Here is a 54,253-nt window from a genome sequence, read left to right on the forward strand (position 1 = left end):
TCAGTCCGTTGACGATGCCGGCGGCAAAGGCGGCGCCCAGTTTGGCCAGCGCTTTCGGCGGCAGTTCTTCGGTCAGCAGTTCGATGAGCAGTGTTTGGTTCATGGTGTTCTTGTCTGGTACGGCGGTGTGGAGGCTCGAATTAGGCGGCGGATTGGTCTGCGGCGGGCAGCATCGGGAAACCGAGGCGCTCGCGCGAGTCGTAATACGCTTGCGCCACCAGGCGCGACAGGGTGCGCACGCGGCCGATGTAGGCGGCGCGTTCCGTCACCGAAATGGCGCCGCGCGCATCGAGCATGTTGAAGCTGTGCGAAGCCTTCATGATCTTTTCGTAGGCGGGCAGGGTCAGCTGCAGCTCGATCAGGCGCTTGGCTTCCGCTTCGTAGTTGCCGAATTGTTCGAACAGCAAGTCCGTATTCGCGTGTTCGAAGTTGTAGGTCGATTGCTCCACTTCGTTCTGGTGGAAGACGTCGCCGTAGGTCAGTTTCTTGGTCGTGCCGTTTTCTTCCCACTCGGTCCACACCAGGTCGTACACGTTTTCCACGCCTTGCAGGTACATGGCCAGGCGTTCGATGCCGTAGGTGATCTCGCCCAGCACGGGCTTGCAATCGAGGCCGCCCACTTGCTGGAAGTAGGTAAACTGGGTCACTTCCATGCCGTTCAGCCAGACTTCCCAGCCCAGGCCCCAGGCGCCCAGGGTCGGGCTTTCCCAGTCGTCTTCGACGAAGCGCACGTCATTCTGCTTCAGGTCCAGGCCCAGCGCGGCCAGCGAGCCCAGATACAGGTCGAGGATGTTTTCCGGCGCCGGCTTCAGGACCACCTGGTACTGGTAGTAGTGCTGCATGCGGTTCGGGTTTTCGCCATAGCGGCCATCTTTCGGCCGGCGCGACGGCTGCACATACGCGGCGCGCCAGGGTTCCGGGCCGATCGCGCGCAGGAAGGTGCCGGTGTGGAAGGTGCCGGCGCCGACTTCCATGTCGTAGGGCTGGAGCAGGGCGCAACCTTGCTTGTCCCAATAGGTTTGCAAGGTCAGGATAATTTGTTGAAATGTGAGCATCGTATGAGTTCGCCGCGCGGACAGGCTGCGCGCTGTAAGGGGTTTGCTTGAAGCCCGGGCGCCTGCTTGGAAAGCGCGTCCGGGCCGGGGTTTTGCTAATTTTAGCGGTTTTTACGGGCCCACTGTGACTCTTCGGGCAATATCGGCCGCTTATTCCTGCCTGGCGGCGCCACGGCGGGCGGCGCGCGACAGCAGGAAGGCCGTCAGCAGGGCCAGCGCGGCCAGGGCCAGCACCAGTTTGTTGCCGTACAGGATGTATGGCGTCATGCCGCCCATGCCCTGCACCTTGGCCGCCAGCGTGGCTTGCTGTTCCGGCGGCAGCAGGCTTTGCACCACGCCCTTGCCGTCGATGACGGCCGTGGCGCCCGTGTTCGTCGAGCGCAGCATCGGGCGGCCTGTTTCCAGGCTGCGCATCTGCGAAATCTGCAGATGCTGCGGGATGGCGATCGAGTCGCCGAACCACGCCAGGTTCGAGATATTCAGCAGCACCGACGCCGATTGCTTGCCGCTGCGGTGGGCGCTGGCCAGCTGGCCGGCGATTTCCTCGCCAAACAGGTCTTCATAGCAGATATTCGGCAGCACCAGCTGGTCGCGCACGGGCAAAGGCGCTTGCACTTCGGCGCCGCGGCCCATGTCGCCCAGCGGGATGGCCATCATGGCGACAAACCAGTGCAGGCCAGGCGGCACGAATTCGCCGAACGGCACCAGGTGGTGCTTGCGGTACTGGTAGTACGGGCCCGGCGTGCTGTTGGGCGTGATCCCCAGCGCCGCATTGTAGAAGCGCTGCTGCTCGTCGAGCACGGGCATGCCGACCAGGATCGTGCTGCCCGTCTGCTGCGCGTACGTGGCCAGGTTGTCGAGATAGCCGGCCGGCAGCTGGTGCGGCAGCACCGTGACGGCCGTCTCCGGCGTGGCGATCAGGTCGGCCGGGGCGCTGGTGATGGCGTTCTGGTACATCCGCAGGGCGCCGAGCACGAAGCCGGGGTCGAATTTCTGCTGCTGCGGCACATTGCCCTGCAACAGGCGCACCGTGATCGGACGTCCCACCGGGTGGGTCCAGTTCACGTATTGCAGGCCAATACCGGCCGCGTACAGCGCCACCAGGCCGCCCAGCGCGTTCCAGCGCGTGCGGTGCGTCAGCAAGAGCAGGGCGCCGGCGGACAGGGCGGCCAGCCAGCCCAGGCCATACGCGCCGACGATGGGGGCAAAGCCGCTCAGCGGGCCGGTATTGTGGGCGTAGCCCGTGGCCAGCCACGGGAAGCCTGTAAACAGCCAGCCGCGCGTCCATTCGAACAGGGTCCACAGGGATGGCAAGATCAACAGCGTCATTGCCGGCAGCGACAGCACCCAGCGGCGGCGCAGCCAGGCGGCCGCGCCCATGGCCAGCGCCACGTAGATGGCCATCAGCAGCGCGAGCAGGGCCACGGCGATGACGGCGACCGGCGCGGCCATGTCGCCATAGCGGTGCATGGAGATATACAGCCAGTGCGTGCCGGCCGCGCACCAGCCGAAGCCATAGGCCCAGCCGATCAGCGCACCGCTTTTCACGCTCGCGGCGCGCAGCACCTGGTAGAACAGCACGCCCAGGCTGAGGATTTGCAGCGGCCAGTAGCCGAAAGGGGCGAACGCCAGCACGGCGACGGCGCCGGCGATGGCGGCAGTCAGCATGCGCGCCCACGTGCTGCGGGGCGGTTTGGCGGGGGCGTTGGGGTCGGCGCGTCTGAAACGCATTTACAGCACGCGCATGTCAGAGTTCCAGTTCCGGCACGTTGGGCAGGCGCTCGACGAGCAGCACGTGCACCTGGCGCGCATCGGCGCGCAGCACCTCGAAGCGCAGGTTGCCCAGGTCGAAGATATCGCCCTTGTGCGCCATGCGGCCCAGGTACTTCGAGACCAGGCCGCCGATGGTGTCGACGTCGTCGTCCACCAGGTGGCTGCCCACTTCCTCGTTGAATTGTTCGATTTCCGTCAGCGCCTTGACGCGCCAGCGGGGGCCGAACTGGCCTTCCTTCAGCGACAGGATATTGTCCTCGGCTTCGTCGAAGTCGTATTCGTCCTCGATATCGCCGACGATCTGTTCCAGCACGTCTTCGATGGTGATCAGGCCGGCGACGCCGCTGTATTCATCGACGACGATGGCCATGTGATTGTGGTTGGCGCGGAAATCGCGCAGCAGCACATTCAGGCGTTTCGATTCGGGGATGAAGATGGCGGGGCGCAGCATGTCGCGGACGTCGAAAGTTTCTTCCGCGTAATAACGCAGCAAGTCTTTCGCCAGCAGGATGCCGATAACCTTGTCGCGCTCGCCTTCGATCGCGGGGAAGCGCGAGTGGGCGGTGGACAGGACTTCGGGCATCCATTCCTCGATCGGCTTGCTGATGTCGATGACATCCATTTGCGAGCGGGGAATCATGATGTCGCGCGCGCAGAGATCCGATACCTGGAACACGCCTTCGATCATCGACAGGGCGTCGGCGTCGATCAGCTTGCGTTCATGCGCATCGTGTAGAACATCGAGCAATTCTGCACGGTTCTCTGGCTCGGGGGAAATGAGTGCGGTCAGGCGTTCAAACAGTGACCGGTGGGGCTTGACGTCAGTTCTGACGCCACTAGGGTGCTCGGGCATAGGAGGCGTGAGCCGTTGTTGCGAAGGGATATAGGATACACCAAAAGTGGGGCGCTACCGGATTTCCCCGCTTTTGATGCAAATTTAATACGCATAATGCGCCGTAGCGCGACGTTTCAAGCCTCCGGGCCCAGCACGCGGGCGCGCAAGTCCGCCACGTCCGCCTGCCAGTCGGCGTAATGCTCGCTGTCCTGCCACAGCTGGCGCAGTTCCGACGCATCGGCCGTGATGCGCTCGAAGGCCAGGCGTGCCTTGTCCAGCAACGGCGGCGCGACTTTCTTCTTGCAGGCCGCCACCCATTCGTCTACTTCGGCGGTGGCCGGGTCGTCCTCGCCCGGTTTTCCCAGCAGGCGGGCGATCACTTCCAGCGCGGCCAGCGCCTCGGCGGCGAACGGCGCCTCGAGTTCGGCTTGCGGGCTGTCGATGACGTTGTCGAGCGTTGTCTCGACCAGTTCCAGGGTTTTATATTCGTGCAAGTCCTGCGCCCAATCCATGGCGTAGTCGTTGCCGAAGGCGTCAGTGGCCCAGGTTCCCATGTGCTTACTCCTTGTACGGGTCGGTAATGCCGAGCTTGGCCAGGATTTCCGTTTCCAGCCCTTCCATCTCGCTTGCTTCCTCGTCATCCATGTGGTCGTAGCCTTGCGCATGCAGCACGCCATGCACGATCAGGTGGGCCGTGTGTTCTTCCACGCTCTTTTTTTGCTCTTGCGCTTCCTTTTCCAGCACGTCCGTGCACAGGATGATGTCGGCGCGCGTCGGCTCGTCGTCGCCAAGCTCTTCGCCTTCGTTGTAGGCAAAGGTCAGCACGTTGGTGGCGTAGTCCTTTTCGCGGTAGTCGCGGTTCAGGGTGCGGCCTTCCTCGGCGTCGACGAAGCGGATGGTGAATTCGGCCGGGGCGAACAGGGCCGCCTTGACCCAGCGGCGCACTTTCGGGCGCGTGATCAGGGTTTCCAGGCGGGCATCCGGATATTGCACGGACAGGGACAGTTTATTTTTTTCGGACATTTTTGGCGCTGGCTGGTTTCAATAGGGGGAGCAACTGGGCGGCGTCGGCACTGGCTGCCTGCGCTGTTTCATAGGCGTCGACGATGCGGGCGACGAGCGGATGGCGCACCACGTCGGTGCTGTTAAATTGCGTGAAGCCGATGCCGCGCACGTCTTTCAGCACGTGCACGGCGTCGATCAGGCCGCTCGTCTGGCTCTTGTGCAGGTCGACCTGCGTGACGTCGCCCGTCACCACGGCCTTGCTGCCAAAGCCGATGCGTGTCAGGAACATCTTCATCTGTTCGACGGTGGTGTTTTGCGCCTCGTCGAGGATGACGAAGGCGTGGTTCAGGGTGCGCCCGCGCATGTAGGCCAGCGGGGCGATCTCGATCACCTGTTTTTCAAACAGTTTTTGCGTGCGGTCAAAGCCCAGCAAATCATACAGCGCATCGTACAGGGGACGCAGGTAGGGATCGACCTTTTGCGCCAGGTCGCCCGGCAGGAAGCCCAGGCGCTCGCCCGCTTCGACGGCGGGGCGCGTCAGGATGATGCGCTTGACGGCGTCGCGTTCGAGCGCGTCGACGGCGCAGGCGACGGCCAGGTAGGTCTTGCCCGTGCCGGCCGGGCCCACGCCGAAGCTGATGTCGTGTTCGAGGATGTCGCGCAGGTAGGCGATCTGGTGCGGCGTGCGCCCGCGCAGGTCGCTGCGCCGCGTCTTCAGCACGGGGCTGGCGATGTCCGGCTCGACGAAGGTGCTGACGGGCGCGTTGGCATGGTGTTCCGAGGCGGCGGACAGGCCCGCGCGCTGCTCCACCAGGGCCAGCTGGACCTCTTCCAGCGGCACGACCTTGTTGGCGATGGCGTAGAACTGCTCGAGGATTTCCACGGCGCGCGCGGCATTGCTGCCGCCGACGATGAATTTCTCGCCGCGGCGGAAGATCGTCACGTCGAGGGCGGCGGAAATCTGGCGCAGGTTTTCATCGAGCGGTCCGCACAGGTGCGCCAGGCGCGTGTTGTCGAGCGGTTCGGGGATGAAATAATGCGGCTGTATCGGGGCTTTGGTTTTCAACTGGCTCTTTTCAATGCTTGGGCGCCGGCGACGAGTTCGCCGCGCAGGGTGTAGGAATGGCTTTCGGTGATGCGCACGTCGACCAGCTGGCCGATCAGTTGCAAACCGTCGGGGCCGGCGTCGAAATTGACCACGCGGTTGTTTTCCGTGCGGCCTTGCAGTTCGCGATCAATCGTATCCTTCTTCGAGCGGCCTTCGACGAGGATGGTTTGCACCGTGCCGACCATGGCCAGGCTGTACTTGCGCGTGTTGGCGTCGATGGCTGCCTGCAGTTGTTGTAAGCGAGCAAGTTTTACGTCGTGCGGCGTGTCGTCTTCCAGGTTGGCGGCCGGCGTGCCGGGGCGCTTGCTGAAGATGAAACTGTAGCTGTTGTCGAAGCCCACGTCGGCGATCAGTTTCATCATGGCGTCGAAGTCGGCCTGGGTTTCACCGGGGAAACCGACGATGAAATCCGAGGAAATGGCCATGTTCGGGCGCACGGCGCGGATGCGGCGGATGATGGACTTGTATTCGAGGCCCGTGTAGCCGCGCTTCATGGCGCCCAGCACCTTGTCGGAGCCGTGCTGCGCCGGCAGGTACAGGTGGTCGACCAGCTGCGGGATCTTCGCGTAGGCGTCGATCAGGCGCTGCGTGAATTCCTTCGGATGGCTGGTGACGAAGCGCAGGCGTTCGATGCCGGGAATGTCGGCCACGTATTCGAGCAGCAGGGCGAAGTCGGCGATGTCGCCGCCTTCCATCGCGCCGCGGTAGGCATTCACGTTCTGTCCCAGCAGGGTGATTTCCTTGACGCCCTGGGCGGCCAGCCCGGCCACTTCCGTCAGCACGTCCTCGAAGCGGCGCGACACTTCCTCGCCGCGCGTGTAGGGCACCACGCAATAGCTGCAGTACTTGCTGCAACCTTCCATGATGGAGACGAAGGCCGAGGCGCCCTCCACCTTGGCCGGCGGCATGTGGTCGAACTTTTCGATTTCGGGGAAGCTGATGTCGACTTGCGAGGCGCCGCTGGCGCGGCGCAGCTCGATCATCTGCGGCAGGCGGTGCAGCGTCTGCGGGCCGAACACCATGTCGACATACGGCGCGCGCTTGACGATGGCATCGCCTTCCTGCGAGGCCACGCAGCCGCCCACGCCGATCAACAGGTGCGGCTTGGCCAGCTTCAGTTCGCGCAGGCGGCCCAGGTCGGAAAACACTTTTTCCTGCGCCTTTTCGCGCACGGAGCAGGTATTGAGCAAGATGACGTCGGCGTCTTCCGGGTGCTCGGTGCGCACCAGGCCATCGGAGGCGCCCAGCACATCGGCCATCTTGTCCGAGTCGTACTCGTTCATCTGGCAGCCGAAGGTTTTGATGAATACTTTTTTCTGCATGGAGTCTGGCGCTTATCGGTAAATGTGGCGGCAAATAAGATGGCTGGGCAGGATGCTGTCGGGCAGGGGAGCGCTCAGGGCGGGGCGCGGTGGATGACCGGCCGGGCGTCTCTGGCTGCCCGGTGGCAGGCTCGCTGCAAGTTCAGTCCATAGTTTAGCGTAAATCGCCGGGACGGGCCATGTCGTGCTTACCTTGCCGACAAGATTTCGAGATGGAAACGTTGACGATGATGGCGATGCTGCAAAGCATTTATTGCCCTGCGTCACCATTGATTTGTAACAAGTTGCTGCAAGGCCTTGTGTGCGCCCGCAGGCATCCTAATGTGTTGAAAAGGCATCGTTGTTAAGCCAACCAGCACCTTGATTGATCTTTAACAATCAAGAAGGTTGCGCGAGGCGCGGATGCTGCCTGTTTGGGCTAGTATATTGCCTTATATGCAATTCATTTCATCGGATTGCAGTGCTATTTACTCACGCGGCAAGCTGCGCACGTTGGCTGGACGTGGCTGTGCGAGTCCTGTGCAGGCAGTGCGATAGGAGGGGAGGGGCTGACGGTTTTGAAATACTTTTAAACACTCTAAGCCAGCCTTAAGTTCGTATCGGCATTATTTTCAACATTCACTAGACGAGGAAAAATCATGGCACATCATGCATTAGCATCGCAAGAGACGTACAACCCTAACCACCTGCTCGATATTCTGCTGAGCAAGATGCAGCTGAAAAACGACGCAGCCCTGTCGCGCCTGCTCGAAGTGGCGCCACCGGTTATCAGCAAGATTCGCCACCACCGCTTGCCGGTCGGCGCGTCGTTGCTGATCCGCATGCACGAAGTGACGGGCATGAGCATCCGCGACCTGCGTGACTTGATGGGCGACCGCCGCACCAAGTACCGTTTGTCCGACGCCCAGGGCCGTCCAAAAGCGGAAGACCGCGGCGATGCGCAAGAATCGAATTACGCGCACTGATGTGGCGGTCGCGCGCTGACTGTTCCGCTTGCGTAGCTGCTGGCGGCAACAGGCTGGCGTGGACCGGGCAGGATGGATGTGTTGCAGTACCCATAACGGCTTTCGCCTCCAGGCGAGGGCCGTTTGCGTTTGCGGCTTTGTCTGCCGAGCCAGCTTGATGGCGTCAGCTTAGCAAGGCCGTGGTGATTTCGTCGTAGCGCAATTCCGTTTCGCGGAACAGCTGCAGATACGTTTCCTCGCCCAGGCCCAGCGCATCCCAGGCCACCGGCGACACGCGCGGCACCATGTCGTCGCCCGCCTGCGCCAGGTCGAGCGCGCAGACGATGGCATTGGCCACGTGGATCAGTGCGGCCAGGAAACCTGCCCCCGGCGCTTCCGGCTGCAGGTAGTTGCCGATCGCCAGGCGCATGGTGTCGGAGAAATTCCAGTGTTCGGCCAGCGCCACGCCCGCCTGTACATGGTCGACGCCGAGCACGGCTTGCTCCGCCTCGAGCAGGCTGCAATCGTGCGCCGCCTGGTGGGCGATGACTTGCGCGTACTGCGTGGGGAAACTGCTGACCAGCACGAGGCGGCCGATGTTGTGCAGCAAGCCGGCCGTAAACGCATAATCCTGGTTGAAGCGGATCTGCCGCGCCAGCACCTTGGCGCAGCCGGCCGTGGCCACCGAGTGGCGCCAGAACGCCTTGTCGTCGAAGCCGGGACAGCGGCCCTCGGGGAAGCAGCCCGTGATGGCGGCCGAGGTGATCAGGCTGCGCGTGGTCTGGAAGCCCAGATAGGTAATCGCTTGCTGGATGGTGGTGGCCTTCACCTGCAAGCCGTATTGCGAGGAGTTGGCCAGGCGCAAGGTCTTCGCCGTCAGGGCCTGGTCGTACGACACTTTCTTAGCCAGCACGGAAATATCCACGTCGTCCTGGTCGATGCTGTTCAACAGCTCCATGACCACGGCGGGCAGCGACGGCAGGTCATCGAGGTGGGCGACGATATCGTCGAGCGTCAGCTGGGTGCTCATGCCGCACCTCCCGTGCCGAGGCGATAATTGCTGACATAGCTGCGCAGCAAGGTGGTGGCCGCCTCGGCGGGATTGTCGGGGTCATGCTTGCGGAACAGGTAAGCGAGCCGTTCGCGGTCGGCGGCCTGCTGCGCGGCGATGGCTTCCGGCGAGGGCGGCGGCGCCTGGATCGGCAGCATGTCGATGCCGTGGCGTGGCATCAGGGCCAGCATGTTTTCCGTCAGCACGGCGCCTTGCGGCAACAGCACGTGTCCATGCGCATCGAGCAAGACGTCCGACAGGATCATGCCAGGACGAACTTGTTCCAAAGGTAAGTGTTGATGCGTGACCGGCATGACGACTCCTTATGATGATTGCGGGATATTACCATTGCCATGTCGCAATGTCTCAACCTGGATCAATGCCCCTGCTGGCGGCAGGGTGCTGTAAATCTTGCCAATAAGCATGTCATACCGTACATTTCAAGTTGTGCTGACGTGTTGCTGACGTATCTGTGCCCGCGCCGCGGGCCAGCGACCGGCCAGGCGCGGGGGAGTGTTGATTGATGGTGAGTATCCAAGTCCGGCTGACTCTGCTTTTCGTCGTGATCGTCACCCTGGTGCTGGGCATTTCCGGCAGCTATACCCAATATACCCTGAGCAAGGAACTGGAATCGGGCAGCGCGCGCCTGCGCAGCGGCGTGCTCACGCGCTTGCAGACGAGCCTGCCATCGGCCCTGTGGGATCTCGACAAATCCAAGGTCGACAGCATCGTGGCGGCGGAAATGTTGCCGCCCGAACTGGTCGGCATCCGCGTCTACGATGCCTCCGTAGGCCTGTTCGCCGGTGAAGTGCGCGACGCCTCGGGCACCCTGGTGCCGCTGGAAACGGATGTCGCCATCGGCGGCACGCCCGTCGAGGCGCCGCTCGTGTTCCGCGACGCCGTGGCCGCGGCCAGCGGCGGCAAGCCCGTCATCGTGGGCAAGGTCATCGTCAATTTCAGCCGCGAACAGATCGACGCGGCGCTGCGCAGCGAAGTGCGGCGCAAGGTGGTGGAAGTGTTGCTGCTTGACATCATTCTCGTCGGTGCGCTGGTGCTGAGCCTGCGCATCGTCTTCGGCCCCCTGAAACAGTTGCGCGACGGCTTGTTCGACCTGGCCACGCGCGGCAGCGATGAAGTCGAAGAGTTGCCGGAAAGCCGGCGCGACGAACTGGGCGACGTGATCCGCGGCTTCAATGCCGTGCAGCGCAAGCTCAAGTCCATCATCGAGGGCAGCCGCCAGGCCGAGGACGTGGCGCGCCGCTCGCAGCAGGAGACGGCGCAGGCCATGGACGAGCTGCGCCGCGCGCAGGAGTCGCTGCTGCAGTCGGAGCGGCTGGCCTCGCTGGGCAGCCTGGTGGCCGGCGTGGCCCATGAAATCAATACCCCGGTCGGCATCGCGCTGACCAGCGCCTCCGTGCTGAAGGAAGCCACCGACGCCATCAGCGAGGCCGTGGCCGGCGGCAGCGTGAAAAAGACCGATATCGTGCGCTATCTGGAGACGGCCGGCGAGAGCGCGCGTCTGATCATGAACAATGCCTACCGCGCCGCGCACCTGATCCACAGTTTCAAGCAGATCGCCGTCGACCAGGTCAGCGAGGCGCGCCGTTTGTTCGAATTGCGCGATTATATCGGCGAGGTGATCTCCAGCCTGCAGCCGACGCTGAAGAAGACGCGCATCGATATCGTCATCGATTGTCCGCCAGACATCATGTTCGACAGTTATCCGGGCGCGCTGGCGCAGGTGCTGACCAACCTGGTCTTGAACTGCGTCGAGCATGCGTTCGATGCGGACACGGATGGCAGCATCCGCATCGGCGTGCGCTGCGACCGCGACTGGATTGAAATGCAGGTGCGCGACAATGGCCGCGGCATCGCGCCGGACATGCTCGACCGCGTGTTCGACCCGTTTGTCACCACGCGGCGCGGGCAGGGCGGCACGGGACTGGGACTGAATATCGTGTTCAACTTGATCGCCAAGCAATTTGGCGGCACCATCACGGTCAGCAGCACCCTGGGACAGGGCGCCACGTTCCTGTTGCGACTGCCCCGCGTGACGCCGTTGCCGGAAGGCGCCGCCAGCGCCGCTGCCGGCCAGGCATAGGCAAGGAGAACGACATGACAGAGGTATACAGCGGACAGCAAGTGGCGTTCTTGCGTGGCATCAATGTCGGCCGCGCCAAGCGCGTGGCCATGGCCGACTTGCGCAAGCTTCTGGGCGATCTGGGCTTCACGAATGTGCGCACCGTGCTCAACAGCGGTAACGTCGTGTTCGAGGCGGGCAGGGTGGCGCCGGCGGACGCGGCGGCCGGCATCGAGGAAGCGCTGGTATTGAAGCTGGGCGTGGCGGCGCGCGTGACGGTGTTGTCGGCCGGCCAATTTGCCGAGCTGATCGAACAAAACACGCTGGCGCCGGCGGCCGATGCGGCGCGCCTGCTGGCGCTGGTGCTGAACAGGCCATCCGATGCCCAGCGCCTGGCGCCGTTGCTGCAGCAGTCGTGGCAGCCGGAAGCGCTGGCGCTGGGCCAGTGGGCCGCATATGCCTGGTGTCCCGATGGCGTGCTGGCCAGCAAGGTGGTGGCGGCGCTGGGCGTCTTGCTTGGTGACGGCGTCACCTCGCGCAACTGGGCCACCATGCAAAAATTGAAACTGCTGCTGGACGGGCCGGACGCGGCAGCCACATCCTCACTAGCCAAGGAGCCATGATGCCGCAGATTACAGGCGAATTCGACGTCACGATCACCCCGGAAAACTTGTCGGACAGGGCGGCGGAGTCGGGGCTGGGGCGTTTGTCGCTGGACAAGCGCTACCATGGCGCCCTCGATGCCCGCGCGCAGGGCGAGATGCTCAGCGCGCGCGCCGGTGTGGCCGGCTCGGCCGGCTATGTGGCGCTGGAGCGCGTCGAGGGCACGCTTGATGGCCGCCAGGGCAGCTTTTACCTGCAGCACAGCGGCAGCATGGCGCGCGGCACGCCCAGCCTGTCGGTGACGGTGGTGCCCGATACGGGCACGGGCCAGTTGCAAGGCTTGCATGGCAGCCTGGCCATCCGCATCGCGGACGGCAAGCATTATTACGATTTCACGTACGACATTTCTGAGGCGCCATGAACTGGGATATCGTGAAAGGCGTCTTGATCGTGCTCGTCGCCATCAGCGTGGTGGTGACGGCTTTCGTGCTGATTTCCGCCTCCGGACCGGACAAGGCGGGCTGCATCGCGCGCGCCCTGAAATCGGGTATTCCCGTAGGCAACATCGAACGGGTCTGCCGTTTGCTGGAGAAGTAAAAAAAATTCCGCGCAAGGCGGAATTTTTTTGCTGCAGCGGCATCAAGTCGCTGGCATGGACTCACGTATCGAATTTTTCCTGTTTTTCGCCATGCACGCTCAAGGCCAGCAAGCCCAATCCCACCAGCAGCATCGAGTACATGCTCGCTTCCGGCACGGGCGCCGGCATGCTGGCTTGCTGGGCGGGCGCCGCCGTGGCGGGTTTCGCTGGCGCCAGGGCACCATGGCGGATGCCGGCGTTGCTCCAGTGCGGCGCCGCAGTCGCGCTGCTGGCCAGCAGGCGGGCATACGGCAAGTCCGGCGTTTCCCAGCCGGGATTATTATTCAGACTGATGCTTTCATCGATCGTGACGCGCTCGCCGGCGTCGTGCAGCTTGTCGCTCGTGGCGTCGCTGTCTGCCGCCGCACTCCATGCACTGGCCGACAAGGCCAGCATGGCCACGCATAGCGGCTGAAATATCCCCATCTCGATCTCCCTGTGTTCACCGCGCGGCGCAGCTGAAACCAGCTGGCGCCTGGGCGGACAATCCACCTGTACGGGGGTGGATCCTGGTTTTTCTGACGACTCTTCATTACAGCACAGATCGTGGCAATTTTGGTATGTATATTTCCTCTTTATTACGAATTTTTGTCATTTTGATAGCGCTGCCGCTATCGTCTTCGCGCACCTTGCATGAGCACGCTATCGGCTACAAAACAGGACAAAAAACACTGTTGTTTTTTTGTGCGAATCGCCAGCAGGAAAACAGTATATTGATTAGTATATTGTTTATCGGAGGATGTACACACTTACCGCCTGTGGGAGGGCATGATGGATACGGTCGCAACGCAACAGACAGAATACAACCTCGACGCCATGCGCGGCTCGGCCTATAAAGCCAGTTCGCTGCTCAAGGCCATGGGCAACGCGGACCGCCTGATGCTGCTGTGCCAGCTGTCGCAGGGCGAGCACTGCGTCAGCGACCTCGAGCAAAAGGTGGGCATAGTCCAGCCGACCCTGTCGCAGCAACTGGGTGTGTTGCGCGAGGAAATGCTGGTGGCCACGCGACGCGACGGCAAGCAGATTTATTACCGCGTCGCCAGCCCGCCCGTGCTGGCCGTGCTGCAAGTGCTGTATGCGCAATTTTGCGCGCCGCGCCCGCCGTTCAACGACGAAGCGGACTAAGCGTTGTCATGACGATAGACTGGCAGCATTTCACGCCGTGGACGTCGCTGGCCGGCGGCATGCTGATCGGCCTGGCCGCGGCCCTGCTGATCCTCTTCAATGGCCGCATCGCCGGCATCAGCGGCATCGTCGCTGGCCTGCTGCGTCCGCGCCGGGGCGACCTGGGCTGGCGCATCGCCTTCCTCGCCGGCCTCGTCGGCACGCCCCTGTTGTGGCAGCTGTGGCAAGCCTTGCCGCCCGTGCGCATCGGGGCGGACACGCCGGCCCTGGTCGTCGCGGGCCTGCTGGTCGGCGTGGGCGTGCGCTATGGCGCCGGCTGCACCAGCGGCCACGGCGTGTGCGGCCTGTCGCGCCTGTCGCCGCGCTCGCTGGCGGCCACCTGTGCCTTCATGGCGGCCGGTTTTCTCACCGTCTACCTGCTGCGCCACCTATGAACACACTGCTGTTTTCCCTGTTGAGCGGCCTCGTCTTTGGACTGGGCCTGATCGTGTCCGGCATGAGCAATCCCGCCAAGGTGCTCGGTTTCCTCGACCTGGCCGGCGCCTGGGACCCGTCGCTGGCGCTGGTGATGGGCGGCGCCATCGGCGTGGCCCTGCCCGCCTTCTGGCTGGCACGGCGGCGCACGACTGCCATCCTGGGCGAGCCCATGCAATTGCCGGCGGCGCGGCGTATCGACCGGCGTCTGCTGCTGGGCAGCCTGGCCTTTGGCGCAGGCTGGGGCATCGCCGGTTTCTGTCCCGGCCCCGCGCTCGTGTCCTTGCTGGCGGGGCAGCCCAAGGCGTGGATTTTCGTGGCTGCCATGCTGGCCGGCATGACCATCTTCGAACTGCTGGCGTGGCGCAAGGGCCGCCGCGAGGCCGCGCCTGCCGCCTGAGGCGCGGTACAATCTGGCGCATCGCCACTCTGGATACCCGCTTACATGAAGAACGTGATTTTCCGCGCCGGCGCGCGCGCCGCCCTGTTGTGCAGCGTGCTGGCGCTGACCGCCTGCGGCAGCTTGCTGAAGAAAGACGCGCCGCCCGCTCCCGCGCCTGTCGCCGACGCCTTGCCCAATCCGCAAGTGCTGCTGCTGGGCGAAGTTCAGGACAATGCGCAAGGCCACCGTTTGCGCGTCGCGGAGTTGCAGCGCCGCCTGGCGGCCGGCTGGCGTCCCGTCATTGTCATGGAGCAGTTTGACCGCAATAACCAGGACTTGCTGACGCGCGCTGCGCGCGAATGCGCGGATCCCGACTGCATCATCCGCGTGATGGAACAGCCGCGCTGGGACTGGAGCTTGTACCGGCCCGTGCTGGACCTCGTCATCAGCTACCAGCTGCCTCTGGTGGCCGGCAACCTGTCGCCGGCCGATGCCTCGCGCATCGTGCGCGACGGCATCCAATGGTCGATGCCGCCGGCCATGGTCGCCACTTACCTGGCCGCGCCCGTGCCGGCCGATATTCTGGAAGGGCAGCAGAAGGACATCCAGGCGGCCCGCTGCAACATGCTGCCGGAGATGATGGTGGCCGGTGTCGTCAACGCCCAGGTGGCGCGCGACATCTGGATGGCCAAGCTGATACGCGACCAGGCGCCGCGCGATGTGGTGCTGATCGCTGGCAATGACCACGTGCGCAAGGATATCGGCGTGCCGCGCTGGCTGAAGCTGGCCGACCCGCAACTGAACGTGCGCAGCATCGGCTACCTGGAACAGGGTAGCAGCGGCTACAAGGGTGCGTTTGACCTGACGCAAACGATGCCGGCGCAGCCGCGTCCCGACCCGTGCGCGAAGTTTAAACAATAATCACTGCTGCACCCGCACCAGGGCGCTGACCCGGCTTGCCGTATCGAGCAGTTTCGGCAAGCTGTGTTCGAGCAGCTGCGCCACGGACGGCCCCGCCGTCTGGCCGCTGACGTTGATCGCCGCTACCACCTTGCCGCTGCGGTCGAACACGGGCGCGGCCAGCGCCACCAGGCCCTGTTCCAGTTCTTCCTGCACCAGGCTCCAGCCCTGGCGGCGCACTTGCGCAATCTCTGCCATCAGGGCGTCGATATCGACCAGCGTGGCTGGCGTCAGTTTCAATAGCGCCATCTTCGACAGCCGCGCGCGCAGCACGTCCGGCGCCAGGTCCGATAGCAGCACCCTGCCCATCGACGTGCAATACGCGGGCAGGCGGCTGCCGATGCCCAGGTTGATCGACATGGTGCGGTGCGCGGACAGGCGCACCACGTAGACGATGTCGTCGCCGTCGAGCACGGTGGCCGAGCACGACTGGCGCAACGATGCCATCAATTCTTCCAGCAGCGGCTGCGCCTGCGTCCATACGGGCAGCGAGGACAGATACGCGTAGCCGAGGTCGAGCACCTTCGGCGTCAGGCGGAACAGCCTTCCGTCCGCTTCCACATAACCGAGATGCAGCAGGGTGTGCAGGATGCGCCGCGCGCCGGCGCGCGTCAGCTGCGCCCGTTCCGCCACTTCACTGAGGGTTTGCCGCGGCGCCTCGGCGCCAAAGCTGCGCAGCACGGCCAGGCCGCGCGCGAACGATTGCACATAGCTGTCGCCAGGACGCGGCGCGCCGTCGGCGTCAAGGCTGGCTTCGGTGGAAAGGGGCGTGCTGCTGCGTTCGGTCATGGCGATTCCAATTGGTCAAGGTGGCAATTATAGCCATGCAGACGGCGGCAACGGCAAATTGACAAGCGCGTCGATCAGGCATATTCTCACGAATAAGTTCTAAATACGAATATTTGTTCGATATGCGAACAAATGACCGATGGATTTGATTTGTAGGAGGCAGGCAATGATCGACAAACTGCGTTCCAGCGTCTTTGACGCGCTGGCCGATATCCACGATGGCGCCACCGTCATGATTGGCGGCTTCGGCGGCGCCGGCCAGCCGGCCGAGCTGATCGACGGCTTGATCGCCCACGGCGCGCGCGAGCTCGTCATCGTCAACAACAACGCGGGCAATGGCGACACGGGCCTGGCCGCCCTGCTGAACAACGGGCAGGTGCGCAAGATCATCTGTTCGTTCCCGCGCCAGGCCGATTCCCACGTCTTCGACGCCCTGTACCGCGCGGGCAAGCTGGAACTGGAACTGGTGCCGCAGGGCAATCTGGCCGAGCGCATCCGCGCCGCCGGCGCCGGCATCGGCGGCTTCTTCACCCCCACCGGCTATGGCACGGACCTGGCCAAGGGCAAGGAAACGCGCGAGATCGACGGCCGCATGTATGTGTTCGAGTCGCCCATCCACGCCGACTTCGCGCTGATCAAGGCGGAGCAGGGCGACCGCTGGGGCAACCTCACCTACCGCAAGACGGCGCGCAACTTCGGCCCGATCATGGCCATGGCCGCGACAGTCAGTATTGCTTCCGTGCATGAAGTTGCCGAACTGGGCAGCATCGACCCGGAACACGTCATCACGCCGGGCCTGTTCGTGCAGCGCATCGTGCAAGTGCCGCGCACGGCCACCGGCCCCGCCGGCTTCAAAGCCGCTTGAGGAGTATCAATATGAATAAATGGAATCGAGACCAGATGGCGGCCCGCGTGGCGGCCGACATCCATGAAGGCAGTGTCGTCAACCTGGGCATCGGCTTGCCGACCCTGGTGGCCAACCACTTGCCGGCCGGCGCCGACATCATCCTGCACAGCGAAAACGGCGTGATCGGCATGGGCCCGGCGCCCGTGCCCGGCGAGGAAGACTATGACCTGATCAACGCGGGCAAGCAGCCCGTCACCCTGCTGGCCGGCGGCAGTTACTTCCACCACGCCGACAGCTTTGCCATGATGCGCGGCGGCCACCTGGACATCTGCGTGCTGGGCGCCTTCCAGGTGTCCGCCACGGGCGACCTGGCCAACTGGCACACGGGCGCGCCGGACGCCATCCCCGCCGTGGGCGGGGCCATGGACCTGGCCATCGGCGCGAAAAAGACCTGGGTCATGATGGAATTGCTGACCAAGACGGGTGAAAGCAAGCTGGTGCAGGCCTGCACCTATCCGCTGACGGGCATCGCCTGCGTCAGCCGCATCTACAGCGACCTGGCCGTGCTCGACCTGGGACCGGCTGGCGCCACGGTCGTCGAACTGGTCGATGGCTTGAGTTTTGCACAGTTGCAAGCACTGACGGCCGTGCCGCTGACGGACGGCCGCGCCCCTTAAGCCTCTCTCTTTAACTTTCTTGGAGGAAAGAACATGACCCACGCATATATCTGCGACGCCCAGCGCACGCCATTCGGCCGCTACGGCGGCGGACTGGCCGGCGTGCGCGCCGACGACCTGGGCGCCGTGCCCATCCGTGCCTTGATGGCGCGCAACCCGGACGTGGACTGGACCGCCGTCACCGACGTGCTGTACGGCTGCGCCAACCAGGCGGGCGAGGACAACCGCAACGTGGCGCGCATGGCCGCCTTGCTGGCCGGCCTGCCCGACAGCGTGCCGGGCGCCACCCTGAACCGTTTGTGCGGCTCGGGGCTGGACGCCATCGGCAGCGCCGCGCGCTTCATCAAGAGCGGCGAAGCGGGCTTGCTGATCGCCGGCGGCGTGGAAAGCATGAGCCGCGCGCCGTTCGTCATGGGCAAGGCCGACAGCGCCTTTGCGCGCGGCATGAAAATGGAAGACACGACCATCGGCTGGCGTTTCATCAACCCCTTGATGAAGGCGCAATACGGCGTCGACTCGATGCCGGAAACGGCGGAAAACGTGGCGCTGGACTTTGGCATCAGCCGCGCGGACCAGGACGCGTTCGCCCTGGCCAGCCAGGTCAAGGCGCTGGCGGCGCAGCAGGCGGGCGTGTTCGACAGCGAGATCTGCCCCGTCAGCATCGTCCAGAAGAAGGGCGAACCGATCCTCGTGGCCCGCGACGAGCACCCGCGCGCCACCACCCTGGAAACCTTGACGAAACTCAAGCCCGTCGTGCGCGCCGATGGCACGGTCACGGCCGGCAACGCGTCCGGCGTCAACGATGGCGCGGCGGCCCTGCTGCTGGCCGATGAAGTCAATGCGGCGCGCTTCGGCCTGACGCCGCGCGCGCGTGTGGTGGCCATGGCGACGGCCGGCGTCGCGCCGCGCATCATGGGCATCGGCCCCGCGCCCGCCACCCTGAAAGTGCTGGCCATGACGGGCTTGACCCTGGCCGACTTCGACGTCATCGAACTCAATGAAGCGTTTGCCGCGCAGGGGCTGGCCGTGCTGCGCCAGTTGGGCTTGCAGGACGACGACCCCCGCGTCAACCCGAACGGCGGCGCCATCGCCCTCGGCCATCCGCTGGGCGCCTCGGGCGCGCGCCTGGCCATGACGGCCGTCAACCAGCTGCACCGCACGGGCGGGCGCTATGCCTTATGCACCATGTGCATCGGCGTGGGCCAGGGCATCGCGCTGGTGCTGGAACGGGTGTGAGCTGCAGCGAACCCGGGCAGGCGCCATGCACTGTGCACTGACACAAGATGCGGCATCGGCATCGGCCAGGGCATCGCGCTGGTGCTGGAGCGGGTGTGAGCTGCAGCGCACCCGGGCAGGCGCCATGCACTGTGCACTGACACAAGATGCGGCATCGGCATCGGCCAGGGCATGGCGCTGGTGCTGGAGCGGGTGTGATTCCGCGCGTCCGACGGCGAAAAAAAAGTTGCCGGCGATACGTATTAACGCGTATGCCGGCCGGCTTTTTGACCTCGATCAAGGGCGTATGATGCAAAACCAGGCTGGCCGATGTTCTGCATCGGGCCGCCTGGCACTGGCTTCCGGGCCGTTTTTTTGAATACAAGAAGACTGATATGACATCCCACGATACTCCGCATGACGTTGCGCAGCTGACTTCCCAGCAGCGCATCAAGGCCATCATTGGCGCTTCCTCCGGTAACCTGGTCGAGTGGTTCGACTTCTATATTTATTCCTTCTGCGCGCTGTATTTCTCGCACGCCTTCTTCCCTTCCGGCAATCCCACCACGCAGCTGCTGCAGACGGCCGGCATCTTTGCCGCCGGCTTCCTCATGCGCCCCGTGGGTGGCTGGCTGTTCGGCCGCATCGCCGACAAGTACGGCCGCCGCCAGTCGATGATGATTTCCGTGCTGATGATGTGCGGCGGCTCGCTGATGATCGCCGTCATGCCCACCTATGACACGATCGGCGCCTTCGCCCCGTTCCTGCTGCTGGTGGCGCGCCTGTTCCAGGGCCTCTCCGTGGGCGGCGAGTACGGCACCAGCGCCACCTACATGAGCGAAGTGTCGGAATCGGGCAAGCGCGGTTTCTTTGCCTCGTTCCAGTACGTGACCCTGATCGGCGGCCAGCTGCTGGCGCTGCTGGTGCTGGTGGTCTTGCAGCAATTGCTGACCCTGGAAGAATTGCGCGCCTGGGGCTGGCGCATCCCGTTCGTCTTCGGCGCGCTGGCGGCCCTCGTGTCGCTGAACCTGCGTAAATCCCTGACGGAAACGACCACCGCCAGCGAGCGCAAGGACAAGGATGCGGGCAGCCTGCGTGGCTTGCTCAAGCACAAACGCGCCTTCATCACGGTGCTGGGCTTTACGGCCGGCGGTTCGCTCGTGTTCTACACCTTCACCACGTATATGCAGAAATACCTGGTCAATACGGCCGGCATGGATACCAAGACGGCCAGCGCCGTCATGACCTGCGCCCTGCTCGTGTACATGGTGCTGCAGCCCGTGTTCGGCGCCCTGTCCGACCGCATCGGCCGCCGCACCTCGATGCTGTTCTTCGGCGGCCTGGCCACCCTGTGCGTGTTGCCGATCATGCATGCCCTGAAGGATATTTCCAGCCCGTACGCGGCGTTTGGCCTGATCATCATCGCCCTGGCCATCATCAGTTTCTACACCTCGATCAGCGGCTTGATCAAGGCGGAAATGTTCCCCGTCGAAGTGCGCGCGCTGGGCGTGGGCCTGTCGTACGCGGTCGCCAACGCCATGTTCGGCGGTTCGGCCGAATACGTGGCGCTGCAGTTCAAGGCCTGGCACGTGGAAGAGTATTTCTATTGGTATGTGACCATCATGTGCCTGATCTCCTTCATCGTCGCCATCCGCATGCCGGACCCGAGCCGCTCGGGTCTGCTGAAATAAAGTTGCCGTAAAATATGGGCGGCACCGCGGTGCCGCCTTTTTTCTATTGTCGCCGTTCCCCCTGCCGATCAGGAGTTTCCATGCCGTATGTCATTCCCGCAGCCATCCAGCCCAGCGTGCCCGTCGCCGGCAGCGCCGATAGCTTTCCCGTCCACCGCATCTATTGCGTGGGCCGCAACTATGTCGACCATGCCAAGGAAATGGGCCACACGGGCCGCGAGGCGCCGTTTTTCTTCATGAAACCCAACGACGCCGTGTTGCCCGTGCCTGCCGGCACGACGGGCGCATTGCCGTATCCGGCGCAGACGCAGGATTTTCAGCATGAGATGGAGCTGGTGGTGGCCATCGGCAAGGGCGGCAGCGATATCGGCGTCGACGAGGCCATGGCGCACGTGTGGGGCTACGCCGTGGGCCTGGACATGACGCGCCGCGACGTGCAGGGCGCGGCGAAAAAGCTGGGCCGTCCATGGGAGACGGGCAAGGCCTTCGAATGCTCGGCGCCCATCGGCCCCATCACGCCGGCCGCGCAGGCGGGCGACGTCAGGCAGGCCGCCATCACCCTGCACGTGAATGGCGAGCTGCGCCAGGGCAGCAACATCGCCATGCTGATCTGGAACGTGGCCGAAACCATCGCCGACCTGTCGACCTACTTTACCCTGCAACCGGGCGACCTGATCTATACGGGCACGCCGGCCGGCGTGGCGGCCGTGCAGCGCGGCGACGAGCTGGTGGGCGCCATCGATGGTCTCGGCGAATTGCGCGTCAAAGTGGTGTAAAGCGCGCTAGCGCACAACACGACGAGCCCGCATGGCGCACAATCGCCTTGCGGGCTTTTACATGGCATCAAGGAGATATGCATGCTGAGCGAGACCTATTCTGTAGCGCAACCGACGCGCGCCGAGATCGACGCCCTGGCGGGGCCGGCCCTGCTGGAATTCGGCACGGGCTGGTGCGGCCATTGCCGCGCCACCCAGGCGCCGCTGGCCGCCGCGTTTGCAGCGCACCCCGGGGTGCCGCATGTGCGCGTGGAAGACGGCCCCGGCCGCGCCCTGGGCCGTTCATTCAAGGTGAAACTGTGGCCGACCCTGATCTTCCTCAAGGATGGCCAGGAAGTGGCGCGCCTCGTGCGCCCGCTCGACAGCGCCGAGATTGAGCAGGCTTTCGCATTGATTGATGCGTAGGTCGGCTTGGCGCAGCGTAAGCCGACACCACCGCACTACATGCTCTAACACAACTTCTTGCCGCACCGCAGCACTGCGCGTATCATAGGCCGCTTACAGCAAGATCAACCGCATCCTTGACCGGATGCAGGCGCGATCATCGCCGGCCCGCTCCATCCGGAGGGGCCGCAGGCAAGGATTCACCACAAATGACCGATGCCGCGATGCCGACGCGCGGGTCTGGTACGGAATGCCTGGCGATACGCCGGGCCTGATACACGTCGCCCATCCCCTGACGCCTTTCCTGCCGTGCCCCGGGCAACCGGATGGCGCACGACCGTTGTTTCTCTAAATCAGCACTGATCACGGCGCGATAGCGCGCGTTGCCGGCAGTTCGCTACGGCAACAAAAACCGTTGTTTTTTGTTTGCAAATTTAATAGCAAATGCGCGGCAAATGCCCGCATGCAAGGCTATGATATGCGAACGACACGGAGACAACGTGCTGTGCTGCTGCCTGAAAAAACATCCAGAGAATGGCCTTTAGACACCCTCCCCAAGGAGCGCAGTAAATGAGCACCCCCCCCAAGAAAAATTCCCCCGGCACGGTGCTGTTCGCCAGCCTGATCGGCACCACCATCGAGTTCTTTGACTTTTATATCTACGCCACCGCCGCCGTGCTGGTGTTCCCGAAACTGTTCTTCCCCGCCGGCGACCCGTCGGCCGCCGTGCTGCAATCGCTGGCCACGTTCGCCATCGCCTTCTTTGCCCGCCCCATCGGCTCGGCCGTGTTCGGCCACTTCGGCGACCGCATCGGCCGCAAGGCGACCCTGGTGGCCGCCTTGCTGACCATGGGTATTTCCACCGTCATCATCGGCTTGCTGCCGACCTATGCGGCCATCGGCACCCTGGCGCCATTGCTGCTGGCGCTGTGCCGTTTCGGCCAGGGCCTGGGCCTGGGCGGCGAATGGGGCGGCGCGGTGCTGCTGGCCACGGAAAACGCGCCACCGGGCAAGCGCGCCTGGTACGGCATGTTCCCGCAGCTCGGTGCGCCGATCGGTTTCTTCCTGTCGGGCGGCATCTTCCTGCTGCTCAGCGAAACCATGACCGATGAGCAATTCTTCAGCTATGGCTGGCGCATCCCGTTCCTGGCCAGCGCGCTGCTGGTCATCGTCGGCCTGTACGTGCGCCTGAAGATCACGGAAACGCCGGACTTCCAGAAAGTCATCGACAAGAACGAGGTCGTGAAACTGCCGGTGGCCACCGTGTTCCGCCAGCACGGCCGCATGCTGTTCCTGGGTACCATCATTGCCCTGGCCACCTTCGTGCTGTTCTACCTGATGACGGTGTTCGCGCTGAGCTGGGGCACGACCAAGCTGGGCTTCACGCGCAAGGAATTCCTCGTCGTGCAGCTGTTTGCCGTGCTGTTCTTCGCCCTGACGATTCCATTCTCGGCCGTGCTGGCCGACCGCCGCGGCCGCCGTGCGACCATGATCTGGGTTTCCGTCGCCATCGCCATCTTCGGCCTGGTGCTGGCACCGATGTTCGGCTCGGGCGTGACGTGGGAAGTGACCGTCTTCATGGCCGTCGGCCTCGGCTTGATGGGCATGACCTACGGCCCGCTGGGCACCATGCTGTCCGAGCTGTTCCCGCCCGAAGTGCGCTACACGGGCGCGTCGCTGACGTTCAACCTGGCCGGCATCCTGGGCGCCTCGCTGGCGCCGTATATCGCCACCTGGCTGGCCACGAATTATGGCTTGCAGTACGTCGGCTATTACCTGTCGCTGGCCGCCGTGCTGACCCTGGGTGCCTTGCTGATGGTGGGCAAGCCACAGGCGGGCAAGGAAGCCTGGCAGTAAACGCGCACGCCGTGTGAGCACCGCGCAAGCCGCCAGCCTTCCAGCTGGCGGCTTTTTTTTCACCGTGACGGCGCCGCCACGTGGCCGTAGCAGGCCTTCAGTCCCGTGTAGTCGTAGAACACGCTGCCCGGCGCGATGCGGGCGCCGTCGCAGGACGCCTGGAACGGCGTTTCCTTTTCGTTATACAACAGGCGCACGATCAGCTGGCCCGCCGCATTGCGGTACACATCCCACTGCAGGTTGGCCGCCAGCGGCGACACCTGCGCGCCGCGCCATCGGTTGTTGGCATAGCTGTAGGGTATGGCCTCCGGCAGGGGCGCCAGCGCCTGCTGCAAACCCATGGCCGAGGCCAGCGGAATGATCATCTCGGCATGCGTGAAGCGCAGCTTGGCCGCATGGCGCAAGTCACCGCCGGCCAGCGCATCGACCTCCCTGAAGAAATCCTCGCGCAGCGCCAGTGCGAAGCGCCACGTCACGCCGGCGCTGTCCGTGGTGGACGGCCCCTTCTGGTAAAAATCCTCGTGGTCGGCCACCGCAGCGTAGTAGCGCGCGTCGTCGGCCGGCATGTAGCGGCTGAAATCGGCCGCCACCTCGTGGCGCATGCCGGCGGCGATGGCGTACAGCTCATACAGTTTCGTGGCGGCCGCATTGACGCTGCGGATGGCCGTCTTGCCGCTGCCCGTCAGGGTGCGCGTGAATTTGCCATCCGCGCTGGTAAACGTGTAGCTGCCCGTGTCCGCATAGCTGGTGCGGCCGCCGTCAAACTGCGCCAGGAAGGCTGGCGTAAACAGCCGTTCGAGCACCTGGCGCGCATGCCTGGCTGCCGCCGGCTGCCTGGCGGGGGCCGCCGTCAGGGTGTCGAGCCGCTTGGTCCTGATGTAGTACTGGTAGGCCTGGCTGGCCTCATACGTGGCGAAATACGGGCTGGCGCGATCGGTGACGCGGTCCGTCTGCGGCGCCAGCTTGTGCGCGTACAGCAGGAAGCGGTTGACGCCATCGGGCTGTAATGTCGGCTGCACCCCGGTGGCGCGTCCCTGCGGATACGGCGCCGGCGCGGGCGGCAGATACAGCAGCGGCGCGAGCGCCGGCGCATGCTCGAGCAGCGACTGCGTGAAGAAGCGCGCGCTGTCGCGGGCGCGGTCCACGCCCGAGTGGATGGTGACGAGCTGGCGCGGCGCCGTGGCCGCATCCTGTTCCAGCTGCGCAAACAGGGCGGGCAGGCGCGCCAGCAGGCGCACGGCCAGCTGCCGGTGTTCGGCTATGCCCGTCTGCGACAGATTGCCATAGCCGGGCTGCTCGATGCCGGCCACGCCATAGCCGAGCAGGGCGTTGGCCTGCATCAGGGCCAGGATGTCCGGCCCCAGTTCGCGTCCCAGCGGTGTCAGGGCATCCTGCGCGGCCGCCTGCCGCCACATCGCGTACAGGGCCGCGTCGCCCTTCATGCCGGTCAGGCCGCGCGCGCCATGGCGCGCCACCAGCTGCGTGAAGATGGGCTGGAAGCCGGCCGGCGGCGCGGCATACGTGGCCGGGTCCTGTTGCGGCGCGTAGGGCGTCTTGGTCTGGTAATAGCCATCCTGGGCCAGGGCGGGACTGGCGTACAGGGCGAAGGCCAGGGCCAGCGGCATGCTGGACGGGGGAAGCGAGAGGGGCATGGTTTTTGTGCGGATGGTTTCTTGAATGCAAGCCTAGCACCGAACGAAAAAAAAGCGGGCACGGCTGAATGCCGGCCCGCCTGTGCTGTCATTGCAGGGCGTCAGCCTACCACTTCGGCGTGTACTTCAGGGTGAACTGCACATTGCGCGGGTCGCCATAGTAGTTATTCGAACCCGTGTTGTTGTAGGCCGGGATGATGTAGCTCTTGTCGAAGACGTTGTTGACATTGAGTGACAGGGCTACTTGCGGCGTGGCTTGCCAGGCCATGCGTGCATTCCAGATCGAGAAGCCGGCAACCTTGAACGTGTACCCGGTATCGACCGTATGGCTTTGCGTATTGACGCCGGCGCCCACGCTGAACTTGTCCCAGGCGCCGGGCAGGGTGTAGCTGGACCACACGCGCAGCATGTGCTTCGGCGTCCAGGTGGAAAAGGCCTTGCCCTGATTGTCCGGGTCGTTCAGGTAGGTCGTCGTCGTATAGGCGTAGCCGGCCGACAGTTGCAGGCCGCGCGCCACTTCGCCCGACACTTCCGCTTCCAGGCCCTGGCTGCGCACCTTGCCCGACGCGCGCGAGCAGTACTGCCCATCGCACGCGAGGTCGGCGGCATAGTCGGTGACGGCGCGGTTCTTGTGGTCGTAACGGAACACGGCCAGCGAGGTGTTGACCTTGCCATCCAGCAGTTCCCCCTTGATGCCTGCCTCGTAGTTGGTGCCCGTGATGGGCTTGAGGACCTTGCCTTGTATATCGCGGTTGCTTTGTGGCGTGAAAATGTCGGCATAGCTGGCGTAGGCCGACCATTGCGGATCGAGCGCGTAGATCAGTGCCGCCGACGGCGTGAACTTGGCGGTGGTGTTGATTTGTTCGCCGGGACCTTCGGGCGTCGCGTACAGGAAGTCATACCAGCTGAAGCGGCCGCCCAGCACGGTTTTCAGCTTGTTCGTCAACTGGCCGTTCCAGCTGCCATACAGGCCTTTCTGGCGTATTTCGTAGGTGCTGACGGGACGCACGCCGCGTGCGGCGATGCTGTCGAGGTCTTGCCATGGACGGTTGTGCCTGATGTTGAAGACGTCCGCCCCGGATTCCCAGGCGCGGGCATAGACGTCGTCCGACGCCATCGTGACATAGCTGGCGCCCACGAGGATTTCCTGCGCGATGCCCAGGCCGTCGAATTTGCCGCGTACGTAGCTATCGATGCCGCGCTTGCGGTTGTCGAAATCCATGCCAAAGTCGCCATAGCGTGCGCCGCTGCCGTCGGGATTGATGGGCATGGCCACGCGCTGGTGCACTGAGCTGGTGTTTTCCTTCATGTTCACGGCGGATGCCTTCAGGCTCCACTGGCTGTTGAAGTGGTGTTCCAGGTCGAGGTAGACATTGGTTTGCCTGGCCTCGCTGCGGTTCCAGTCGGCGCCCGTGAAGGTGGAGCGAGGCAAGTTCAACGCACTGCCGTCCGTATAGCGGGGCAGGCCGATGAAGGTGGGGCGGCCGTGGTCGTTGACGTTGCTGATGGCCAGGCCGAGGGTGGTGGCGGGTCCCAGGTCATAGTCGAGCGCCGCGTACAGGGTGCGGTTCTTGCTCCACACCTGGTCGATGAAGGAGTGGGTATCGTCTTCATCGACGATGGCCCGTCCGCGCAGGCTGCCTTCCGCATTCAGCGGGCTGCTGATGTCGACTTGGGCGCCATAGTGGTCCCAAGAGCCGGCGCGCCCTGTCAGCGTGACCGCGCGCGTGGCCAGCGGGCGCTTGCGCGCCAGGCTGACGGAGCCGCCCGGGCTGCCCGTGCCGACCAGCATGCCCGAGGCGCCGCGCAGCACTTCCAGGCGGTCGTAGATGACCATGTTTTCCTGGCCCCAGTTACCCAGCGCGTAGGTGTTGCGGTCGATCGGCACGCCATCGTACTGCCACTGGTCGATCTGGAAGCCGCGCGCCGTGATCACCACGCCCGGTCCCACGCCATGCACGCCGACCACGCCGGTGACGTTGTTGACGGCTTCGCGCAAGTCCGTGATGCCCTGGTCGTCCAGGCGCTGGCGCGTCAGCACGCTCACCGATTGCGGGATATCCTTCATTGCCTGCTCGCCCTTGCCGATGGTGAGCTTGCGCGCCGTGTAGGAGCCGCTGCCTTCGGTGGTGGCGCCCTGTTCGGCCTGGCCGACGATGGTAATCGATGGCATGGTGCGCTCGGCAGCCGAGGCGGAGGTAGCCGCCGCCGTGGGCGGGGTTGCCGGCGCGGCCACCAGCACATAGCCGGTCGGCGTCTTGCCGATGACGTAGCCGCTGCCGCGCAGCAGCGCGGCGAAACCGTCATCGATGGCGTAACTGCCCTGCAGGCCGGCAGTGCTCAAGCCCTGCACCTTGGATGCATCGATGACGATGGACACGCCCGCCTGCTGCGCATAGCGGTTCAGGGCGCCGGCCAGCGGGCCGGCGGGAATGCTGTAGCTGGCGGTGGCAGCCGCCGTTTGCGCAACTGCTTGCGCGTGCATGCCGGCACTTGCCAGCAGCAGGGCGGCCAGGGCCAGCGGGCGCAAACGCGTGCGCAAGGGGTTCTGGGACGAAACGGGAACGGCAGGAAGGTACATGGTGACAGCCTTTTTTGAATGATCTCAGCTGCCTTGACGCACGAGATGCGCAAAGTGGAACCGTGCATGCAAAATTTTTATTTATTTTTTGGCGGCGCCGCCGGCGGGCGCGTCCACCATCACCAGGTAGCGCGTCAGCATGCGGATGCGCAGCTGCGGGAAATTGTCGATCAGCAACTGCAGCGCCTTGTCGGTGTCGTCCAGCGGCAGCACGGCCGCCACGCGGATGCCGGCGATCTGCGTGCGGTCGTAATGCAGCTGGCCGGGGCGGTGGCGCGCCAGTTCGTCCAGCACCTCGGCCAGCGGCTGGTCGTCGACCACCAGCTGGTGCGCGCGCCACGCGTCCTGCAGGCTGGCCGCATCGATGGCGGTCAGTGGCCCCACGCCATCGGACGTGATGCGCGCGCGCTGGCCTGCCTGCACCACGGTGGCCGGATGCTGCGCTACCTGCGCCGACACTTTCGATTCCAGCATGCTCAATATCGTGGCGCCGTCGTCCCTGCGCACGGTGAAGCGCGTGCCGAGCGCGCGGATCGCCGCCTGGCCGCTGTCGACGATGAAGGGGCGCTGCGCATCCTTGGCGACGTCGACGAGGATGTCGCCACGCACCAGCTCCACATGTCGCTCGCCCGCGCTGAAATGCACGTTGACGGCGCTGTGGCTGCCCAGGGTCAGGCGGCTGCCGTCGGCCAGGGTGTGCGTGCGCCATTGACCGGTGGGGCTGCGCAGGTCGGCCAGCAGGTAGGCGGGGCGTTCGCTGGCGACCATGGCGGTTGTCAGCACCAGCACGGCCACGGCGCCGGCGGCGGCCAGCTGGCGCAGGCGCTGGCGGGGACGCTTGGGCGCGATGGCGGCCAGCGCGGCGCGCGCGGGGCGGTGGTCGCCGCCGGCCGGTGCGCGCACGGCGCTCAACTGGCCCAGCAGGTTTTCCATGCCGGCTGCCGCCGTCGCATGCAGCGGATCGGCTGCCTTCCACGCCGCGTAGCCGGCCCGCGCCTGTTCGCGCTCGGCCGGGTCGTCAGCGCTCAGCTGCACGATCCAGTGTGCGGCCTGTTCGGCGGCGACATCCGTGCGCGCGCTGCTCATGCCGCCATACCGGGACAGGCGTGGCGACATGCCAGCAAGGCTTGCACCAAGTATTTTTGCACCATGCGCGTGGAGACGTTCAGCTGCGCCGCTACCGCCGCCTGCGGCTGCTCTTCCAGGTAGTGCAGCAAGAAGGCGTCGCGCGCCTTGGTGTTCACGCCGGCCAGCGCGCCGGCGATCTGCTCGAGCGCCTGCATGGCCATCAGGATCTCGTCCGGCGACGGCGCGCCTGGCAGGCTATCGGCCAGCGCGGCCAGTTCCGCCAGGTAGGCGCGCTCGAGCAGCTGCCGGCGCGCGCGGTCGAGCAGCAGGCGCTTCGCCGTCGTCGACAGGTAGGCGCGCGGCTCGCGCATGCCGAACAGCGCATCGCGCGAGGCGATGATGCGCAAAAACGTGTCTTGCGCCACGTCGGCCGCGCCGTGCGGGCAACTGAGCTTGCGGCGCAGCCAGCCCACCAGCCAGCCGTGATGCTCGCTGTAGAGCGACTGCACTTGCTGTTGCAGGCTGGACGGGATGGTGGACATGGCGGGCGGGCAAAAACTATAAATGAGAATTATTCTCATTGTAATCGCTGGCGCCGTCCCGCGACAATCCCTAATGGATGCGGAGGGCGCAGGTGTTGCGTGCAGGCCGCAATGTGGCACGCCCTGAAATGACAAAACCCGCCGCTGCACGAGGCAGGGGCGGGTTGATCAATACTGCAAATTCTTGGTGGTGATAGGTGGACTTGAACCACCGACCCCAGCATTATGAATGCTGTGCTCTAACCAACTGAGCTATATCACCAAACAGACCGGTTCGCACCGGATGCTGGTTATACAACAATGGCCCAGTTTGACTGCCGCTGGGCCATTGCCGATTGTTCTTTGGTGGTGATAGGTGGACTTGAACCACCGACCCCAGCATTATGAATGCTGTGCTCTAACCAACTGAGCTATATCACACCCAACAGCCGAGCATTATCCAGTCTTCTGTTTTCCTTGTCAATGCCGGCGCAAAAAAATGTGCGGATTTTTCTGCGTGCGCATCGGCGGTGGTTACTTTAGCAAGGGCTGGATCTGCGCCAGCATGGACGAGGCTGGATCGGCGCCCAGGCAGTCGATGACGATGCGTTCCGGCATGGAGCGCAGCCAGGTCAGCTGGCGTTTGGCCAGCTGGCGCGTGGCGATGATGCCCGTCTCGCGCAAGGCGGCGCGGTCGATGCGGCCATCGAGGTATTCCCAGGCCTGGCGGTAGCCCACGCAGCGCATCGACGGCAGGCCCGGATGCAGGTCGCCGCGGCGGCGCAGCTGCTCCACTTCATCGAGCAAGGCGTCGTCTTTCAGCATGAGGTCGAAGCGCGTGGCGATGCGCGCGTGCAGCACGGCGCGGTCCGACGGTTCCAGCGCGAACGACTGCAGCTGGAACGGCAGCACGGTCTTTTCGCGGCGGTCCAGCAGGGCCGACATGGGCTGGCCGGACAGGGCGATGATTTCCAGCGCGCGGCCGATGCGCTGCGCATCGGCCGGCGCCAGACGCGCGGCCGTGACGGGATCCTGCTCTGCCAGGCGCGCATGCATGGCGGGCCAGCCGATGGCGGCGGCGTCCTCTTCCAGCTGGGCGCGCAGCGCGGGATCGGCGCCGGGCAAATCGTCGAGGCCATCGGCCAGGCCCTTGAAGTACAGCATGGTGCCGCCGACGAGCAGCGGCAGCTTGCCGCGCGCCGTGATCTCCGTCACCAGGCGCAGGGTGTCGTTGCGGAACTGCGCCACCGAATACGCATCGAGCGGGTCGATGATGTCGATCAGGTGATGGGGGACGGCCGCCAGTTCTTCTTTCGAGGGCTTGGCCGTGCCGATATCCATGCCCCGGTAGACGAGGGCGGAATCGACGGAGATGATCTCGGACGGGATGGCCTGCGCGATGGCCAGCGCGCTGGCCGTCTTGCCGCTGGCCGTGGGGCCCATGATGGCGACGGCCAGGGGGAGGTGTGGAGTGTTTTGCATGTTGACTCTTGTAAGGTGGTGCGTAGGTGGGCTTGGCGCAAGCGCAAGCGCAAGCCGACGTGATGCCGCCGCTGCAGTGTCGGATGACGCTGCGCTAATCCGACCTGCTGTTTACTGGCCGCGCAGGAACAGCTTGTCCAGCGCGTTGATCTCGACCTGCACCCACGTCGGCCGACCGTGGTTGCACTGGTCGGCGCGTTCCGTGCTCTCCATCTGGCGCAGGAGGGCGTTCATTTCCTGTACCGACAGGATGCGGTTGGCGCGCACGGCCGTGTGGCAGGCCAGGGTGCCCAGCAATTCGTTCTGGCGCTCGATCAGCACGCGCGAGCCGCCGTATTCGCGCACGTCGCGCAGCACGTCGCGCGCCAGGGTCTGCGCGTCGGCGTTCTTCAGCAGCGTCGGCACGGAACGCACGGCCAGCGTGGTGGGCGAGAGGGCGGCGATGTCGAAGCCCAGCGCTTTCAGCGTCTCCTGGTTTTCATTCGCCGTCGACACCTCGATGGCGTCCGCGTAGAAGGTCACGGGAATCAGCAGCGACTGCACCTGCATGTCCTGGCCCGACACCTGCGCCTGCAGCGCGTTTTTCAGCTGTTCGTACAGGATGCGCTCGTGCGCGGCGTGCATGTCGACCAGCACCAGTCCCTTGGTGTTCTGCGCCAGGATATAGATGCCGTGCAGCTGGGCCAGGGCGAAGCCCAGCGGATATTCTTCGCGCGCCATCGCTTCGGGCGAGGCGATATAGGGCTCCACCTGCGTGACCGGCGAGGATGCGCTGCCGCCACCGAACAGGGCGCCATACGCGGATGTGTCCTGCGCCACGCCCGGCGCATCGGCAAAGAAGGGGCGGGCCGCGCCGGGCGTGGCCGGCGCAAAGGTGTTCGTAAACTGCGCGCCGAACGAGGTTTGCGTCTGTTCGCGGCGCCAGATGCCGGGGCCGCCCGCGCCCGCGCCGCTGTCGCCACTCAGGGTGGAGGCGGCGGGCAGGGGTGCAGGCACGCTGCCGAAGGCCGTGGCCGACGTCTGCGCCAGCGCGCGCTGCACGGCGTGGAAGACGAACTGGTGCACGGAACGGCTGTCGCGGAAGCGTACTTCGATCTTCGACGGGTGCACGTTGACGTCCACCAGGGCCGGGTCGAGGTCGAGCGCCAGCACATAGGACGGGAAGCGGTCGCCGTGCAGCACATCCTGGTACGCCATGCGCACGGCGTGCACCAGCAGCTTGTCGCGCACGAAGCGCCCGTTGACGTAAAAGAACTGGCCATCGGCGCGCGCCTTGGACGCCGTCGGCAGGCCGGCGAAGCCGTGCAGGCGCAAGGTGCCGGCCGATTCGTCCAGCGCCAGGCGCGCCTCGGCAAAATCGTTGCCGAGGATGTGGGCGCTGCGCTTGGCTAGCTCGCTGATATTCCACTGGTCGATGGTGCGCCCGTTGTGCGACAGCGAGAACGAGACGTCGGGCCGCGCCAGCGCGATGCGGCGCACGACTTCGGCGCAGTGGCCGTATTCCGTCTGTTCCGACTTCAAAAACTTGCGCCGCGCGGGCGTATTGAAATACAGGTCTTGCACGTCCACCGTGGTGCCGTGCGCGCCCGACGACGGCGAAACGCTGCCATTGTGCGAGCCGACGATTTCCCACGCGTGGGCCGCATCGGCCGTGCGCGAAGTCAGGGTGACGGCGGCCACGGAGGCAATGGACGCCAGCGCCTCGCCGCGAAAACCCAGCGTGCCCACGTTTTCCAGGTCGCTCAGCGAGGCGATTTTCGAGGTGGCGTGGCGCGCCAGGGCCAGCGGCAACTGCTCCTTGTCGATGCCGCGCCCGTTGTCGGTGATGGCGATGCGTTTCACGCCGCCTTCTTCCAGGCGCACGGTAATTTGCGTGGCGCCCGAGTCGAGCGCGTTTTCCAGCAGCTCCTTGACCACGGCCGATGGCCGCTCGACCACCTCGCCGGCGGCGATTTGCGAAATCAACTGGTCAGGCAAGGCCTGGATCGGGCGGTGGGGCGTGATGGGAGCGTTCATGCTGCGATTATAGCGGGTTCGCATCGGGAGGTTGGGCCGGGCCCGATGCTGCCGGCCCGCCTCCCTATGGATTTACTTCGCCATTTCCCGCACCGGTATCGGCGCATTGCACAGGTCGATGTGGCCGGCGGCGACCTTGCTCCATGGGCCGCCACGGTTGCGCTGGGCTTCCAGCACGGCCTGGTAGGCGGCGCTATCGGTGCGCATCACTTCCAGGTTGCTGCGCTGTGCCAACGGCACGTCGGCGGCCAGGCGGATCGCCTTGATCGGCACGTTTTTCTCGGGGCTGTCATAAAAGCCCATCGGGCCGGCGCCGCGCGGCAGCGTCGACAGCAGGGGCATGCCGGCGACGACGCGGCCGACGACGGTGATGTCGCGGTCCAGGTGGCGCGGCGACTGGCCGATGACGGCATACAGCTCCGTGCCGCCGCCGCTGTCGCTGCCCGTGTCGCGCCCCACGCCCACGGTGGCATAGCAATGCGTGAGCCAGGCCGTGCCGCTTTTCGGGTCGCGCGCGGACGGGAAGCCGTTCGAATGCCCCACTTGCGGCGCATAGCCATCAGAGTCCGGCAGGCGCGTGAAGCTCTTGATGTTTTTCAGGGGTACCGTGAATTCGCCGGGCAGGGTGCGCTGGGCGTGCTGGATCGGCTTGGGATTCTTTTCGTTCGGATCGCCCCACTGCGCCACCCAGTTGTCCTGCGCGCGCGTGATGGCCAGGCCGTCGTAGTACTGCTCGGCCACCAGGGCCTTGATATTGGCCACGTGTTTCGGCGCGAAGTCGGGCGCCAGCTCCATCACCACGCGGCCTGCGGGAATTTCCAGGTACAGGGTATTGTTCGGGTCCAGCGGGCGCCAGTCGGACGGCTTCGAGGCCTTGATGGCGTCGGCAAGCGTCGCCTTGGCGGGCAGCTCGGCGGGCGCCTTGATCTGCACAGGCGCTGCGTGGGCGGACAGCTGGGCAAGGCCCAGCACGGTGGCCATGGTCAGGCCATTCAGTGGATGCAGACGCATGTTGTACTCTCCTGGTCGGCGCGGATTGCGCCGGTCAGAAAGTGTATACCGGAATGGCAATATTTCGTTGGAAAAACATTGCAGGGCGCATGCCTGGCATGCCGGGAGCACAGCCGGCCTGGGCACTTTGGCAGGCTCGTTCCTTAACCTTTACTTAAATTGCCGCGCGCGCAAGGGCGCCGCATAATTAATCAACAAATATCGGGCCGGGGACTGCCGTTGCGCCGGCCGGGTGGTGTATGATTCCGCCGCTACCTTTAGGGAAAAATATATGGATTTTGTGCAATTCCTCGACATGATCGTGCATGTCGACAAGACGTTGGGTATCTTGATCGAGCAGTACGGCACCCTCGTGTATGCGGTGCTGTTCGCCATTATTTTTTGCGAAACAGGCCTCGTCGTGCTGTTTTTCTTCCCTGGGGACACCTTATTGTTTATCGCCGGCGCATTTTGCGCGACGGGACAGATGCACCTGGGCTTGCTGATCTTCCTGCTCGTCACGGCCGCCATCACGGGCAACACGCTCAATTACTGGATAGGCGAGGCCATCGGGCAAAGGGTGTTTACCCACGATTACCGCTGGATCAACAAGGACGCCATGCGCCGTACGCATGAATTCTTTGAAAAGCACGGCGGCAAGACCATCATCCTGGCCCGTTTCGTGCCGGTGGTGCGCACCTTTGCGCCGTTCGTCGCCGGTATTTCCGACATGACGCATGCGCGCTTCCAGATGTACAACGTGACGGGCGCCCTGCTGTGGGTGGTGGGCCTGGTGACGGCCGGTTACTTCTTCGGCAATATCCCGTGGATCCGCGACCACCTGACCCTGATCGTCCTGATCGGCGTGGGCGCCGCCGTCGTGCCGGTGGTGCTGGGCGGCATGTGGAAGCTCTACAAGCGCATGGTCGGCAAGTCGGCGTAATTGCCGCAAGGATCCAGGGCAAGCACGCTGCGGCGCCGTCCGCAGCTGGCCCTGGATCCTGTTTTCTCTTCGGTACTTCTGTTTTGCTCCTGTCCTGATTCAAGTTTTGTTGCTTTCCAGCCGTAAACCAGAGGGTATTCTTACTTTCTGGATTTCCATGCGACATTTGAGCGCCCTGTTAGCTTGCAGCCTTGCCGTGATGACGGCCATGGCAAGCGCCAAAGATGCCCCCGCCCCGGCGACCGCCGCCGCATCCACGCCGGCCAGCGCGCCGGTGTCGGCGTCGGCGCGCGCGGCCGCCATGAAAACCCTGACCGAATCGGTGAAGGGCAAGGAGGCCAAGGCGCCCGTCACCGTCGCGCCGACGGCGCGCGAGAAGGAAGAAGCGGCCGAAGTCGACCTGTCCGAACGCATCGCGGCGCGCCTGGCGGAAATGCGCGCCACCCAGGCGGCCCGCGCCGCCGCGCGTGCCAAGCGCGCGGCCGTCGTGAAGGCGGCGCCGCCGCCACCGCCGCCCGTGCCGCGTGGCACGCACTGGTCGTACGAGGGCGAGAGCGGTCCGGCCAACTGGAGCAAGATCAATGTCGACTGGGCCAAGTGCGGCAATGGCAGCCGCCAGTCGCCGATCGATATCCGCGACGGCATGAAGGTCGAACTCGAGCAGATCAGTTTTGATTACCACCCGTCGTCGTTCAATGTGGTCGACAACGGCCACACGGTGCAGGTGGGTGTCAGCGGCGGCAATTACATCACGGTGCAGAACCGCATGTTCGAGCTGCAGCAATTCCACTTCCACCGCCCGTCGGAAGAGCGCATCAACGGCAAGGCGTTCGAGATGGTGGTGCACCTGGTGCACCGCGATGCGGAAGGGCGGCAGGCCGTGCTGGCCTTGCTGCTGGAGCGGGGCGCGCCGCAAGCGACCATCCAGACCGTGTGGAACAATCTGCCGCTGGAAAAATTCGAGACCATGCACCCGTCCATCCTGCTTGATCCGGCCGAGATGCTGCCGACGCGGCGCGATTACTACACCTACATGGGATCGATGACGGAGCCGCCCTGCAGCGAGGGCGTGCTGTGGATGGTGATGAAGCAGCCGGTGCAGGCGTCGCCGGCGCAGATGGCGCTGTTCAGCCGCCTGTATCCCTTGAATGCGCGGCCGATTCAGCCTGCCAATGGCCGCATCATCAAGGAATCGAATTAAGAGCGCCTGAGAAAAGCCCATGGCGTTGTTACCCCGCCTCGTCGTACATGCGTACTGCCTTCGGCGAGGCGCCTAGCCCTGGACTTTTTCAGTCACCCTTATGTAAATTCAAGGCGCTGGCGACCGGTCCATCCGGCGCCGGCGGCCAGCGTATCGGGCTGGATCAGGGCCGGCTCGATGCAGATGAAGCGCCGGTATTCGTCGTCGGCCAGGTCGGGCAGGGCGGCCGCGTCCTGCGCGCCCGGGTTCCACACGACGGCGTCCGTAAAGCCCTGCTGCTCCAGGCGCAGGGTGGCGGCACCCGCCTGCAGGGTCAGGGCGCCCGGCAGCTGGTAATAGATGCGGTCCAGCTTGTCGGCAAGCTGCAGCAGCTCTTCCGCCTGCAGGGCGTCCTGCGGCGTCTCGTCCGAGTAGCGCACGCGCTGCAGGCCGGCGATGCGTGCCGCATCCAGCTGTTCAATCGCAAAATAGGTATGCAGGGCGGCCGAGAACGGGAATGCCTGCTCGCCCGTGTTCTGCACGGAAAGGCTCAAGTCCAGCGCTTGCCCCTTGACGGCCACGCGCAGGCGCAGGGTGAAGGCGAACGGCCAGGCGGCGGCGATCGCTTCGGGCAGATCGGACTGGGTCAAGGTAAATTCCGCATACGCGGCGCCACCGGCTTCGCCGCTGGCGGCCAGCCGCCAGGTCGCCACGCGCGCAAAGCCGTGGCGCATGCCCGTGCCGCGCGCGCCGAACTGGGGGAAGATCACCGGGACGCCGCCACGGATGGCGCGGCTGCCGTCAAGGGCGGAATCGCGGCTGCAAAACAAACGCTCCTGGCCATCGCTGGTACGCCATGAGACCAGGTGGCCGCCGTACAGGGTGACGGTCGCCTGCGCTCCGTCGGCCGCGCGGATGGTCACGGCCGGCAACTGGCCAAAGGTACTCTTGCTCATGCTAGGCTTTCATGTCAGGTCAGGCGGCTTTTCGCCAGCGGCGGATTCTTCGCAAAGTAATTCTTGATGCCCGTGACGATGGCGTCGGCCATCTGGTCCTGGTAGCCGTTGTCGGTCAGCTTGGCTTCCTCTTCCGGATTCGAGATGAAGGCCGTCTCGATCAGGATGGAGGGAATGTCGGGCGCCTTCAGCACGGCGAAGCCGGCCTGTTCGACGGAGCCCTTGTGCAGGCGGTTGATGCCGCCGATCTCGCGCAGCACGGCCTTGCCCAGCTTCATGCTGTCGTTGATCTGTGCCGTCGTCGACAGGTCGAGCAGCACGCTGGCCAGCTGCTTGTCGTGGTTCTTCACGTTGACGCCGCCGATCAAATCGGCCTGGTTTTCCTTGTTGGCCAGCCAGCGCGCCGCCGTCGAGGTGGCGCCTTTTTCCGACAGCACGAAGACGGACGAACCGCGCGCCGTCGGCTGGATGAACGCATCGGCGTGGATCGAGACGAACAGGTCGGCCTGCACCTTGCGCGCCTTTTCCACGCGCATGCCCAGCGGGACGAAGAAATCGGCGTCGCGCGTGAGCATGACGCGCATGTTCGGCTGCAGCTCCAGCTTGGTTTTCAGGCGCTTGGCGATGGCCAGCACGACATCCTTTTCGCGGCTGCCCTTGCTGCCCATGGCGCCAGGATCCTCGCCGCCGTGGCCGGGGTCGAGCGCGATGGTAATCATGCGCACCACTTTCTGGCCCGGCAAGGGGCGCGCTTCGGGGCGCTGTTCGGGACGGATATCGGGGACCGGCGGCACGATGGGGGCCACGGGCGCGACGGCGACGGGCGGCTTGCCGCTGTCGGGCAGCGGCAATGCGGGCGGCGGCGTGTGCGTGCCGGCCATCGGCGGCTTGGCCGGATCGCTGGACCAGTCGCCTTTTTCGATCATCTGCGCGATCAGGTCCGGCTCGTGCACGGGGTACAGGTCGAAGATCAGGCGGTGATTGTACGAACCTGCCGGTGGCAGGGTAAACAGCTGCGGCGTGACTTCCTCTTTCAGGTCGAACACCAGGCGCACCACGTTGGGCCGGTTCTGGCCCACGCGCACCTGCTTGATATACGGATCGTTCGACTGGATCTTCGCCACCAGGCCCTTCAGCGTGGGATTGAGTTCCAGGCCTTCGATGTCGACCACCAGGCGTTCCGGGTCCTTGACGATGAAGTGGGTCGCTTTCAGGATGCTGTCGTTTTCCAGCGTGACGCGGGTGTAATCCTCGGCAGGCCAGACGCGCACGGCGAGAATTTGCGCCGCCATCGCCGACATCGGCGCGAAGACGGATAACAGCAGGGTGCCGCCGGCCTTGAGCACCGTACGCCGGGTGATGGGCGAGGATATCAAAGGTTCGGGGCGAATTTGAGACGGTGAAGGCATGACAGACCCAATTCAGAAGACGCTTGCAATTCTACATCACGTCCTGTACCCGCAACGCTCAAATAAACATTCAGGTCCGCCGGCGGCAGGACCGGTTCGGCTTTCTCCGGCCATTCGACGATGCAGATATTGTGGCCATTGAAGTCTTCGCGAAAGCCCGCGTCGAGGAATTCCTCGGCGCTGCCCATGCGGTACAGGTCGAAATGAATGACGTTGACGGCCTGGCCGTCGAGTTGCACCGTGTACGGTTCGGACAGGGTATACGTGGGGCTTTTCACGTGGCCCGCGTGGCCGGCCGCGTGCAGCAGCGCGCGCGTGAGGGCCGTCTTGCCGGCGCCCAGGTCGCCGTGCAGGTAGATCGCCAGGCCTGGCGCCAGCGCGCGCGCCAGCGCGGCGCCCAGAGCGGCGGTGCCGGCTTCGTCGTGGAGGTGGGCTTTGAAGTGTTCGGTCATTATCTTCGGTATCGCATAAAATGGAGGCTGCTCCCATTGTAACCGCCCGCGCCGCCGCTGTTTTCCGTAAAGTCCCCTATGTCCGCCACCGTCACCGATCTCGCCGCCCTGGCGCGCACCATCAAGCAATGGGGGCGCGAGCTGGGTTTTGCCGAGGTGCGCATCGCCGATGTGGACCTGTCGCACATGGAAGCGGGGCTGCAGGCCTGGCTTGATGCAGGGTATCACGGCGAAATGGAATACATGGCCAGCCACGGCATGAAGCGTGCGCGCCCGGCCGAACTGGTGCCGGGCACGGTGCGCGCCATCAGCGCCCGCATGAACTACCTGCCGCCGGCGCTGGGCCCCGACTGGCGCGAGCGCGAGGCGGCGCGCGACGCCGATCCCGCGGCGGCCGTGATCTCCGTGTATGCACGCGGCCGCGATTATCACAAGGTGATGCGCTCGCGTCTGCAGCAGCTGGCCGAACGCATCAAGGGCGAAATCGGCGACTTCGGCTACCGCGTCTTCAGCGACTCGGCCCCCGTGATGGAAGTGGAACTGGCGCAAAAGGGCGGGTTGGGCTGGCGCGGTAAGCACACCTTGCTGATCAACCGCCAGGGCGGTTCCTTTTTTTTCCTCGGCGAGATCCTCATCGACGTGCCGCTGCCGGTGGATGCGCCCGAGACGCCGCACTGCGGCCAGTGCTCGGCGTGCATCACGGTGTGCCCGACGCAAGCGATCCTGGGGCCGCACCAGCTCGACGCGCGCCGCTGCATCTCGTACCTGACCATCGAATTGAAGGGCGCCATTCCCGTCGAAATGCGGCCCCTGATCGGCAACAAGGTATATGGCTGCGACGATTGCCAGACCGTCTGCCCGTGGAACAAGTTCGCCCAGCGCGCCGTGGTGCCCGATTTCGACGAGCGCCATAGCCTGGGCAGCGCCGGCATGGTGGAGCTGTTCGCCTGGACGGAAGAAGAATTCAACCGCCGCATGGAAGGCAGCGCCATCCGTCGCATCGGCCACGAACGCTGGCTGCGCAACCTGGCCGTCGGCATGGGCAATGCGGCCGCCAAGGTGCGGGGACAGGCCGACATCGTCGCGGCCCTGCTGTCGCGCCGCGAGCACCCGTCGGCCATCGTGCGCGAACACGTCGAATGGGCGCTGGTGCTGCACGGCGTCGCCTGAGCTGCGTTCAAGAACGCCTGACAAAACCGTAGCGGGCGGCAGTGATCTGTGGCTGGGAGGCGCAGCGGGCATCGCAGGCCGCAAGGCGCGACGCGCAGCAGGTTTGCCGAGGTGTGCTAAACCTGCTTCAGGCGCAGCGCCGACCAGTCGGCGTCGATGGCGATCATGGCCACGCTGTCGAGTCCCAGTGCCTGCGCGTAGGCGCGGATGTCGTCGCGCTGGATATCGCTGCCCGCCTTGATTCCCCCTTTGCGGTACGCCAGCCACAGCGCGCCGCCGGGCGCCAGGCGCGCCTGCGCCGCCGGCAGGTGGCGTTCCAGTTCCGCACGGCTGCGCGCAAACAGCAAGATCCAGTCGGCGTTATCACCCGCCTTGGCCATGCGCTCGGGCGGCAGCTGCGCCAGCAGCGCCGCCTGTTCGCCGCCATCATTGAGCACGGCCAGCGCCTGCGCATTTTTCACATACATCTTTTCCGGGACGGTTTTTTCAGGCATGGCGATGGCTTGTTGGTGGCGGAGAGCCCAGCATAGCAAACGCCGGCACGCCCGCGCCATGAATTTTTCCTTGACTTATCGATATATCGTTATAAAATGGCGATACCTACTAACGATATATCTTTAAAGAGAAAACATGAGAAACTCACACCACGCAGAACACGGCCACGGCGGCCATCACCATCAGCATGCCCATTGCGGCCAGCACCACCATGGCGAACACCATCGCGGCGAGCATCGCCACGAACACCGCCACGAATACTACCTGCATGGCCGCGGCCCGCGCGGCTTCGACGAGCGCGGCGATGGCATGGGCCATGGCGGCCCCGGTGGCCGGGGCGGGCGCGGCGAACGGGCCGAGCGCGTCTTCGGCCGCGGCGACCTGCCGCTGATCGTGCTGGCGCTGATCGAGATCAGCCCGCGCCACGGCTATGAAATCATCAAGGCCATCGAAGAGCGTTGCGGCGGCGCCTATGCGCCCAGCCCGGGCGCCATCTACCCGACCCTGACCCTGCTCGAAGAACAGGACCACGTCACGTCCAGTGAAAGCGCCAGCGGCAAGAAGCTCTACACCATCACGGACCTGGGCCGCGCCTATATCGAGGAAAACCGCGCCCAGGTGGACGGCATCCTGGCCCGCCTCGACATGTTCGCCCGCATCCAGGCGAAACACGCCTTGCCCGAGCGCGTGCGCCAGGGCATGCACACCCTCAAGCATGCGCTGCTGCTGAACAAGACCAACTGGACGGACGCGGAAGCCGAACGCGTGGCCGCCGTGCTGGAGCAGGCAGCGAATGCCATCGTCGATGGTCAATGAATCCACTTTGACAAGGAACCGAACATGACGAATACCTCATCGGCAACACCCGCACCGCAACGCCTGCGGACCACCGAACGCGTGCGGCACGACTTGAAACTGCGCGTGCTCACCGTCGTGCGCACCGAGCAGCTGACGCCGCACATGCGCCGCATCACCCTGGCCGGCGACGATCTTGACGGCTTTGTCTCGCCCGCGCACGACGACCACGTGAAACTGTTCTTCCCCGCCCCGGGCGAAGCTGCGCCCGTCTTTCCCGTGCTGGGCAATGGCCCGAATCCCGTCCAGTACGCGGAAGGGGCGCGTCCCATCGCCCGCAACTACACGCCGCGCCGCTATGACGCCGCGCGGCGCGAGCTGGAGATCGACTTCGTGCTGCATGGCGACGGTCCCGCAGCCACCTGGGCGGCACAAGCCGTGCCCGGACAGACCCTGGGCGTGGGCGGACCGCGCGGCTCGATGCTGGTGCCGCCCGATTTCGACTGGTATGTGCTGGTGGGCGACCAGACGGCCTTGCCGGCCATCGCCCGCCGCCTCGAGCAGTTGCCAGCCACGGCACGCGCGATTGCCGTGATCGAAATCGTCGAGGACGGCGAGCAGATCGCGCTCGACAGCGCCGCGCAGCTGGACGTGCGCTGGGTAGCGCGCAATGGCCGCAGCGGTGCCTTGCTGCTGGCGGAACTGGCGAAAGTGGTCTTGCCGCAGGACGGCGACGGCTACGTGTGGGTGGCGTGCGAGCATGCACAGGTACAGGGCTTGCGCGGGCATTTCATTGAAGCCGGCGTGCCGAAGCAGCATCTGCATGCGGCCAGCTACTGGAAGCATGGGGCGGCGGAGCACCATGAACATCACGACGAGTAACGCTGGTGGTGCTGTCGGGTTACGCGCTGCGCGCTAACCCGACCTACCCGACCTACATTGCAATGTAGGTTGGATTGGCGGCGCGCCAGCGCCGCGTAATCCAACACTGCTGCATTACTTCAACAACCCCGCCAGCTCCACCGCCGTCTTGACCTGCATCTTGTCGAAGATATGCGCGCGGTGGACTTCCACGGTGCGCATGCTGATGCCCAGCTTGTCGGCCACCACCTTGTTCATCTTGCCCGCCAAAATCAGGTCCAGCACTTCGCGTTCGCGCGTCGACAGGGTGGCCAGGCGCGCGTGCACGGCGGCCAGTTCGCCGGCCTGGCGCGAGTTGGCCAGGCCTTGCTGCACGCGGTCCATCAGGTCGTTGTCGTTGAACGGCTTTTCAAAGAAATCGAAGGCGCCGCGTTTCAGGCTGTCGACGGCCATCGGCACGTCGCCGTGGCCGGTGAGGAAAATCACGGGCAGGCGCGCCGTCAGGTCGCGCTTGACCAGCTGGTCGAACAGGGCGATGCCGTTCATGTCGGGCATGCGCACGTCGAGCAGCACGCAGTCGCCGCCGGCGTCGAAGCTGCCATCGAGGCTGTCGAGGAATTGCTGCGCGCTGGCGTAGCTGCGCGCCTCGATGCTGCGCGAGGCGGCCAGCCAGGACAGGGAGTCGCGTACGACTTCTTCGTCATCAATGATATGCAGCATGGTGTCTCCGGCTTTCTGTTATCGTCGTTATCGGTTAGTGCGGCGCGCGCGGCACGGCCGGCACGCTGAATGTAAAGATGGTACCGCCAGCGGGGTTGGCGCTGAAGGTCAGCGCGCCGCCGTGAAATTCGATGGCGGTGCGGCAGATGTTCAGCCCCATGCCCATGCCCTCGGCCTTGGTCGAGAAGAAGGGCGAAAACAGCCGTTCGGCCACGTCCTGCGGGATGCCGTGGCCGTGGTCGATCACGTCCACCGTCACCATGTCCTGCTGCGCGTCGTGGCTGGCCCGCAGGCGCATGATACGCCGTCCCGGCGCCGCATCCTGCATCGCCTCGATGGCGTTGCGTGTCAGGTTCAGCAGTACTTGCTCGATCATCACGGGATCGGCGCGCAGCAGCGGCAGGTCGGCAGGTATCTCTTCCTGGATGGTCACATAGTATTTGCGCGCCTGCAGGTCGATCAGCGCGCGGATGCCGTCGATCAGGGTGCGGATGGCGATATCCTGGCGCTGTGGCTCGCTCTTGCGCACGAAATCGTGCACGCTGCGGATGATCTGGCCGGCCCGCTGCGCCTGCGCGCCCGCGTGCTCCAGCGCCGGCTTCAGGGTGGCCGGGTCGACGGGCGCGCCGCTGTCGATGGCGCGCCGTATCAGGTTCAGCGCGCCCGTGGTGTAGCTGGAGATGGCCGCCAGCGGCTGGTTCAGTTCATGCGCCAGCATCGACGCCAGTTCGCCCATGGTGGCCAGGCGCGAGCTTGTCTGCAGTTTTTCCTGCTGCTGGCGGTTCAGTTCCTCGACGCGCTTGCGGTCCGAGATGTCGAGCACGGAGCCCATCCAGCCCGTCTGCTGGCCGTGCTTGTCCACCAGCGGCGCCTCGAAGATCAGCACCGGCACGCGGGTGCCGTCGGGGCGCTGGAAATAGGTTTCGAACTGCGGCGTGGGATTGCCGGCCAGCGCCTTGACGAAGCGCTGCTGGTATTCTTCCAGCGCCTCGGGCACCCAGTAGGGCATGGGCGGCAAGCGCCCCAGGATTTCCTCGGGCGGATAGCCGACGATCTGGCAAAACGCGGGATTGACATAGGTGACGCGTCCTTCCAGGTCGCGCGCGCGCATGCCCGTCACCAGCGAGTTTTCCATCGCCGTGCGAAACAGCATCTGCTGGCGCAGCGCGCCTTCGGCCATCAGGCGGCGCGAGATATGCCGCCACAGGGCCAGCAAGCTCCATATCAGACCCAGCGAGAGGGCGATGACGGAGCCGACCAGCAAGTTGGGCAGCAGCTTGGGCTGGCTTTTCACGCTGTCGGTAAACAGCGTGATGGTGGCGCCCGGCACGTCGAGCGCGCGCTTGTGCGTGTACACGCCGTGGCCGGGACCGGCGGCGGCGCGCCGCGCCAGCACCTTGTCGTCGCGGTCGATCAGCGAAATCTGGTTATCCTGGGCGAACCACCATGGCACCATTTCATCGAGCAGGCTGCCGATCTGGTAGGTGGCCACCAGGCTGCCCACGTAGCGCTGGCCATCGAACAGGGGCTGGTGGTAATCCATCAGCATGGCGCCGGGCGGCGCGTCGGGGAAGCCGCTCTGCTGCGAGGGCTGGGCGTACTGGCCCCGGTGCAGGCGGCGCGCATTGTCGCCGGCCGTCAGCGAGGCCGGCGAAAAGGCCAGCTCGTGCGGCAGGCTGTTGTCGCTGGTGGCCAGCACCTTGCCGCCGGTGTCGAGCCACAGCACGCGCTGCAGTTCGCGCCCGTTGCGCAGCATCTGCTGCAGCCGTTCATGGACTTTTTCCGCGCCGAGGGCGCCGCTGGCGATGTCGGTGCCCAGGTTGAACAGGCTTTCCTCGTTGCGCGCCAGCTGGAAGCGGATGGTCTGCTCGACCCACAGCGTGTCGGCGATCAGCTGTTCCTGGCGTTCGTTGCTCTCCATCTGGCGTGCCTGCCATGGCAGCCAGAACAGGATGGAGAGGAACAGCAGCAGCAGGATGACGGGCAGCAGCCAGCGCATCGGGCTCGATAGCTTGAAGCGGCGCGCAAGGGTGGGGGGAGTCGGCATGGCTGGCAGGGTAGCGGCTTATCGGGCGCGGGCTATTGTGGTTAACCACAATAGCCGAGGCAGTTTCTTTGGCACAATATCCAAGTAGACAAATAATAAAGTTTTTCAAAAAACCATTCAGGAGACAGAAATGCAGATGAAAACCATGTTCGTCGCGCTGTGCGCGGCCATCGGCGCCACCGCCGGCGTGCACGCCTACGCCCAGGCGCCCATCGTCATCAAGTTCAGCCACGTCGTGGCGACCGATACGCCGAAAGGCCAGGCCGCCGAACGCTTCAAGCAGTTGGCCGAGAAAGCCACGAATGGCAAGGTCAAGGTCGAACTGTACCCGAACAGCCAGCTGTACAAGGACAAGGAAGAACTCGAAGCCCTGCAGCTGGGCGCCGTGCAGATGCTGGCGCCCTCGCTGGCCAAGTTCGGCCCGCTGGGCGTGAAGGAATTCGAGGCGTTCGACCTGCCATATATCTTCCCCACCAAGACCGCGCTGTATAACGTCACCGAAGGCGAAATCGGCAAGAGCCTGCTGAAAAAGCTGGAACCCAAGGGTATCACGGGCCTGGCCTACTGGGACAACGGCTTCAAGGTGATGTCGGCCAACAAGCCGCTGCATCACCCGGCCGACTTCAAGGGCCTGAAGATGCGCATCCAGTCGTCGAAGGTGCTCGACGCGCAGATGCGCGCGCTGGGCGCCAATCCGCAGGTGCTGGCCTTCTCGGAAGTGTATCAGGCGCTGCAGACGGGCGTCGTCGACGGCACGGAAAATCCGCCATCGAATATGTACACGCAAAAGATGCATGAAGTGCAAAAGCACGTGACCGTGTCCAACCACGGCTACCTGGGCTATGCCGTCATCGTCAACAAGAAATTCTGGGACGGCTTGCCCCCGGAAATTCGCAGCCAGCTGGAAAAAGCCATGCGCGAGGCGACCACGTTTGAAAAGGCCATCGCCCAGCGCGACAATGACCAGGCCCTCGAGGCCATCAAGAAGGCGGGCAGGACGCAGATCTACACGCTGACGGTGCAGGAGCAGGCCGAGTGGCGCAAGGCGCTGGCGCCCGTGCAAAAAACCATGGAAGCGCGCATCGGCAAGGACTTGATCACGGCCATCAACAAGGAAAGCGCGAAGTAAGCCGCTGGTTTCAGCGTTCTGCGCCGCCTGGCGCAGATGGCAGGGCATCGCCTGCCGATCCGTCTCACCGGCCCCGGCGCGTCCTGCGCGGGGGCCAGCGCACCCGCACTCTTTGAAAGTCCACCATGAAATTTCTGGATCACCTGGAAGAGTGGCTGATCGCGACCCTGATGGGCGCGGCCACCTTCATCATTTTCGTCGCCGTCGTGCACCGCTACCTGGCGGGCTTGCCCATTCCGGGCGTGCAGGATTTCCTGATTCAAATCAATACCAGCTGGGCCCAGGAGCTGTGCATCTACATGTTCGTCTGGATGGCCAAGTTCGGCGCCGCGTATGGCGTGCGCACGGGCATCCACGTGGGCGTCGACGTGCTGATCAACCGCATGAACCCGCGCTGGCGCGACCGCTTCATCGTCTTCGGCCTGGCCGCCGGCGCCCTGTTTACGGGCGTCGTGGGTACCCTGGGTGCCAGCTTCGTGTGGTCGATCGGCCACACGGACCAGACCTCGGCCGACATGGAAGTGCCGATGTGGCTGGTCTACCTGGCCGTGCCGCTCGGTTCCTACCTGATGTGCTTCCGCTTCCTGCAGGTGATGGTGCATTTCATCAAGACGGGCGCCTTGCCAAAACACGACCACTCGCATGTCGAGGGGCTGGACGAGGAATTGACGGCGGAAGAAAAAGGAGCCAAGGCATGAACGCGCTGATCATTTTTGTATTGCTGCTGGCGCTGATGCTGACCGGCATGCCGATTTCCATCTCGCTGGGCCTGACGGTGCTGACCTTCCTGTTCACCATGACCAGCGTGCCCATCGAATCGGTGGCCCTGAAGATCTTTACCGGCATCGAGAAATTCGAGATCATGGCCATCCCGTTCTTCATCCTGGCGGGCAATTTCCTCACGCATGGCGGGGTGGCGCGGCGCATGATCAACTTCGCCAGCTCCATGGTGGGCCACTGGCATGGCGGCCTGGCGCTGGCCGGCGTGATGGCGTGCGCGCTGTTTGCCGCCGTTTCCGGCTCCAGCCCCGCCACCGTGGTGGCGATCGGCTCCATCATCCTGCCCGCCATGGTCAGGCAGGGTTATCCGCGCGGTTTCGGCGCCGGCGTCATCACCACCTCGGGCGCGCTGGGCATCTTGATACCGCCATCGATCGTGATGGTGATGTATTCCGTCAGCACCAACACGTCCGTGGGCAAGCTGTTCATGGCGGGCGTGATTCCCGGCCTGATGCTGGCCATGCTGCTGGGCCTGACCACCTGGTTCCTGGCGCGCAAGCATAACTATCCGCGCATGCAGAAAGCCAGCTGGAAAGAGCGCTTCGTCACCTTCAAGAAGAGCGCCTGGGGCCTGCTGCTGATCGTCATCGTCATGGGCGGCATCTATTCGGGCGCCTTCACGCCGACGGAAGCGGCGGCCATGGCTGCCGTGTACGCCTTCATCATCGCCGTCTTCGTCTACAAGGACTTGAAGCTCAAGCAGGTGGGCAAGGTCTTGCTCGATTCGGCCGCCATGTCGGCGATGCTGCTCTACATCATCACCAACGCCGTGCTGTTCTCGTTCCTGATGACCAGCGAAAACATTCCGCAGGCGATGGCCGAATGGATCACGGGCAAGGGCCTGGGCGTGATCAGCTTCCTGCTGGTGGTCAACGTGCTGCTGTTGTTGGCCGGCAACGTCATGGAACCGTCGTCGATCGTGCTGATCATGGCGCCGATTCTGTTCCCTGTCGCCATGAAGCTGGGCATCGACCCCGTGCACTTCGGCATCTTGATCGTGGTCAACATGGAGGTGGGCATGTGCCATCCGCCTGTGGGCCTGAACCTGTACGTGGCGTCCGGCATCACGAAGATGGGCATTTCCGAACTGACCGTGGCCGTGATGCCGTGGCTGCTGACGATGCTGGGCTTCCTCGTGCTGATTACCTACGTACCACAAATTTCGCTGTGGCTGCCGAATTTAATTTACAACTAAAATAACTGTCCCCGCCATGGTGCAAAAAAAGTCGATCCGGCCGAATAAATGCGCTATGATGGGCGGCCTTACGGGGAAACACGTATAAGCATATGCGCCCCGGTAGCAAGGCTGCGGTACAGAATTGGTTACAAGGTTGGTGGGGGAGTGGTCTATAAAAACGGTATTGATACCGGGGATATATTGAGGAGACACACGTTTCACAGAAGTTGTTGAGTCATAGCTGTCTGCGGCCACAAGCCGGCACCGGCGGACCCAAACGACCGGGAACGTGAAGCAATATTTGAAGCGCACCGACTGGTGCGCTTTTTTTTCGTGCCGTGGAAACGTCCGCCGGCACGCCTAAAGTCGGTGCATAATCCCCGTGGCGCTGTCTCCGGCGCCGGCAGGTTGCATATATGCCACACTTGAATAATGATCAGCAGATGAAAAAACAACAGGGCAGTGAGCGCTTCAGCGCCATCGTGGCCGCGCCGTTCGGCGCCATGGGCGTGCGCGCGGAGGGTGGCCAGCTGCGCGAACTGGTTTACCTGCCGCCGCACTTCGACGAGAAGGCGCCGCAGGATGCCGTCTCCGAACTGGCTTGCGCGCAGCTGGCGCGCTATTTCCGTGATCCCGATGCGCCGTTCGACTTGCCGCTGGCCGAGCTGGGCAGCGCTTTCCAGCAACGAGTCTGGGCGGCGATTGCTGCCATCCCGCGCGGCCAGGTGCGCACCTATGGCGACGTGGCGCGCCTGATCGGCTCGGCGCCGCGCGCCGTCGGCCAGGCTTGCGGCGCCAACTGGTATCCCGTGCTCATCCCCTGCCACCGGGTCACGGCCGCGGGCGGCCTGGGCGGCTTTGCCCACCACGACGACGCCACGGGATTCCACCTGGGCGTGAAGCGCTGGCTGCTGGCGCACGAAGGCGTGGAAGCCTACCGATGATGAACAGCCTGCTGGCGCCCGACAACGCCACCCTGATCGATGAATTCTGTGACAGCCTGTGGCTGGAAGACGGCCTGTCGAAAAATTCGCTGGACGCCTACCGGCGTGACATGCGATTGTTCGCGCGCTGGCTGGAGGTGGCGCGGCCCGGACGCGACGGCCTGTACGACGTGTCCACGACCGATATCGAAGCGTATTTCGCCGCCCGCCACGACGAGAGCAAGGCGACGTCGTCGAACCGGCGCCTGTCCGTGCTCAAGCGCTTTTACCAGCTGGCCCTGCGGCACAGGCATATCGCGGCCGACCCGTGCCTGAAGATGGTGTCGGCCAAGCAGCCTGCGCGTTTCGTGCACACGCTGAGCGAAGCGCAGGTCGAGGCCTTGCTGGCGGCGCCCGACGTCAGCACGCCGCTGGGCCTGCGCGAGCGCACCATGCTCGAGCTCATGTATGCGAGCGGCTTGCGCGTGTCGGAGCTGGTGGACTTGAAATCGGTGGAGCTGAGCCTGAACGACGGCGTGCTGCGCATCACGGGCAAGGGCAGCAAGACGCGGCTGGTGCCGTTCGGCGAGCAGGCGCGCTTGTGGATAGAGCGCTACTTGAAGGAGGCGCGCGGCGTGATTCTCGATGGCCAGATGGACGATGCGCTGTTCGTCACACGGCGCGGCGGCGCCATGACGCGGCAAATGTTCTGGGTGGTGATCAAGAAACATGCGCTGAGCGCGGGCATCACGGCGCCGCTGTCGCCGCATACCCTGCGCCATGCGTTCGCCACGCACTTGCTGAACCATGGCGCGGACTTGCGCGTCGTGCAATTGCTGCTCGGACACTCCGATATTTCCACCACGCAGATCTACACGCATGTGGCGCGCGAGCGCCTGAAACTGCTGCATGCGCAGCATCATCCCCGTGGCTAAAAACTTGGCGTTTCGCTCAACTGCGTCATAATGTGCCTTATGCGGTTATCTGTAACATCTAAAAACTAAAGAGGTAGTAAATGGCCAAGACAAATTTCCAATACGAAAAACGGCAAAAAGAGCTGGAAAAGAAGAAGAAAGCCGAGGAAAAAGCCAGGCGCAAGCTGGAAGCGAAAAACAATCCGAAGCCGGCCGATGGCGCCGAGGGCGATGAGCCGGAAGCGGACGACGCCGAGGTTGACGCAGATGCGGCCGCCGACGGCGACGCGCCTTCCCAGCCGCAGTAATTCCCCGTCCCCGATGACCGGCGCGGCATCATCGCCGCGCCGGCATCCACGCGTTTTACCCTCCCCTTGCTATAACGCCGGCCGCTGGCCGATGGCCAGTTGCAGCTGCGTGCTGGCGATGGCGGCATCGGCGCGCGCCTGCAGGTAGCCCTGCCAGGCATCGTCGGCCGAGCGTTGCGCCGCCAGCCATTCCAGCAGCGAGGCATTGCCGCTGAAGTAGGACAGGCGCATGCCGTCCACCACCTTTTGCGCGTCCTGCAGCACGCCGTCGCGGTAGCGCGCCAGCCGTTCCTGCGCCGAACGCCACTGCAGCTGCGCCGTGCGCACTTGCGTCTCCGCTGTCAGTTCCGCCTGGCGCAAGGCCAGCATCGCCTGCGTCACGCCCGCTTCCGCCTGCACCACGTCGCCCTTGTCGCGCCGCGACAGCGGGATCGGGATGGCCAGCGAGACGGAGAGCGCGCGCGAGCGGGGCGCGCCATCGACGGCATCGCCATTGCCGTCGATGCCATCGCGGTAGCCGCGCGCGGCCGAGAGGCCCAGCGTCACCGTCGGGTCGACGGCGCGGTTGGCGCGCACCAGCGCCGCGCTATCGCGCAGATTGTCCAGCGTGGCGCGGGCGATGCGCACGTCGCTGCGGGCGTTGAGCGCCTGCGGCACCAGCGCAGTGGCGTCGCCGCCGGCATACGCGGCAAAGTCGCAGGCCAGTTGCGCTTGCGGGAACAGGCTGCCGAACTGGCGCCCCAGCGGCGGCGACAGGTTCAGCATGGCGCTTTGCGCCTCGCTGCGCGCCAGTTCCAGCTCGGCCTGGAACTGGTCGCGTTCCACGCGCGACTGCAGCAGCTCGATGCCGCCCACGTCGCCCGACTTCAGCCTGACGTCATTCGCTGCCACCACCTTCGACAGCGCCGCCATGGTCTGCTCCTTGCGCAGCAGGACGTCGCGCGTGCGGCACGCTTCCGTGAACGCCGTCGCCGCTGTCGCATACAGGGCGTCTCTGAAGCCGGCCACCGTTTCCTCGGCCAGCACGACATTGCTGTGCGCGGCTTTCAAGCGCGCGGCGCGCTTGCCGCCCGTCTCGATGGCCATGCTGATGGCTGGCGTCCAGGTGACGGGACGGTGCGGCAGCGCGCGCACGGTCTCGCGCGCGGCGCCCAGCGTGAATTCGGGATCGGGACGCAGGCCGGCAATGCCGATGCCGGCTTTGGCCGAACCGATGCTCTCCTGCTGCGCCTGCAGTTCCAGGCTGCTGCTCTCCACGGCAGTCAGGTAGGTCTCGAAGGTCAGGGGCGTGGCGCCCAGCGCGGGCGAGATCAGCAAGCCCGCGAATATCCAGTTAATGCGTGTCATGGGTCTTTCCTTCCGTTTGCGTCCGGCGCTTTGCTACATACGCCTCGATCAGGTAATACAGGGCCGGCAACAGCAGCAGGGTCAGGGCCGTGGCCGTCACCAGGCCGCCCACCACCACGGTGGCCAGCGGGCGCTGCACGTCGCTGCCCAGGCCCGTGGCCAGCATGGCCGGCGTCAGGCCCAGGGCCGCCACGGTTGCCGTCATCAGCACGGGGCGCATGCGGTCGCGCGCGCCTTCGAGCACGGCCTCGCGCAGGCTTTTTCCTTCCTCGGCGCGCAGGCGGTTGATCTGCGCCAGCATCAGCACGGCATTGAGCACGGCCACGCCGAACAGGGCGATGAAGCCGACGGCGCTCGATACATTCAGCGTCATGCCGCGCAGGTGCAGCGCGGCCAGGCCGCCCAGCATGGCCAGCGGCACGGCCAGCAGCACCAGCGCCGGCTGGCGCAGGTTGCGGAACTGGCCAAACAGCAGCAGGAACATGGCGCCCAGGGTCATCGGCAGGATCAGCGCCAGGCGGCTTTGCGCGCGCTGCAGGTTTTCGAACTGGCCGCCCCACTCGACGCCGATGCGCTGGTGCTCGCCGGCCACGGCCTGCGCCACCAGCGGGCGCGCCTCGGCCAGGAAACCGGCCAGGTCGCGTCCGCGGGCATTCAGGCGCACGATGATGTGGCGCCGTCCCATTTCGCGCACGATCACGCTTTCGCCCGAGGTGGTGCTGATGCTGGCCACCTGCGCCAGCGGCACCCTGGCGCCGTTCGCGGCCGTCAGCATCAGACTGGCGATGGCGTCCGGGCTGGAGCGCACGGCGGGCGGGAAGCGCACGGCGATGTCGTAGCTTTTTTCGCCCACGTAGACCTGGCCGATGGGCGCGCCGCCGATGCCGGTGGAAATCAGGTCGGCCACGTCGGCCGCGTTGATGCCGTAGCGGGCCGCCTTCGCCCTGTCCAGCTCCACCTTCAGGTTGGGCAGCGGCGGCTCCACATCCACCGCCACGTCGGAAGCGCCAGGGACGCCTTTCAATACGTGCGCCACCTTGCCGGCGATGCGGCGCACCTCATCGAGGTCGTTGCCGAAGATTTTCACCGTCAGGTCGCTGTGCGCGCCCGACAATTTATCCTGCACGCCGTCGATCATCGGCTGCATGAAGGCCACCGTGTAGCCGGGCATGCGCGCGAAGCGTTCGTTCATTCTGGCGATCAGCTGCTGCTTGCTCATGCCCGATTTCCAGCTTTTATACGGATGCAGGCCCACGCTCGCTTCGATGTGCGACGGCGTCCAGTAGTCGGTGCCGTCGTCGTTGCGCCCCGTCTGCGTGACGATGGTCGACACTTCCGGGAACTCCAGCGCGGCGCGGCGCAGTTCGCTGGCCATCTCGGAGGCCTTCTCCAGCGTGATGCCGGGCGGCATCTGCACCTGCAGCCATAACGATCCTTCGTCGAGATAGGGCAGGAAATCGCGTCCGATGCTGCCGCCCAGGATGGCCAGGGCCGCCAGCGACCCCGCGCAGACGGCCGCCACCCAGCGCTTCCTGCCCACCATGCGCTCGAGGAAGCGCGCATACAGCGCCGCCAGCGCTTCCAGCGCGCGGTTGTGGAACATGCGGCGCGGCTTGCGGAAGGCCAGCCAGGCCAGGCCCGGTATGAGCACCAGCGCCACCACCAGTGCGCCCACGAGCGCCGCGCCGACCGCATACGCCATCGGCGAGAACAGCTTGTATTCGATGTGCTGGAAGGCGAACAGGGGCAAATACGCGGCGATGATGACGGCCATGCCGAACAGGATGGGGCGCGCCACCTGCAGGGTGGCTTCGATGGCGTCCTGCAGCGCGAGGGGGCGCTGCTCCTCGCGTTCGCGGCGGCGCAGTATGTTTTCCAGCACCACCACCGAACCGTCGACGAGGATGCCGAAGTCGATGGCGCCCAGCGATAGCAGGTTGGCGGGAATTTTAAAGTGGTGCATGAAGATGAAGGCCATCAGCAGCGCCAGCGGGATCGTCAGCGCGACGATGGCGGCCGCGCGCGGGCTGCCCAGGAACAGCAGCAGCACCAGGGCGACGAGCAGCATGCCCTCGCCCAGCGTGAACCCGACCGTGTGCAGGGTGGCGTCGATCAGCGAGCTGCGGTCCAGGTAGGGCACGACCTTCACGTCCTGCGGCAGCAGATTGCCGTTCAAGTCGTCCACGGCTGCATGGATGCCGGCCAGCGCCTCGGACGGGTTGAAATCCTTCAGCAGCAGGGTGATGCCCTCGATGGTGTCGGGGTTGCCGTCCTTGCCGAGGATGCCGCGCCGCTCCACGTTGCCGTAGGCGAGCTTGCCGAGGTCTTTCACCAGCACGGGCACGCCGTTCTTGCTGCTGACGACGACGTTGCCCATGTCGTCGAGCGAGTGCAGCAGGCCCACGCCGCGCACCACGTACGATTGCTGGCCGCGGTCGATGACGCTGCCGCCGCCGCTGATGTTGTTGGCGTTGATGGCATCCTTGACCTGCGCCAGCGAGAAACCGTAGCTGTCGAGTTTTGCGGGATCGAGCTCCAGCATGAATTGCGTGGTCAGTCCGCCGAAATTGCTGACGTCGGCCACGCCGCGCACCTGCTGCAGGCGCGGTATCACGGTCCAGAACTGCAGTTCGGACAGTTCGCGCAGGCTGCGGCTTTTCGATTCCAGCGTGTAGCGGTAGATTTCGCCCGTCGGCGAGGTGTAGGGATCGAGCCCCGGCTTGGCGTCGTACGGCAGGTTGACGCTG

Annotated in this window: 55 protein-coding genes and 2 tRNA genes (2 of these 57 running past the window's edge); 27 read left to right on the forward strand and 30 right to left on the reverse strand. The window is 64.8% G+C overall.

Translation table 11 applies throughout. The annotated features are described in order from the left end of the window. The 8 genes from glyS to miaB all read right to left on the reverse strand — a co-directional run. A protein-coding gene (gene glyS, locus AC1RDJ_RS02490) for a glycine--tRNA ligase subunit beta (protein WP_493026394.1) crosses the window boundary here: on the reverse strand, window positions 1-103 show its 5' end (the start). It extends 2,000 nt beyond the left edge of the window; 103 of the gene's 2,103 nt are visible here — the first part of the coding sequence; it begins with the start codon at window positions 101-103; its stop codon lies off the left edge, out of view. Between the two features lie 37 nt (window positions 104-140). Continuing rightward, the gene (gene glyQ / locus AC1RDJ_RS02495; RefSeq protein WP_071322065.1) at window positions 141-1,055 is read right to left on the reverse strand and encodes a glycine--tRNA ligase subunit alpha; all 915 of its coding nucleotides are present in this window, start codon (window positions 1,053-1,055) and stop codon (window positions 141-143) included. Between the two features lie 150 nt (window positions 1,056-1,205). Continuing rightward, entirely contained in the window at window positions 1,206-2,723 is a 1,518-nt protein-coding gene (gene lnt / locus AC1RDJ_RS02500) for an apolipoprotein N-acyltransferase (protein WP_493026395.1), read from the reverse strand. A gap of 79 nt (window positions 2,724-2,802) precedes the next feature. Further along, window positions 2,803-3,681 (reverse strand): CorC family transporter, encoded by an 879-nt coding sequence (locus tag AC1RDJ_RS02505; RefSeq protein ID WP_071075558.1) that lies wholly within the window; start codon window positions 3,679-3,681, stop codon window positions 2,803-2,805. Between the two features lie 116 nt (window positions 3,682-3,797). Further along, window positions 3,798-4,217 (reverse strand): DUF4259 domain-containing protein, encoded by a 420-nt coding sequence (locus tag AC1RDJ_RS02510; protein ID WP_493026396.1) that lies wholly within the window; start codon window positions 4,215-4,217, stop codon window positions 3,798-3,800. Window positions 4,218-4,221: 4 nt separating this feature from the next. After that, the gene (gene ybeY, locus AC1RDJ_RS02515) at window positions 4,222-4,686 is read right to left on the reverse strand and encodes an rRNA maturation RNase YbeY (RefSeq protein WP_289884895.1); all 465 of its coding nucleotides are present in this window, start codon (window positions 4,684-4,686) and stop codon (window positions 4,222-4,224) included. Continuing rightward, on the reverse strand, window positions 4,670-5,734 hold the full coding sequence (locus AC1RDJ_RS02520; RefSeq protein WP_071322069.1) for a PhoH family protein: 1,065 nt from the start codon (window positions 5,732-5,734) through the stop codon (window positions 4,670-4,672). Before AC1RDJ_RS02520 ends, ybeY begins: the two co-directional genes overlap by 17 nt. Then, entirely contained in the window at window positions 5,731-7,098 is a 1,368-nt protein-coding gene (miaB, locus tag AC1RDJ_RS02525) for a tRNA (N6-isopentenyl adenosine(37)-C2)-methylthiotransferase MiaB (RefSeq protein WP_493026397.1), read from the reverse strand. The genes AC1RDJ_RS02520 and miaB overlap by 4 nt, the downstream gene beginning before the upstream one ends. A 638-nt stretch (window positions 7,099-7,736) precedes the next feature. Between miaB and AC1RDJ_RS02530 the strand changes: the two genes are divergently transcribed. Next, window positions 7,737-8,063, forward strand: a complete 327-nt coding sequence (locus AC1RDJ_RS02530) for a hypothetical protein (RefSeq protein ID WP_071322071.1) — start codon at window positions 7,737-7,739, stop codon at window positions 8,061-8,063. A gap of 163 nt (window positions 8,064-8,226) precedes the next feature. Here AC1RDJ_RS02530 and AC1RDJ_RS02535 read toward each other — a convergent pair whose 3' ends face one another. Together AC1RDJ_RS02535 and AC1RDJ_RS02540 are read right to left on the reverse strand one after the other, a co-directional pair. After that, complete coding sequence (locus AC1RDJ_RS02535; protein WP_071322072.1) at window positions 8,227-9,072, reverse strand: HDOD domain-containing protein; 846 nt, start codon at window positions 9,070-9,072, stop codon at window positions 8,227-8,229. After that, on the reverse strand, window positions 9,069-9,407 hold the full coding sequence (locus AC1RDJ_RS02540; RefSeq protein WP_493026398.1) for a hypothetical protein: 339 nt from the start codon (window positions 9,405-9,407) through the stop codon (window positions 9,069-9,071). The genes AC1RDJ_RS02535 and AC1RDJ_RS02540 overlap by 4 nt, the downstream gene beginning before the upstream one ends. A 209-nt stretch (window positions 9,408-9,616) precedes the next feature. Between AC1RDJ_RS02540 and AC1RDJ_RS02545 the strand changes: the two genes are divergently transcribed. The 4 genes from AC1RDJ_RS02545 to AC1RDJ_RS02560 are packed head-to-tail and all read left to right on the forward strand — an operon-like array spanning window position 9,617 to window position 12,373. Next, entirely contained in the window at window positions 9,617-11,194 is a 1,578-nt protein-coding gene (locus AC1RDJ_RS02545) for a sensor histidine kinase (RefSeq protein ID WP_071322074.1), read from the forward strand. Window positions 11,195-11,208: 14 nt separating this feature from the next. Then, window positions 11,209-11,796 carry a DUF1697 domain-containing protein gene (locus tag AC1RDJ_RS02550; protein ID WP_071322075.1) on the forward strand — a complete coding sequence of 196 codons (588 nt, stop codon included), beginning with the start codon at window positions 11,209-11,211 and terminating at the stop codon, window positions 11,794-11,796. After that, window positions 11,793-12,197 (forward strand): DUF3224 domain-containing protein, encoded by a 405-nt coding sequence (locus AC1RDJ_RS02555; RefSeq protein ID WP_493026399.1) that lies wholly within the window; start codon window positions 11,793-11,795, stop codon window positions 12,195-12,197. Before AC1RDJ_RS02550 ends, AC1RDJ_RS02555 begins: the two co-directional genes overlap by 4 nt. Continuing rightward, window positions 12,194-12,373 (forward strand): hypothetical protein, encoded by a 180-nt coding sequence (locus AC1RDJ_RS02560; RefSeq protein WP_071322077.1) that lies wholly within the window; start codon window positions 12,194-12,196, stop codon window positions 12,371-12,373. The genes AC1RDJ_RS02555 and AC1RDJ_RS02560 overlap by 4 nt, the downstream gene beginning before the upstream one ends. A 61-nt stretch (window positions 12,374-12,434) precedes the next feature. On the opposite strand, the gene AC1RDJ_RS02565 is transcribed toward AC1RDJ_RS02560, so the two are convergent. Continuing rightward, window positions 12,435-12,839: a PEP-CTERM sorting domain-containing protein gene (locus tag AC1RDJ_RS02565; protein WP_156894670.1), complete on the reverse strand. Its 405-nt coding sequence runs from the start codon at window positions 12,837-12,839 to the stop codon at window positions 12,435-12,437. A 345-nt stretch (window positions 12,840-13,184) separates the two neighbouring features. Here AC1RDJ_RS02565 and AC1RDJ_RS02570 point away from each other — a divergent pair, with 345 nt between their 5' ends. Genes AC1RDJ_RS02570 through AC1RDJ_RS02585 form a run of 4 tightly spaced genes read left to right on the forward strand, consistent with a single transcriptional unit; the run spans window position 13,185 to window position 15,315 of the window. Continuing rightward, window positions 13,185-13,538 carry an ArsR/SmtB family transcription factor gene (locus AC1RDJ_RS02570; RefSeq protein WP_071326218.1) on the forward strand — a complete coding sequence of 118 codons (354 nt, stop codon included), beginning with the start codon at window positions 13,185-13,187 and terminating at the stop codon, window positions 13,536-13,538. Window positions 13,539-13,546: 8 nt separating this feature from the next. Next, window positions 13,547-13,972, forward strand: a complete 426-nt coding sequence (locus AC1RDJ_RS02575) for a YeeE/YedE family protein (protein WP_493026400.1) — start codon at window positions 13,547-13,549, stop codon at window positions 13,970-13,972. After that, window positions 13,969-14,412, forward strand: a complete 444-nt coding sequence (locus tag AC1RDJ_RS02580; RefSeq protein WP_289884901.1) for a YeeE/YedE family protein — start codon at window positions 13,969-13,971, stop codon at window positions 14,410-14,412. Before AC1RDJ_RS02575 ends, AC1RDJ_RS02580 begins: the two co-directional genes overlap by 4 nt. A 45-nt stretch (window positions 14,413-14,457) precedes the next feature. Beyond that, on the forward strand, window positions 14,458-15,315 hold the full coding sequence (locus AC1RDJ_RS02585; protein ID WP_289884902.1) for a ChaN family lipoprotein: 858 nt from the start codon (window positions 14,458-14,460) through the stop codon (window positions 15,313-15,315). Here AC1RDJ_RS02585 and AC1RDJ_RS02590 read toward each other — a convergent pair whose 3' ends face one another. Beyond that, on the reverse strand, window positions 15,316-16,143 hold the full coding sequence (locus tag AC1RDJ_RS02590; protein WP_083411609.1) for an IclR family transcriptional regulator domain-containing protein: 828 nt from the start codon (window positions 16,141-16,143) through the stop codon (window positions 15,316-15,318). Window positions 16,144-16,309: 166 nt separating this feature from the next. Between AC1RDJ_RS02590 and AC1RDJ_RS02595 the strand changes: the two genes are divergently transcribed. The 7 genes from AC1RDJ_RS02595 to AC1RDJ_RS02625 all read left to right on the forward strand — a co-directional run bounded on the left by AC1RDJ_RS02595 (window position 16,310) and on the right by AC1RDJ_RS02625 (window position 23,590). Next, on the forward strand, window positions 16,310-17,008 hold the full coding sequence (locus tag AC1RDJ_RS02595; RefSeq protein WP_289884904.1) for a 3-oxoacid CoA-transferase subunit A: 699 nt from the start codon (window positions 16,310-16,312) through the stop codon (window positions 17,006-17,008). 11 nt (window positions 17,009-17,019) lie between these two features. Then, a complete protein-coding gene (locus tag AC1RDJ_RS02600; protein ID WP_493026401.1) occupies window positions 17,020-17,667 on the forward strand; it encodes a 3-oxoacid CoA-transferase subunit B in 648 nt (215 codons plus the stop codon). A 33-nt stretch (window positions 17,668-17,700) separates the two neighbouring features. After that, window positions 17,701-18,903: a 3-oxoadipyl-CoA thiolase gene (gene pcaF, locus AC1RDJ_RS02605; protein ID WP_493026402.1), complete on the forward strand. Its 1,203-nt coding sequence runs from the start codon at window positions 17,701-17,703 to the stop codon at window positions 18,901-18,903. 374 nt (window positions 18,904-19,277) lie between these two features. Further along, a complete protein-coding gene (locus tag AC1RDJ_RS02610) occupies window positions 19,278-20,573 on the forward strand; it encodes an MFS family transporter (protein ID WP_071322085.1) in 1,296 nt (431 codons plus the stop codon). Window positions 20,574-20,653: 80 nt separating this feature from the next. Then, window positions 20,654-21,349, forward strand: coding sequence for a fumarylacetoacetate hydrolase family protein (locus AC1RDJ_RS02615; protein WP_493026403.1), 696 nt, complete (start codon window positions 20,654-20,656; stop codon window positions 21,347-21,349). Between the two features lie 81 nt (window positions 21,350-21,430). Then, entirely contained in the window at window positions 21,431-21,754 is a 324-nt protein-coding gene (locus AC1RDJ_RS02620) for a thioredoxin family protein (RefSeq protein WP_071322087.1), read from the forward strand. 549 nt (window positions 21,755-22,303) lie between these two features. Next, the gene (locus AC1RDJ_RS02625; RefSeq protein ID WP_493026404.1) at window positions 22,304-23,590 is read left to right on the forward strand and encodes an MFS transporter; all 1,287 of its coding nucleotides are present in this window, start codon (window positions 22,304-22,306) and stop codon (window positions 23,588-23,590) included. Window positions 23,591-23,649: 59 nt separating this feature from the next. Here the strand turns inward: AC1RDJ_RS02625 and AC1RDJ_RS02630 are convergent, their stop codons facing one another. From AC1RDJ_RS02630 to AC1RDJ_RS02670, 9 genes are all read right to left on the reverse strand, one after another. After that, complete coding sequence (locus AC1RDJ_RS02630) at window positions 23,650-25,242, reverse strand: histidine-type phosphatase (protein ID WP_493026405.1); 1,593 nt, start codon at window positions 25,240-25,242, stop codon at window positions 23,650-23,652. Between the two features lie 106 nt (window positions 25,243-25,348). Next, window positions 25,349-27,823, reverse strand: coding sequence for a TonB-dependent siderophore receptor (locus AC1RDJ_RS02635; RefSeq protein ID WP_493026406.1), 2,475 nt, complete (start codon window positions 27,821-27,823; stop codon window positions 25,349-25,351). An 81-nt stretch (window positions 27,824-27,904) separates the two neighbouring features. Then, window positions 27,905-28,939 (reverse strand): FecR family protein, encoded by a 1,035-nt coding sequence (locus AC1RDJ_RS02640; protein WP_493026407.1) that lies wholly within the window; start codon window positions 28,937-28,939, stop codon window positions 27,905-27,907. Continuing rightward, window positions 28,906-29,433, reverse strand: a complete 528-nt coding sequence (locus AC1RDJ_RS02645; protein ID WP_493026408.1) for a sigma-70 family RNA polymerase sigma factor — start codon at window positions 29,431-29,433, stop codon at window positions 28,906-28,908. The genes AC1RDJ_RS02640 and AC1RDJ_RS02645 overlap by 34 nt, the downstream gene beginning before the upstream one ends. Before the next feature lie 185 nt (window positions 29,434-29,618). Next, window positions 29,619-29,695 (reverse strand) — tRNA-Met (locus AC1RDJ_RS02650). A gap of 81 nt (window positions 29,696-29,776) precedes the next feature. Next, window positions 29,777-29,853 (reverse strand) — tRNA-Met (locus AC1RDJ_RS02655). A gap of 93 nt (window positions 29,854-29,946) precedes the next feature. After that, a complete protein-coding gene (gene miaA / locus AC1RDJ_RS02660) occupies window positions 29,947-30,894 on the reverse strand; it encodes a tRNA (adenosine(37)-N6)-dimethylallyltransferase MiaA (protein WP_289884914.1) in 948 nt (315 codons plus the stop codon). A 111-nt stretch (window positions 30,895-31,005) separates the two neighbouring features. Continuing rightward, entirely contained in the window at window positions 31,006-32,910 is a 1,905-nt protein-coding gene (mutL, locus tag AC1RDJ_RS02665) for a DNA mismatch repair endonuclease MutL (protein WP_493026409.1), read from the reverse strand. A gap of 72 nt (window positions 32,911-32,982) precedes the next feature. Then, window positions 32,983-33,921 carry a peptidylprolyl isomerase gene (locus AC1RDJ_RS02670; protein WP_493026410.1) on the reverse strand — a complete coding sequence of 313 codons (939 nt, stop codon included), beginning with the start codon at window positions 33,919-33,921 and terminating at the stop codon, window positions 32,983-32,985. A gap of 271 nt (window positions 33,922-34,192) precedes the next feature. Between AC1RDJ_RS02670 and AC1RDJ_RS02675 the strand changes: the two genes are divergently transcribed. Continuing rightward, a complete protein-coding gene (locus AC1RDJ_RS02675) occupies window positions 34,193-34,843 on the forward strand; it encodes a VTT domain-containing protein (RefSeq protein ID WP_071322095.1) in 651 nt (216 codons plus the stop codon). Window positions 34,844-35,000: 157 nt separating this feature from the next. Then, on the forward strand, window positions 35,001-36,044 hold the full coding sequence (locus tag AC1RDJ_RS02680) for a carbonic anhydrase (protein WP_071322096.1): 1,044 nt from the start codon (window positions 35,001-35,003) through the stop codon (window positions 36,042-36,044). 98 nt (window positions 36,045-36,142) lie between these two features. Here AC1RDJ_RS02680 and AC1RDJ_RS02685 read toward each other — a convergent pair whose 3' ends face one another. From AC1RDJ_RS02685 to tsaE, 3 genes are read right to left on the reverse strand one after another with little or no spacing between them, the layout of a single operon-like run. Next, the gene (locus AC1RDJ_RS02685) at window positions 36,143-36,979 is read right to left on the reverse strand and encodes a D-hexose-6-phosphate mutarotase (protein WP_493026411.1); all 837 of its coding nucleotides are present in this window, start codon (window positions 36,977-36,979) and stop codon (window positions 36,143-36,145) included. Between the two features lie 14 nt (window positions 36,980-36,993). Further along, window positions 36,994-38,388, reverse strand: a complete 1,395-nt coding sequence (locus tag AC1RDJ_RS02690) for an N-acetylmuramoyl-L-alanine amidase (RefSeq protein WP_289884921.1) — start codon at window positions 38,386-38,388, stop codon at window positions 36,994-36,996. Further along, the gene (gene tsaE, locus AC1RDJ_RS02695) at window positions 38,352-38,840 is read right to left on the reverse strand and encodes a tRNA (adenosine(37)-N6)-threonylcarbamoyltransferase complex ATPase subunit type 1 TsaE (RefSeq protein WP_071322099.1); all 489 of its coding nucleotides are present in this window, start codon (window positions 38,838-38,840) and stop codon (window positions 38,352-38,354) included. The genes AC1RDJ_RS02690 and tsaE overlap by 37 nt, the downstream gene beginning before the upstream one ends. A 78-nt stretch (window positions 38,841-38,918) precedes the next feature. Between tsaE and queG the strand changes: the two genes are divergently transcribed. Further along, complete coding sequence (gene queG / locus AC1RDJ_RS02700) at window positions 38,919-40,010, forward strand: tRNA epoxyqueuosine(34) reductase QueG (protein ID WP_493026412.1); 1,092 nt, start codon at window positions 38,919-38,921, stop codon at window positions 40,008-40,010. A 116-nt stretch (window positions 40,011-40,126) separates the two neighbouring features. Here queG and AC1RDJ_RS02705 read toward each other — a convergent pair whose 3' ends face one another. Beyond that, on the reverse strand, window positions 40,127-40,504 hold the full coding sequence (locus tag AC1RDJ_RS02705; protein WP_289884924.1) for a DUF3052 family protein: 378 nt from the start codon (window positions 40,502-40,504) through the stop codon (window positions 40,127-40,129). Window positions 40,505-40,649: 145 nt separating this feature from the next. Continuing rightward, window positions 40,650-40,823, reverse strand: a complete 174-nt coding sequence (locus AC1RDJ_RS02710; protein ID WP_493026413.1) for a hypothetical protein — start codon at window positions 40,821-40,823, stop codon at window positions 40,650-40,652. Here AC1RDJ_RS02710 and AC1RDJ_RS02715 point away from each other — a divergent pair. Together AC1RDJ_RS02715 and AC1RDJ_RS02720 are read left to right on the forward strand one after the other, a co-directional pair. Further along, window positions 40,815-41,321: a PadR family transcriptional regulator gene (locus tag AC1RDJ_RS02715; RefSeq protein ID WP_198043942.1), complete on the forward strand. Its 507-nt coding sequence runs from the start codon at window positions 40,815-40,817 to the stop codon at window positions 41,319-41,321. The genes AC1RDJ_RS02710 and AC1RDJ_RS02715 overlap by 9 nt on opposite strands. A 24-nt stretch (window positions 41,322-41,345) precedes the next feature. After that, window positions 41,346-42,182: a siderophore-interacting protein gene (locus tag AC1RDJ_RS02720; protein ID WP_493026414.1), complete on the forward strand. Its 837-nt coding sequence runs from the start codon at window positions 41,346-41,348 to the stop codon at window positions 42,180-42,182. Window positions 42,183-42,296: 114 nt separating this feature from the next. On the opposite strand, the gene AC1RDJ_RS02725 is transcribed toward AC1RDJ_RS02720, so the two are convergent. After that, the gene (locus tag AC1RDJ_RS02725; RefSeq protein WP_071322103.1) at window positions 42,297-42,881 is read right to left on the reverse strand and encodes a response regulator transcription factor; all 585 of its coding nucleotides are present in this window, start codon (window positions 42,879-42,881) and stop codon (window positions 42,297-42,299) included. Window positions 42,882-42,915: 34 nt separating this feature from the next. After that, window positions 42,916-44,928 (reverse strand): PAS domain S-box protein, encoded by a 2,013-nt coding sequence (locus AC1RDJ_RS02730; RefSeq protein WP_493026415.1) that lies wholly within the window; start codon window positions 44,926-44,928, stop codon window positions 42,916-42,918. Between the two features lie 136 nt (window positions 44,929-45,064). Here AC1RDJ_RS02730 and AC1RDJ_RS02735 point away from each other — a divergent pair, with 136 nt between their 5' ends. From AC1RDJ_RS02735 to AC1RDJ_RS02760, 6 genes are all read left to right on the forward strand, one after another. Beyond that, entirely contained in the window at window positions 45,065-46,057 is a 993-nt protein-coding gene (locus tag AC1RDJ_RS02735) for a TRAP transporter substrate-binding protein (RefSeq protein ID WP_442905928.1), read from the forward strand. A gap of 125 nt (window positions 46,058-46,182) precedes the next feature. Continuing rightward, complete coding sequence (locus tag AC1RDJ_RS02740; protein WP_071322106.1) at window positions 46,183-46,755, forward strand: TRAP transporter small permease; 573 nt, start codon at window positions 46,183-46,185, stop codon at window positions 46,753-46,755. Then, window positions 46,752-48,032, forward strand: coding sequence for a TRAP transporter large permease (locus tag AC1RDJ_RS02745; protein ID WP_071322107.1), 1,281 nt, complete (start codon window positions 46,752-46,754; stop codon window positions 48,030-48,032). Before AC1RDJ_RS02740 ends, AC1RDJ_RS02745 begins: the two co-directional genes overlap by 4 nt. Before the next feature lie 425 nt (window positions 48,033-48,457). Continuing rightward, on the forward strand, window positions 48,458-48,958 hold the full coding sequence (locus tag AC1RDJ_RS02750; protein ID WP_071322108.1) for a methylated-DNA--[protein]-cysteine S-methyltransferase: 501 nt from the start codon (window positions 48,458-48,460) through the stop codon (window positions 48,956-48,958). Next, the gene (gene xerD, locus AC1RDJ_RS02755; protein ID WP_442905891.1) at window positions 48,955-49,872 is read left to right on the forward strand and encodes a site-specific tyrosine recombinase XerD; all 918 of its coding nucleotides are present in this window, start codon (window positions 48,955-48,957) and stop codon (window positions 49,870-49,872) included. Before AC1RDJ_RS02750 ends, xerD begins: the two co-directional genes overlap by 4 nt. Window positions 49,873-49,952: 80 nt before the next feature. Next, window positions 49,953-50,159, forward strand: coding sequence for a hypothetical protein (locus AC1RDJ_RS02760; RefSeq protein WP_493026416.1), 207 nt, complete (start codon window positions 49,953-49,955; stop codon window positions 50,157-50,159). 69 nt (window positions 50,160-50,228) lie between these two features. Here the strand turns inward: AC1RDJ_RS02760 and AC1RDJ_RS02765 are convergent, their stop codons facing one another. Both AC1RDJ_RS02765 and AC1RDJ_RS02770 read right to left on the reverse strand, forming a co-directional pair. Continuing rightward, window positions 50,229-51,506, reverse strand: coding sequence for a TolC family protein (locus AC1RDJ_RS02765; RefSeq protein ID WP_493026417.1), 1,278 nt, complete (start codon window positions 51,504-51,506; stop codon window positions 50,229-50,231). Beyond that, window positions 51,493-54,253 carry the 3' portion of an efflux RND transporter permease subunit gene (locus AC1RDJ_RS02770; protein WP_493026418.1) on the reverse strand. The gene runs 344 nt beyond the window's last position, so 2,761 of the gene's 3,105 nt are visible here — the last part of the coding sequence; its start codon lies off the right edge, out of view; it ends in the stop codon at window positions 51,493-51,495. The genes AC1RDJ_RS02765 and AC1RDJ_RS02770 overlap by 14 nt, the downstream gene beginning before the upstream one ends.

The organism is Janthinobacterium sp. GW822-FHT07H10 (assembly GCF_058798675.1).

What these genes read in the sequence shown, in the direction of transcription:
- AC1RDJ_RS02635 (WP_493026406.1), bottom strand. Translation starts at nt 27,823, where the DNA reads ATGTACCTTCCTGCCGTTCCCGTTTCGTCCCAGAACCCCTTGCGCACG.
- AC1RDJ_RS02690 (WP_289884921.1), bottom strand. Translation starts at nt 38,388, where the DNA reads ATGCCTTCACCGTCTCAAATTCGCCCCGAACCTTTGATATCCTCGCCC.
- AC1RDJ_RS02505 (WP_071075558.1), bottom strand. Translation starts at nt 3,681, where the DNA reads ATGCCCGAGCACCCTAGTGGCGTCAGAACTGACGTCAAGCCCCACCGG.
- miaB (WP_493026397.1), bottom strand. Translation starts at nt 7,098, where the DNA reads ATGCAGAAAAAAGTATTCATCAAAACCTTCGGCTGCCAGATGAACGAG.
- AC1RDJ_RS02765 (WP_493026417.1), bottom strand. Translation starts at nt 51,506, where the DNA reads ATGACACGCATTAACTGGATATTCGCGGGCTTGCTGATCTCGCCCGCG.
- AC1RDJ_RS02680 (WP_071322096.1), top strand. Translation starts at nt 35,001, where the DNA reads ATGCGACATTTGAGCGCCCTGTTAGCTTGCAGCCTTGCCGTGATGACG.
- AC1RDJ_RS02535 (WP_071322072.1), bottom strand. Translation starts at nt 9,072, where the DNA reads ATGAGCACCCAGCTGACGCTCGACGATATCGTCGCCCACCTCGATGAC.
- AC1RDJ_RS02725 (WP_071322103.1), bottom strand. Translation starts at nt 42,881, where the DNA reads ATGCTGCATATCATTGATGACGAAGAAGTCGTACGCGACTCCCTGTCC.
- AC1RDJ_RS02560 (WP_071322077.1), top strand. Translation starts at nt 12,194, where the DNA reads ATGAACTGGGATATCGTGAAAGGCGTCTTGATCGTGCTCGTCGCCATC.
- xerD (WP_442905891.1), top strand. Translation starts at nt 48,955, where the DNA reads ATGATGAACAGCCTGCTGGCGCCCGACAACGCCACCCTGATCGATGAA.
- AC1RDJ_RS02750 (WP_071322108.1), top strand. Translation starts at nt 48,458, where the DNA reads ATGAAAAAACAACAGGGCAGTGAGCGCTTCAGCGCCATCGTGGCCGCG.
- AC1RDJ_RS02640 (WP_493026407.1), bottom strand. Translation starts at nt 28,939, where the DNA reads ATGTCGCCACGCCTGTCCCGGTATGGCGGCATGAGCAGCGCGCGCACG.
- AC1RDJ_RS02735 (WP_442905928.1), top strand. Translation starts at nt 45,065, where the DNA reads ATGAAAACCATGTTCGTCGCGCTGTGCGCGGCCATCGGCGCCACCGCC.
- AC1RDJ_RS02530 (WP_071322071.1), top strand. Translation starts at nt 7,737, where the DNA reads ATGGCACATCATGCATTAGCATCGCAAGAGACGTACAACCCTAACCAC.
- AC1RDJ_RS02740 (WP_071322106.1), top strand. Translation starts at nt 46,183, where the DNA reads ATGAAATTTCTGGATCACCTGGAAGAGTGGCTGATCGCGACCCTGATG.
- AC1RDJ_RS02745 (WP_071322107.1), top strand. Translation starts at nt 46,752, where the DNA reads ATGAACGCGCTGATCATTTTTGTATTGCTGCTGGCGCTGATGCTGACC.
- AC1RDJ_RS02710 (WP_493026413.1), bottom strand. Translation starts at nt 40,823, where the DNA reads ATGGCCCATGCCATCGCCGCGCTCGTCGAAGCCGCGCGGGCCGCGGCC.
- glyQ (WP_071322065.1), bottom strand. Translation starts at nt 1,055, where the DNA reads ATGCTCACATTTCAACAAATTATCCTGACCTTGCAAACCTATTGGGAC.
- AC1RDJ_RS02630 (WP_493026405.1), bottom strand. Translation starts at nt 25,242, where the DNA reads ATGCCCCTCTCGCTTCCCCCGTCCAGCATGCCGCTGGCCCTGGCCTTC.
- AC1RDJ_RS02540 (WP_493026398.1), bottom strand. Translation starts at nt 9,407, where the DNA reads ATGCCGGTCACGCATCAACACTTACCTTTGGAACAAGTTCGTCCTGGC.
- pcaF (WP_493026402.1), top strand. Translation starts at nt 17,701, where the DNA reads ATGACCCACGCATATATCTGCGACGCCCAGCGCACGCCATTCGGCCGC.
- AC1RDJ_RS02620 (WP_071322087.1), top strand. Translation starts at nt 21,431, where the DNA reads ATGCTGAGCGAGACCTATTCTGTAGCGCAACCGACGCGCGCCGAGATC.
- AC1RDJ_RS02510 (WP_493026396.1), bottom strand. Translation starts at nt 4,217, where the DNA reads ATGGGAACCTGGGCCACTGACGCCTTCGGCAACGACTACGCCATGGAT.
- miaA (WP_289884914.1), bottom strand. Translation starts at nt 30,894, where the DNA reads ATGCAAAACACTCCACACCTCCCCCTGGCCGTCGCCATCATGGGCCCC.
- AC1RDJ_RS02715 (WP_198043942.1), top strand. Translation starts at nt 40,815, where the DNA reads ATGGGCCATGGCGGCCCCGGTGGCCGGGGCGGGCGCGGCGAACGGGCC.
- AC1RDJ_RS02705 (WP_289884924.1), bottom strand. Translation starts at nt 40,504, where the DNA reads ATGCCTGAAAAAACCGTCCCGGAAAAGATGTATGTGAAAAATGCGCAG.
- AC1RDJ_RS02670 (WP_493026410.1), bottom strand. Translation starts at nt 33,921, where the DNA reads ATGCGTCTGCATCCACTGAATGGCCTGACCATGGCCACCGTGCTGGGC.
- AC1RDJ_RS02565 (WP_156894670.1), bottom strand. Translation starts at nt 12,839, where the DNA reads ATGGGGATATTTCAGCCGCTATGCGTGGCCATGCTGGCCTTGTCGGCC.
- AC1RDJ_RS02600 (WP_493026401.1), top strand. Translation starts at nt 17,020, where the DNA reads ATGAATAAATGGAATCGAGACCAGATGGCGGCCCGCGTGGCGGCCGAC.
- AC1RDJ_RS02675 (WP_071322095.1), top strand. Translation starts at nt 34,193, where the DNA reads ATGGATTTTGTGCAATTCCTCGACATGATCGTGCATGTCGACAAGACG.
- lnt (WP_493026395.1), bottom strand. Translation starts at nt 2,723, where the DNA reads ATGCTGACTGCCGCCATCGCCGGCGCCGTCGCCGTGCTGGCGTTCGCC.
- AC1RDJ_RS02685 (WP_493026411.1), bottom strand. Translation starts at nt 36,979, where the DNA reads ATGAGCAAGAGTACCTTTGGCCAGTTGCCGGCCGTGACCATCCGCGCG.
- ybeY (WP_289884895.1), bottom strand. Translation starts at nt 4,686, where the DNA reads ATGTCCGAAAAAAATAAACTGTCCCTGTCCGTGCAATATCCGGATGCC.
- AC1RDJ_RS02730 (WP_493026415.1), bottom strand. Translation starts at nt 44,928, where the DNA reads ATGCCGACTCCCCCCACCCTTGCGCGCCGCTTCAAGCTATCGAGCCCG.
- AC1RDJ_RS02610 (WP_071322085.1), top strand. Translation starts at nt 19,278, where the DNA reads ATGACATCCCACGATACTCCGCATGACGTTGCGCAGCTGACTTCCCAG.
- AC1RDJ_RS02585 (WP_289884902.1), top strand. Translation starts at nt 14,458, where the DNA reads ATGAAGAACGTGATTTTCCGCGCCGGCGCGCGCGCCGCCCTGTTGTGC.
- AC1RDJ_RS02595 (WP_289884904.1), top strand. Translation starts at nt 16,310, where the DNA reads ATGATCGACAAACTGCGTTCCAGCGTCTTTGACGCGCTGGCCGATATC.
- AC1RDJ_RS02590 (WP_083411609.1), bottom strand. Translation starts at nt 16,143, where the DNA reads ATGACCGAACGCAGCAGCACGCCCCTTTCCACCGAAGCCAGCCTTGAC.
- AC1RDJ_RS02575 (WP_493026400.1), top strand. Translation starts at nt 13,547, where the DNA reads ATGACGATAGACTGGCAGCATTTCACGCCGTGGACGTCGCTGGCCGGC.
- AC1RDJ_RS02625 (WP_493026404.1), top strand. Translation starts at nt 22,304, where the DNA reads ATGAGCACCCCCCCCAAGAAAAATTCCCCCGGCACGGTGCTGTTCGCC.
- queG (WP_493026412.1), top strand. Translation starts at nt 38,919, where the DNA reads ATGTCCGCCACCGTCACCGATCTCGCCGCCCTGGCGCGCACCATCAAG.
- AC1RDJ_RS02545 (WP_071322074.1), top strand. Translation starts at nt 9,617, where the DNA reads ATGGTGAGTATCCAAGTCCGGCTGACTCTGCTTTTCGTCGTGATCGTC.
- AC1RDJ_RS02645 (WP_493026408.1), bottom strand. Translation starts at nt 29,433, where the DNA reads ATGTCCACCATCCCGTCCAGCCTGCAACAGCAAGTGCAGTCGCTCTAC.
- AC1RDJ_RS02615 (WP_493026403.1), top strand. Translation starts at nt 20,654, where the DNA reads ATGCCGTATGTCATTCCCGCAGCCATCCAGCCCAGCGTGCCCGTCGCC.
- AC1RDJ_RS02760 (WP_493026416.1), top strand. Translation starts at nt 49,953, where the DNA reads ATGGCCAAGACAAATTTCCAATACGAAAAACGGCAAAAAGAGCTGGAA.
- AC1RDJ_RS02555 (WP_493026399.1), top strand. Translation starts at nt 11,793, where the DNA reads ATGATGCCGCAGATTACAGGCGAATTCGACGTCACGATCACCCCGGAA.
- mutL (WP_493026409.1), bottom strand. Translation starts at nt 32,910, where the DNA reads ATGAACGCTCCCATCACGCCCCACCGCCCGATCCAGGCCTTGCCTGAC.
- AC1RDJ_RS02580 (WP_289884901.1), top strand. Translation starts at nt 13,969, where the DNA reads ATGAACACACTGCTGTTTTCCCTGTTGAGCGGCCTCGTCTTTGGACTG.
- AC1RDJ_RS02570 (WP_071326218.1), top strand. Translation starts at nt 13,185, where the DNA reads ATGGATACGGTCGCAACGCAACAGACAGAATACAACCTCGACGCCATG.
- AC1RDJ_RS02720 (WP_493026414.1), top strand. Translation starts at nt 41,346, where the DNA reads ATGACGAATACCTCATCGGCAACACCCGCACCGCAACGCCTGCGGACC.
- AC1RDJ_RS02550 (WP_071322075.1), top strand. Translation starts at nt 11,209, where the DNA reads ATGACAGAGGTATACAGCGGACAGCAAGTGGCGTTCTTGCGTGGCATC.
- tsaE (WP_071322099.1), bottom strand. Translation starts at nt 38,840, where the DNA reads ATGACCGAACACTTCAAAGCCCACCTCCACGACGAAGCCGGCACCGCC.